At 59.7% G+C, this 57,671-nt stretch carries 51 protein-coding genes (1 of these 51 running past the window's edge); 32 read left to right on the top strand and 19 right to left on the bottom strand.

The genetic code is table 11. The annotated features are described in order from the left end of the window. From B3N48_RS18655 to ggt, 4 genes are all read left to right on the top strand, one after another. Nucleotides 1-79 carry the final stretch of a glycosyltransferase family 61 protein gene (locus B3N48_RS18655; RefSeq protein ID WP_296186278.1) on the top strand. The gene continues 842 nt to the left of window position 1, outside the view, so the window shows 79 of its 921 coding nt (coding positions 843-921); its start codon lies beyond the left edge, outside the window; it ends in the stop codon at nt 77-79. Between the two features lie 159 nt (nt 80-238). Continuing rightward, entirely contained in the window at nt 239-724 is a 486-nt protein-coding gene (gene coaD / locus B3N48_RS18650; RefSeq protein WP_296186276.1) for a pantetheine-phosphate adenylyltransferase, read from the top strand. A 91-nt stretch (nt 725-815) separates the two neighbouring features. After that, a complete protein-coding gene (locus B3N48_RS18645; protein WP_074752410.1) occupies nt 816-1,067 on the top strand; it encodes a YfhL family 4Fe-4S dicluster ferredoxin in 252 nt (83 codons plus the stop codon). A gap of 83 nt (nt 1,068-1,150) precedes the next feature. Continuing rightward, nucleotides 1,151-2,893, top strand: a complete 1,743-nt coding sequence (ggt, locus tag B3N48_RS18640) for a gamma-glutamyltransferase (protein WP_296186273.1) — start codon at nt 1,151-1,153, stop codon at nt 2,891-2,893. Here the strand turns inward: ggt and B3N48_RS18635 are convergent. The 3 genes from B3N48_RS18635 to B3N48_RS18625 all read right to left on the bottom strand — a co-directional run bounded on the left by B3N48_RS18635 (nt 2,875) and on the right by B3N48_RS18625 (nt 5,075). Beyond that, the gene (locus tag B3N48_RS18635; protein WP_296186271.1) at nt 2,875-3,213 is read right to left on the bottom strand and encodes a multidrug transporter; all 339 of its coding nucleotides are present in this window, start codon (nt 3,211-3,213) and stop codon (nt 2,875-2,877) included. The genes ggt and B3N48_RS18635 overlap by 19 nt on opposite strands. A 198-nt stretch (nt 3,214-3,411) precedes the next feature. Continuing rightward, nucleotides 3,412-4,224 (bottom strand): bifunctional DNA-formamidopyrimidine glycosylase/DNA-(apurinic or apyrimidinic site) lyase, encoded by an 813-nt coding sequence (mutM, locus tag B3N48_RS18630; protein ID WP_296186269.1) that lies wholly within the window; start codon nt 4,222-4,224, stop codon nt 3,412-3,414. Between the two features lie 38 nt (nt 4,225-4,262). Further along, entirely contained in the window at nt 4,263-5,075 is an 813-nt protein-coding gene (locus B3N48_RS18625; protein ID WP_296186517.1) for an HDOD domain-containing protein, read from the bottom strand. Nucleotides 5,076-5,285: 210 nt separating this feature from the next. On the opposite strand from B3N48_RS18625, the gene B3N48_RS18620 reads away from it, so the two are divergent. Further along, nucleotides 5,286-6,482, top strand: a complete 1,197-nt coding sequence (locus B3N48_RS18620) for a class I SAM-dependent rRNA methyltransferase (protein WP_296186268.1) — start codon at nt 5,286-5,288, stop codon at nt 6,480-6,482. Between the two features lie 107 nt (nt 6,483-6,589). Here B3N48_RS18620 and B3N48_RS18615 read toward each other — a convergent pair whose 3' ends face one another. Continuing rightward, nucleotides 6,590-7,048, bottom strand: a complete 459-nt coding sequence (locus B3N48_RS18615) for an REP-associated tyrosine transposase (RefSeq protein ID WP_296186264.1) — start codon at nt 7,046-7,048, stop codon at nt 6,590-6,592. Nucleotides 7,049-7,424: 376 nt separating this feature from the next. Between B3N48_RS18615 and ilvD the strand changes: the two genes are divergently transcribed. Both ilvD and B3N48_RS18605 read left to right on the top strand, forming a co-directional pair. Further along, complete coding sequence (ilvD, locus tag B3N48_RS18610) at nt 7,425-9,272, top strand: dihydroxy-acid dehydratase (RefSeq protein WP_296186263.1); 1,848 nt, start codon at nt 7,425-7,427, stop codon at nt 9,270-9,272. Nucleotides 9,273-9,465: 193 nt separating this feature from the next. After that, the gene (locus B3N48_RS18605) at nt 9,466-9,831 is read left to right on the top strand and encodes a hypothetical protein (RefSeq protein ID WP_296186261.1); all 366 of its coding nucleotides are present in this window, start codon (nt 9,466-9,468) and stop codon (nt 9,829-9,831) included. Between the two features lie 39 nt (nt 9,832-9,870). On the opposite strand, the gene B3N48_RS18600 is transcribed toward B3N48_RS18605, so the two are convergent. Both B3N48_RS18600 and B3N48_RS18595 read right to left on the bottom strand, forming a co-directional pair. Then, nucleotides 9,871-10,926 carry a haloacid dehalogenase-like hydrolase gene (locus B3N48_RS18600; RefSeq protein ID WP_296186260.1) on the bottom strand — a complete coding sequence of 352 codons (1,056 nt, stop codon included), beginning with the start codon at nt 10,924-10,926 and terminating at the stop codon, nt 9,871-9,873. Nucleotides 10,927-11,281: 355 nt separating this feature from the next. Further along, nucleotides 11,282-11,794 carry a dihydrofolate reductase gene (locus B3N48_RS18595; RefSeq protein WP_296186259.1) on the bottom strand — a complete coding sequence of 171 codons (513 nt, stop codon included), beginning with the start codon at nt 11,792-11,794 and terminating at the stop codon, nt 11,282-11,284. A gap of 183 nt (nt 11,795-11,977) precedes the next feature. Between B3N48_RS18595 and B3N48_RS18590 the strand changes: the two genes are divergently transcribed. Together B3N48_RS18590 and B3N48_RS18585 are read left to right on the top strand one after the other, a co-directional pair. Further along, nucleotides 11,978-13,357, top strand: a complete 1,380-nt coding sequence (locus B3N48_RS18590) for a DUF2868 domain-containing protein (protein ID WP_296186257.1) — start codon at nt 11,978-11,980, stop codon at nt 13,355-13,357. Beyond that, nucleotides 13,350-14,735 carry a GTPase/DUF3482 domain-containing protein gene (locus B3N48_RS18585; RefSeq protein WP_296186254.1) on the top strand — a complete coding sequence of 462 codons (1,386 nt, stop codon included), beginning with the start codon at nt 13,350-13,352 and terminating at the stop codon, nt 14,733-14,735. Before B3N48_RS18590 ends, B3N48_RS18585 begins: the two co-directional genes overlap by 8 nt. Nucleotides 14,736-14,886: 151 nt before the next feature. Here B3N48_RS18585 and B3N48_RS18580 read toward each other — a convergent pair whose 3' ends face one another. Further along, entirely contained in the window at nt 14,887-15,456 is a 570-nt protein-coding gene (locus B3N48_RS18580) for a phosphonate degradation HD-domain oxygenase (protein ID WP_296186252.1), read from the bottom strand. Nucleotides 15,457-15,630: 174 nt separating this feature from the next. Here B3N48_RS18580 and B3N48_RS18575 point away from each other — a divergent pair, with 174 nt between their 5' ends. After that, the gene (locus B3N48_RS18575) at nt 15,631-16,086 is read left to right on the top strand and encodes a YkgJ family cysteine cluster protein (protein ID WP_296186251.1); all 456 of its coding nucleotides are present in this window, start codon (nt 15,631-15,633) and stop codon (nt 16,084-16,086) included. Nucleotides 16,087-16,311: 225 nt separating this feature from the next. On the opposite strand, the gene typA is transcribed toward B3N48_RS18575, so the two are convergent. Beyond that, nucleotides 16,312-18,132 (bottom strand): translational GTPase TypA, encoded by a 1,821-nt coding sequence (typA, locus tag B3N48_RS18570; RefSeq protein WP_296186250.1) that lies wholly within the window; start codon nt 18,130-18,132, stop codon nt 16,312-16,314. Between the two features lie 140 nt (nt 18,133-18,272). Next, on the bottom strand, nt 18,273-19,727 hold the full coding sequence (gene thiI / locus B3N48_RS18565; RefSeq protein WP_296186249.1) for a tRNA uracil 4-sulfurtransferase ThiI: 1,455 nt from the start codon (nt 19,725-19,727) through the stop codon (nt 18,273-18,275). 331 nt (nt 19,728-20,058) lie between these two features. Between thiI and glnA the strand changes: the two genes are divergently transcribed. The 6 genes from glnA to ntrC all read left to right on the top strand — a co-directional run bounded on the left by glnA (nt 20,059) and on the right by ntrC (nt 26,317). Beyond that, nucleotides 20,059-21,465 carry a glutamate--ammonia ligase gene (gene glnA, locus B3N48_RS18560; RefSeq protein WP_296186247.1) on the top strand — a complete coding sequence of 469 codons (1,407 nt, stop codon included), beginning with the start codon at nt 20,059-20,061 and terminating at the stop codon, nt 21,463-21,465. Between the two features lie 176 nt (nt 21,466-21,641). Next, complete coding sequence (gene aroQ, locus B3N48_RS18555) at nt 21,642-22,208, top strand: gamma subclass chorismate mutase AroQ (RefSeq protein ID WP_296186245.1); 567 nt, start codon at nt 21,642-21,644, stop codon at nt 22,206-22,208. A 132-nt stretch (nt 22,209-22,340) separates the two neighbouring features. Further along, a complete protein-coding gene (locus B3N48_RS18550) occupies nt 22,341-22,868 on the top strand; it encodes a DUF4124 domain-containing protein (RefSeq protein ID WP_296186243.1) in 528 nt (175 codons plus the stop codon). Beyond that, nucleotides 22,852-23,493 (top strand): DUF4124 domain-containing protein, encoded by a 642-nt coding sequence (locus B3N48_RS18545; protein WP_296186241.1) that lies wholly within the window; start codon nt 22,852-22,854, stop codon nt 23,491-23,493. Before B3N48_RS18550 ends, B3N48_RS18545 begins: the two co-directional genes overlap by 17 nt. 305 nt (nt 23,494-23,798) lie before the next feature. Continuing rightward, nucleotides 23,799-24,884 carry a nitrogen regulation protein NR(II) gene (gene glnL / locus B3N48_RS18540; RefSeq protein ID WP_296186240.1) on the top strand — a complete coding sequence of 362 codons (1,086 nt, stop codon included), beginning with the start codon at nt 23,799-23,801 and terminating at the stop codon, nt 24,882-24,884. Beyond that, nucleotides 24,881-26,317 (top strand): nitrogen regulation protein NR(I), encoded by a 1,437-nt coding sequence (ntrC, locus tag B3N48_RS18535; RefSeq protein ID WP_296186239.1) that lies wholly within the window; start codon nt 24,881-24,883, stop codon nt 26,315-26,317. The genes glnL and ntrC overlap by 4 nt, the downstream gene beginning before the upstream one ends. A 159-nt stretch (nt 26,318-26,476) precedes the next feature. Here ntrC and mgrA read toward each other — a convergent pair whose 3' ends face one another. Continuing rightward, on the bottom strand, nt 26,477-27,514 hold the full coding sequence (gene mgrA / locus B3N48_RS18530; protein ID WP_296186238.1) for an L-glyceraldehyde 3-phosphate reductase: 1,038 nt from the start codon (nt 27,512-27,514) through the stop codon (nt 26,477-26,479). A gap of 154 nt (nt 27,515-27,668) precedes the next feature. Here mgrA and B3N48_RS18525 point away from each other — a divergent pair, with 154 nt between their 5' ends. Next, complete coding sequence (locus tag B3N48_RS18525) at nt 27,669-28,517, top strand: LysR family transcriptional regulator (RefSeq protein ID WP_296186237.1); 849 nt, start codon at nt 27,669-27,671, stop codon at nt 28,515-28,517. A gap of 144 nt (nt 28,518-28,661) precedes the next feature. Here the strand turns inward: B3N48_RS18525 and betT are convergent, their stop codons facing one another. Together betT and epsC are read right to left on the bottom strand one after the other, a co-directional pair. Beyond that, entirely contained in the window at nt 28,662-30,656 is a 1,995-nt protein-coding gene (gene betT / locus B3N48_RS18520; RefSeq protein WP_296186235.1) for a choline transporter BetT, read from the bottom strand. 365 nt (nt 30,657-31,021) lie between these two features. Then, nucleotides 31,022-31,984, bottom strand: a complete 963-nt coding sequence (gene epsC, locus B3N48_RS18515; RefSeq protein WP_414704258.1) for a serine O-acetyltransferase EpsC — start codon at nt 31,982-31,984, stop codon at nt 31,022-31,024. Nucleotides 31,985-32,182: 198 nt separating this feature from the next. Here epsC and B3N48_RS18510 point away from each other — a divergent pair, with 198 nt between their 5' ends. The 13 genes from B3N48_RS18510 (at nt 32,183) to B3N48_RS18450 (ending at nt 44,977) form a co-directional block, all read left to right on the top strand. Next, entirely contained in the window at nt 32,183-33,184 is a 1,002-nt protein-coding gene (locus B3N48_RS18510) for a D-cysteine desulfhydrase (protein ID WP_296186233.1), read from the top strand. Between the two features lie 340 nt (nt 33,185-33,524). After that, entirely contained in the window at nt 33,525-34,322 is a 798-nt protein-coding gene (tcyJ, locus tag B3N48_RS18505; protein ID WP_296186231.1) for a cystine ABC transporter substrate-binding protein, read from the top strand. Continuing rightward, nucleotides 34,319-34,987, top strand: coding sequence for a cystine ABC transporter permease (gene tcyL / locus B3N48_RS18500; RefSeq protein ID WP_296186228.1), 669 nt, complete (start codon nt 34,319-34,321; stop codon nt 34,985-34,987). Before tcyJ ends, tcyL begins: the two co-directional genes overlap by 4 nt. Before the next feature lie 3 nt (nt 34,988-34,990). After that, a complete protein-coding gene (gene tcyN, locus B3N48_RS18495; protein ID WP_296186226.1) occupies nt 34,991-35,734 on the top strand; it encodes an L-cystine ABC transporter ATP-binding protein TcyN in 744 nt (247 codons plus the stop codon). A 566-nt stretch (nt 35,735-36,300) separates the two neighbouring features. Next, nucleotides 36,301-37,035, top strand: coding sequence for a hypothetical protein (locus B3N48_RS18490; protein WP_296186225.1), 735 nt, complete (start codon nt 36,301-36,303; stop codon nt 37,033-37,035). Between the two features lie 211 nt (nt 37,036-37,246). Then, on the top strand, nt 37,247-37,369 hold the full coding sequence (locus tag B3N48_RS18485) for a hypothetical protein (protein WP_296186224.1): 123 nt from the start codon (nt 37,247-37,249) through the stop codon (nt 37,367-37,369). Nucleotides 37,370-37,540: 171 nt separating this feature from the next. Then, nucleotides 37,541-38,782 (top strand): SfnB family sulfur acquisition oxidoreductase, encoded by a 1,242-nt coding sequence (locus tag B3N48_RS18480; RefSeq protein ID WP_296186222.1) that lies wholly within the window; start codon nt 37,541-37,543, stop codon nt 38,780-38,782. Between the two features lie 23 nt (nt 38,783-38,805). Next, entirely contained in the window at nt 38,806-40,020 is a 1,215-nt protein-coding gene (locus B3N48_RS18475; RefSeq protein WP_296186221.1) for an SfnB family sulfur acquisition oxidoreductase, read from the top strand. Then, nucleotides 40,020-41,384: an LLM class flavin-dependent oxidoreductase gene (locus B3N48_RS18470; protein ID WP_296186219.1), complete on the top strand. Its 1,365-nt coding sequence runs from the start codon at nt 40,020-40,022 to the stop codon at nt 41,382-41,384. The genes B3N48_RS18475 and B3N48_RS18470 overlap by 1 nt, the downstream gene beginning before the upstream one ends. Nucleotides 41,385-41,553: 169 nt before the next feature. Then, nucleotides 41,554-42,348 carry a MetQ/NlpA family ABC transporter substrate-binding protein gene (locus B3N48_RS18465; RefSeq protein WP_296186216.1) on the top strand — a complete coding sequence of 265 codons (795 nt, stop codon included), beginning with the start codon at nt 41,554-41,556 and terminating at the stop codon, nt 42,346-42,348. Between the two features lie 2 nt (nt 42,349-42,350). After that, complete coding sequence (locus B3N48_RS18460; RefSeq protein ID WP_296186215.1) at nt 42,351-43,478, top strand: methionine ABC transporter ATP-binding protein; 1,128 nt, start codon at nt 42,351-42,353, stop codon at nt 43,476-43,478. Beyond that, nucleotides 43,468-44,112, top strand: coding sequence for a methionine ABC transporter permease (locus B3N48_RS18455; RefSeq protein WP_296186213.1), 645 nt, complete (start codon nt 43,468-43,470; stop codon nt 44,110-44,112). Before B3N48_RS18460 ends, B3N48_RS18455 begins: the two co-directional genes overlap by 11 nt. A gap of 238 nt (nt 44,113-44,350) precedes the next feature. Next, nucleotides 44,351-44,977 (top strand): class I SAM-dependent methyltransferase, encoded by a 627-nt coding sequence (locus B3N48_RS18450; RefSeq protein ID WP_296186212.1) that lies wholly within the window; start codon nt 44,351-44,353, stop codon nt 44,975-44,977. A 149-nt stretch (nt 44,978-45,126) separates the two neighbouring features. On the opposite strand, the gene B3N48_RS18445 is transcribed toward B3N48_RS18450, so the two are convergent. The 3 genes from B3N48_RS18445 to B3N48_RS18435 are packed head-to-tail and all read right to left on the bottom strand — an operon-like array spanning nt 45,127 to nt 50,464. Continuing rightward, entirely contained in the window at nt 45,127-48,273 is a 3,147-nt protein-coding gene (locus B3N48_RS18445) for an efflux RND transporter permease subunit (RefSeq protein ID WP_296186211.1), read from the bottom strand. Beyond that, nucleotides 48,270-49,340 carry an efflux RND transporter periplasmic adaptor subunit gene (locus B3N48_RS18440; protein WP_296186209.1) on the bottom strand — a complete coding sequence of 357 codons (1,071 nt, stop codon included), beginning with the start codon at nt 49,338-49,340 and terminating at the stop codon, nt 48,270-48,272. The genes B3N48_RS18445 and B3N48_RS18440 overlap by 4 nt, the downstream gene beginning before the upstream one ends. Beyond that, on the bottom strand, nt 49,337-50,464 hold the full coding sequence (locus B3N48_RS18435) for an efflux RND transporter periplasmic adaptor subunit (protein ID WP_296186206.1): 1,128 nt from the start codon (nt 50,462-50,464) through the stop codon (nt 49,337-49,339). The genes B3N48_RS18440 and B3N48_RS18435 overlap by 4 nt, the downstream gene beginning before the upstream one ends. Before the next feature lie 157 nt (nt 50,465-50,621). Between B3N48_RS18435 and B3N48_RS18430 the strand changes: the two genes are divergently transcribed. Then, nucleotides 50,622-51,788, top strand: coding sequence for an AAA family ATPase (locus tag B3N48_RS18430; protein WP_296186205.1), 1,167 nt, complete (start codon nt 50,622-50,624; stop codon nt 51,786-51,788). Between the two features lie 1,241 nt (nt 51,789-53,029). Here the strand turns inward: B3N48_RS18430 and B3N48_RS18425 are convergent. The 4 genes from B3N48_RS18425 to B3N48_RS18410 all read right to left on the bottom strand — a co-directional run bounded on the left by B3N48_RS18425 (nt 53,030) and on the right by B3N48_RS18410 (nt 56,947). After that, a complete protein-coding gene (locus B3N48_RS18425; RefSeq protein WP_296186201.1) occupies nt 53,030-54,049 on the bottom strand; it encodes an ABC transporter substrate-binding protein in 1,020 nt (339 codons plus the stop codon). A gap of 87 nt (nt 54,050-54,136) precedes the next feature. Then, entirely contained in the window at nt 54,137-55,003 is an 867-nt protein-coding gene (locus tag B3N48_RS18420) for an ABC transporter permease (RefSeq protein ID WP_296186200.1), read from the bottom strand. A 138-nt stretch (nt 55,004-55,141) separates the two neighbouring features. After that, nucleotides 55,142-56,023, bottom strand: a complete 882-nt coding sequence (locus tag B3N48_RS18415) for an ABC transporter ATP-binding protein (protein ID WP_296186199.1) — start codon at nt 56,021-56,023, stop codon at nt 55,142-55,144. A 27-nt stretch (nt 56,024-56,050) separates the two neighbouring features. After that, nucleotides 56,051-56,947 carry a TauD/TfdA dioxygenase family protein gene (locus B3N48_RS18410; RefSeq protein ID WP_296186198.1) on the bottom strand — a complete coding sequence of 299 codons (897 nt, stop codon included), beginning with the start codon at nt 56,945-56,947 and terminating at the stop codon, nt 56,051-56,053. 265 nt (nt 56,948-57,212) lie between these two features. On the opposite strand from B3N48_RS18410, the gene B3N48_RS18405 reads away from it, so the two are divergent. After that, nucleotides 57,213-57,365, top strand: coding sequence for a hypothetical protein (locus B3N48_RS18405; protein ID WP_296186196.1), 153 nt, complete (start codon nt 57,213-57,215; stop codon nt 57,363-57,365). Nucleotides 57,366-57,671 lie beyond the last annotated feature (306 nt).

The following is a 57,671-nucleotide window of genomic DNA, read 5'->3' as shown; positions in this document are numbered from 1 at the left end:
TTACAAGGGCTACCACCTCGACGTCGGCCAGGTGAAGGCGTGGCTCGAACGCCATCTGCCGGAAGGGCCGGGAAGATAAGCGCCTACAACACCAAGGCGTTAACAGCCGTTGTGACCGCCGATAGCTCAGTGGGCGACGCCAAAGGTCTGCGTAAAGCAGGCCGCCGCCCACGACTTGGCCGCCCTGCCGCGCTGCGATACCATCCGAGTCCCTTCGGACTCCGACCAGGACGATGCGATGAACCGAGTGTTGTACCCAGGCACCTTCGACCCGATCACCAAAGGTCATGGCGATCTGGTCGAGCGCGCTTCGCGCATGTTCGACCAAGTGGTCATTGCCGTAGCCGCCAGCCCCAAGAAAAACCCGTTGTTTTCCCTGGAGCAGCGCGTCGAACTTGCGCGTGAGGCGACCAAACATCTGTCGAACGTCGAAGTCGTGGGCTTTTCGACCCTGCTGGCGCATTTCGCCCAGGAGCAGAACGCCAATATCCTGCTGCGGGGTCTGCGTGCGGTCTCCGACTTCGAATATGAATTCCAGCTCGCCAACATGAACAAGCAACTGGCGCCGGACGTCGAAAGTCTTTTTCTTACGCCGTCCGAACGCTATTCGTTCATTTCATCTACGCTGGTCAGGGAAATCGCGGCGCTGGGTGGGGATATCACCAAATTCGTACACCCGGCCGTCGCCCAGGCGCTCAAGGAGCGGTTTCAGCCGGGATCATGACGCACGCACAGGTGCATACCGGGCGCTAATGCGGCACAATTCGCCGCATTAGTTTTGATATGCCCCGGCGTTGGCCGCGGCTGGAGCTCTCATGTCCCTGATCATCACCGACGATTGCATCAACTGCGACGTCTGCGAACCCGAGTGCCCGAACGAGGCGATTTCACAGGGTGAGGAGATCTACGTGATCAACCCGAACCTGTGCACTGAATGTGTTGGCCACTATGACGAGCCGCAGTGCCAGCAAGTCTGCCCGGTGGATTGCATCCCGCTGGATGAGAATCACGTCGAGAGCAAGGACGAGCTCATGGCCAAATACCAGTTGATTACCAGCAAGGCATAAACGAAGGCATATCCTGTCGGCATACGCGCTTTCGCCGAAGACACTGGCTGTAATGCCTGTAGAACTGAGCGAGCGAGATACGCATGACATCAAAGCTTTCGTGGAAACCCTCCTCGTTTGGCGCCGCACTTTTCCTGTGCGCGCTCTCGGCACAAGGCAGCACCGACCGTCCCGGTCAGGCCGCCATCGCCAGCCCCAACCCCACCGCTACCGCCGCCGGCCAGGAAGTCCTGGTCGATGGCGGTAATGCATTCGACGCCGCCGTTGCCATCAGCGCCACCCTGGCCGTGGTCGAGCCTTACGGTTCGGGACTGGGCGGCGGCGGTTTCTTTCTGCTGCGTCAGGCCGGTGATCCGGTGCAGTACCAGTTTCTCGACGCGCGGGAAAAAGCGCCGCTGAAGTCCAAGCGCAACCTGTTCACCCGCAACGGCGTCGTACAGCCCGACTTGTCCCTGAACGGCCCTCTGGCGGCAGCCATTCCGGGTGTGCCTGCTGCGCTGGTGGAGCTGGCGGAACGCTACGGCCGCCTGCCGCTCAGCGTCTCCATGGCGCCAGCCATTCGCATCGCCTATCGCGGTTTCAAGGTGGACGAGATTTATCGTGAGCGCGCCAGCTGGCGACTCTTCGCGCTGCGGGCCAATAAAGAGAGCGCCCGGCTGTTCCTGCGCAACAACGATGTGCCGGATCTCGGTGAAGTGATCAAGCAACCCGAATTGGCGCAGACGCTCGACCGGCTGGCCGACAAAGGCCGCGCAGGCTTTTACAGCGGTTTGACGGCGCAGGCGATGGTCAATGGCAACCGGGCGGCAGGCGGCATCTGGAATTACCACGATTTCGAAGAGTACGACGTCGTCACCCGGACGCCGCTGCGCTCTCAACTCGCGGACCAGCGCGAATTGATCAGCGCCCCGCCACCGTCATCAGGCGGCGTCGCGCTGGCTCAAAGCCTCTCTATGCTGCAGCAATTGCCGTGGCGCGAATCCGAGAAAGTGCAGCGCGCTCACTACGTCGTTGAAGTGCTGCGTCGCGCTTATCGCGACCGCGCGCTGTTCGGCGATCCTGATTTCGTACCCAATCCGATTGCCCAAGTGCTGGCGCCCGACTACCTGCTCCAGCAGTCCATCAGCATCGATCCGCACAGGGCGACGCCGGACAACGTGTTGCCGCAGACCCCGCGCTGGCGGGAAGGTGACAACACCAGCCATTTCTCGGTGCTCGACGACGAGGGCAACGCCGTGGCTGCGACGCTCTCGCTGAATCTTCCGTTTGGCTCAGCCTTCACGGTGCCCGGCACGGGCGTGATCCTCAATGATGAAATGGACGATTTCGCGGTCGATCCCAAGGGCAGCAATACCTACGGGTTGGTGGGCAGCCAGGCGAACATCATCGAACCTGGCAAACGGCCGCTGTCGAGCATGAGCCCGAGCTTCATCGAGAGTCCGCGCACCTTCACCGCCTTCGGCACGCCTGGCGGCAGCCGGATTCCCAGCATTGTGCTGCTGTCGATGCTGCAGTATCTGGATGAAAAACCCGTCGAGCAGTGGGTGTCGGCGCCGCGCTACCACCACCAATACATGCCGGATGTACTGGAGTATGAGCCGGGTGCGTTTACGGCCGAGGAATTGAATGACCTGCGCGAGCGGGGCTACAAGGTCAAGGAGACCAAGCGCGACTTCGGCAATCAACAAGTGCTGCAGTGGCACAAAAACAGTGCCCGCGTAGAGGCAGCGAGCGACCCGCGCGGCGTGGGGACTTCAGCGGTCTTCAGCCCTGATGCACCGCTGAATCTGGTGCGGACCTGCCTCGATCAGTCGTGTTTGCCGTAGCCGCTGGTAGTGCAGCCCAGGCAGCGGACGAACGCCGCCTTGCCAGGATCGACCACCAGCGCTTTGCCAGTCGCGCCCAGATTCCCGCCTGCTGCGGCGAAGGGCGATGCAACGATGAACAGCGCGGCACCGGCCACGGTGGCCACGATCAGCAACGGACGCGCCACCAGCAAGTCGCCGATCATGGCGTACGCGGGGGGATTCTGAATTTCGTAAACGGGATCACCGCTGCCTGAAGCCTCGACCTGCGCCATCACCGGGGTCATCTGCAAGCCAAAGAACAGGGCCAGTGTGGCAGCGAGAATACGGAACGGGCTCATGGCGTGATCCTTCAGGCACGGCGGGAAAAGTGATGCTGCTCACTATAAACAGGGATTGGGGTTACGCAAGGGGGATCAAACCGCCAGGCTTAAGACTGTAGGAGCGCTTGCCCGCGATTGGGAGGGATCTGTCAGGAAACTCGCCGATGATCCTCTGCGATCGCGGGCAAACGGACCATACCCCTATTTCGTTTCCCTTTACTTCTGACACTTCGGGCAAAACACGCTCGCCCGTTGTCCCAGCTTCACTTCACGCAGGATCGTCCCGCAGACCTTGCACGGCTCTTCGCCTCGGCCATAGGCGAACAGCTCCTGCTGGAAATAACCCGGCTGACCGTCGCCGCCGATGAAGTCACGCAATGTGGTGCCGCCGCGCTCGATGGCAGCAGCCAAAATGCGCTTGATCTCGATCGCCAGCTTTATATAGCGTGCCTTGGAAATGCTCTTGGCCTCACGGCGCGGATCGATGCCTGCCGCAAACAGCGCCTCGGTCGCATAAATATTGCCCACACCGACCACCACCGCGTTGTCCATGATGAACGGCTTGACCGCCATCGACCGCCCCCGCGACAGCTCGAACAGACGCAACCCGTCAAACAGATCGGTCAGCGGCTCAGGCCCCAGGCGAATCAGCAATTCATGATTGTGCGGGTCGAGGCTCCACAGCATTGCGCCGAACCGCCTCGGGTCGGTGTAACGCAGCGCTAGCCCGGATTCCAGCTCGATGTCCACGTGTTCATGCTTGAGCGCCGGCAGGCCCGATTCCACCAGACGCAAATTTCCGGACATCCCCAAATGGCTGATGAGCGTGCCGACTTCGGCCTGAATCAGCAGGTATTTGGCGCGCCGTTCAACTACCACGATCTTTTGGCCGGACAGCCGCACATCCAGATCTTCCGGGATCGGCCAACGCAGACGACGGTCCCGCACGATCACGCGACTGACGCGCTGGCCCTCCAGGTGGGGCGCGATGCCCCGTCGGGTGGTTTCGACTTCAGGTAATTCAGGCATGGGCAGCTCGATGGCAGGCAAGGCACAGGCGCGCGAAATCAGCGCGCGCTCAACTCGCGGATACTTTCTTTGAGGTTTTCGAAGTCGTAGTCGGACAGGCCGACGTAATCCAGGATCAAGTGGCCGATGCTGTGCCACTCATGGTCGACGGCCTGATTGCCCAGCACGCGGTGGGACGAGCAGATGTGTTCGGCCATTTTCAGAATCGCCAGCAGGTTTTTCAGCGGTGCGTTTCGGCCCGACTCATCCTGGAAAATCGCCAGCGCATTGTGATGATTGGCTATGGCATTGCTGACATGTTCAGGCAAGCGCCAGGACTTGGCTGTGAAATAACCAACGACCGCGTGATTCGTCTTGAGTCTCTCGTTTTCCGTGTCGACGACGCGCTGCTCGGGGCCGGCATTCGCATAGGCCTCTTCCAGCACATTCATATAGTCGGGAAAACGCTTCAGCATCAACGGTACGCCACAGTCGTGGAACAGACCTAGTGCGTAGGATTCGTCCACGGTTTGCGAGCCGATACGCTTGGCCAGCGTCAGACTGGTCATCGCCACGTCTTGGGCGGTGTCCCAGAAGCGGTTGAGCACCACGATCGTCTCGTCACTCATTTCGCCCTTGATCGACTGCGCGTTGATCAGGTTGATGACCGAGCGACTGCCCAGCAGATTCACCGCGCGCTGAATCGACGCGATTTTGTTGGTCAGGCCGTAGTGGGCCGAGTTGACGATTTTCAGCAAAGCGCCGGAGAGGCCCGGGTCCTGCGCGATCAACCGGGCGATCACACCCAGATCAGGGTCGGGCATGTACTGCTCCATCTGCAAATCCACCATGATTTGCGGCTGGGGCGGCACGCTGATGCCTTGCAACGCCTGCTGGATCTGCTCGGAAGTAAGCTCTTGGGACATAGGTACACACTCAAAGTCAGGAGGCGATTCTAACCCCTACCGCCCATGCTTCGACAACCGTTGAAAGACGCCCGGGTTCCGACAGACCGCCTGCACTAAATTCACCGCAGCGAGCCTGCGGCGTTATAATCCCGCTCTTTTTTCCGGAGCGACGTCATGTCCCTGCCTAGCTTGCGCCTCAAGCCCAACGCCGACCGTCGCCTTCGCGCGGGTCACCTGTGGGTCTACAGCAACGAAATCGACGTTGCCGCCACCCCGCTCAACGGCTTTGCGCCAGGCGCTCAAGCGATCCTCGAAGCGGCAGGCGGCAAGCCGCTGGGCATTGTCGCCCTGAGCCCGAACAACCTGATCTGCGCGCGCCTGCTGTCCCGCGACGCCAAATTGCCGCTGGACAAGTCGCTGCTGGTGCATCGCTTGAACGTTTGCCTGTCCTTGCGCGAGCGCCTGTTCGACAAGCCGTTCTATCGCCTGGTTTACGGCGACTCCGACTTGCTGCCGGGGCTGGTGGTCGATCGTTTCGGCGACATTTTGGTCGTGCAACTTGCCTCTGCCACCATGGAGCACCATAAAGACGACGTGCTGGCGGCCCTGATTCAGGTGCTCAAACCGAGCGGCATTCTGCTCAAGAACGATTCGGCCGCGCGTGACGCCGAAGGCTTGAACCGCTACGTGGAGACTGCCTTTGGTCTGGTGCCGGAGTGGGTCGCCCTGGAAGAAAACGGCGTGAAATTCGAAGCGCCGGTCATGCAAGGCCAGAAGACCGGCTGGTTCTACGACCACCGCATGAACCGCGCGCGTCTGGCGCCGTACGTCAAAGGCAAGCGCGTGCTGGACCTGTTCAGCTACATCGGCGGCTGGGGTGTGCAAGCCGGTGCGTTCGGTGCCGGTGAAGTGTTCTGCGTCGATGCCTCGGGTTTCGCGCTGGATGGCGTGGAGCGTAATGCGGGCCTGAACGGTTTTGCCGAGAAAGTCACCTGCATCGAAGGCGACGTGTTCGAAGCCCTTAAAGAGCTGAAAGCTGCTGAGGAACGCTTCGACGTGATCGTCGCCGACCCGCCCGCGTTCATCAAACGCAAGAAAGACCTGAAAAACGGTGAAGGCGCCTACCGTCGTCTGAACGAACAGGCCATGCGCCTGCTCAGCAAAGACGGCATCCTGGTCAGCGCGTCGTGCTCAATGCACCTGCCGGAAGACGACCTGCAGAACATCCTGCTGACCAGCGCCCGCCACCTCGACCGCAACATTCAGCTGCTGGAACGCGGCGGCCAGGGCCCGGACCACCCGGTACACCCGGCGATTCCGGAAACGCGCTACATCAAGAGCATCACCTGCCGGTTGTTGCCGAATAGTTGATTGAGCAGCGTTTGACATGACGCTATCGCGAGCAAAGTGCAGCGCTACTCCGATCCCTACAGGGTTAGTGCAGGACATGTAGGAGTGAGCTTGCTCGCGATTCGCTCTCACAGCCACACCGCATCCCAAAGCGGATAATCGCCTAGCTTTTCCACCAGTCCGGCACGCAGCGGATTAGCAACAACATACCTCGCCATCTTCACGAGATCGTCTTCGCGTCGAAGGGCACGGTCATGAAAACCTCTTTGCCAAAGTTGCTGATGTTGGCCCCGAGCGCGGTTGACCGTGCGAGCACTGCAAGACTTGATTCGTTGAACGAGCGGCGTTAGCTGGCTGTCCTTCAATTCGAATAGCCAGTGAATATGGTCGGGCATCACGACCCAAGCCAAAGAGTTTACGGCTCCGGATTCGTGAGCCACGCGCAGTTCGTTTACAACCAACCGTCCTAAACGCCAATCGTTGAATACAGGGTTACGGTGTTGAGTGACCGAGGTGATGAGGTAGATTCTTCCTGATTCAGAGTAGCGACCACTGCGTAAAGATTTATAACGTGGGAGGTTAGACATTCTTTCAACTCAGCCGAAATCATCTGAGTCAGGTTAGGAGGAGCCCATTACCCCCTCCCAGATTTGAAAGTCAGAATGTGTCTGTTGGAATGCCATCGCGAGCAAGCTCACTCCTACAGGGTTACCGCAGGACAAGTAAGAGTGAGCTTGCTCGCGATGCTTCGATCCCAACCATTCCCTCCCGCCCCCACAGGTGTAGAATCACCGCTATTCATCGCCAATCATCCCCCGGCGGGTTTATGAGCTCCGGTCGAGCGTGCAGTGATCCTGTGACGTCACCGACCTTATCCGTAACGGTAGCGACCTGTCGCCGTTGCAATGGACCACGAGAAGCTCACTCCCTTACTGAATCTGATTAGCCGCCCGGAGTGCTCCAATGCCTGATTACCGCTCGAAAACGTCTACCCACGGCCGCAACATGGCCGGCGCGCGTGCCTTGTGGCGTGCCACGGGGATGAAAGACGAAGACTTCAAGAAACCGATCATCGCCATCGCCAACTCCTTCACCCAATTTGTTCCGGGTCACGTGCACTTGAAAGACCTGGGCCAACTGGTTGCCCGCGAGATCGAAAAAGCGGGTGGTGTGGCCAAGGAATTCAACACCATCGCGGTCGACGACGGCATCGCCATGGGGCACGACGGCATGCTGTATTCGCTGCCGAGCCGCGAGGTCATCGCCGACTCTGTCGAGTACATGGTCAACGCTCACTGCGCCGACGCCATTGTCTGCATCTCCAACTGCGACAAGATCACTCCCGGCATGCTGATGGCCGCCCTGCGCCTGAACATCCCGGTGATCTTCGTTTCTGGCGGCCCGATGGAAGCCGGCAAGACCAAACTGGCCAGCCACGGGCTTGATCTGGTCGACGCCATGGTCATCGCCGCTGACTCCAGCGCTTCCGACGAAAAAGTCGCCGAATACGAGCGCAGTGCCTGCCCAACCTGCGGTTCGTGCTCTGGCATGTTCACCGCCAACTCGATGAACTGCCTGACCGAAGCCCTGGGCCTTGCGCTGCCCGGCAACGGTTCGACCTTGGCCACCCACAGCGACCGCGAGCAATTATTCCTGCAAGCGGGCCGCACCATCGTCGAGCTGTGCAAAACCTACTACCGCGACAACGATGATTCGGTGCTGCCGCGCAACATCGCCAACTTCAAGGCATTCGAAAACGCGATGACCCTGGACATCGCCATGGGTGGCTCGACCAATACCATCCTGCACTTGCTGGCGGCCGCTCAGGAAGCCGAAGTCGCGTTCGACCTGCGTGACATTGATCGCCTGTCGCGCAAAGTCCCGCAGCTGTGCAAAGTCGCGCCGAACATTCAGAAGTACCACATGGAAGACGTGCACCGCGCAGGCGGGATCTTCAGCATCCTCGGTTCGCTGGCCCGTGGCGGCCTGCTGCATACCGACCTGCCGACCGTGCATTCCAAGTCGATGGAAGAAGCCATCGCCAAGTGGGACATCACCCAGACCGACGACGAAGCGGTTCATCACTTCTTCAAAGCAGGCCCGGCCGGCATTCCGACGCAAACGGCGTTCAGTCAGTCGACCCGCTGGGACACCCTGGACGACGACCGCGAGAACGGCTGCATCCGTAGCGTCGAGCACGCGTACTCGCAAGAAGGCGGCCTGGCCGTGCTCTACGGCAACATCGCGCTGGACGGTTGTGTGGTGAAAACCGCAGGGGTGGATGAGTCGATCCATGTGTTCGAAGGCAACGCGAAGATCTTCGAAAGCCAAGACAGCGCGGTGCGCGGCATCCTCGCAGACGAAGTGAAGGCCGGCGATATCGTGATCATCCGCTACGAAGGCCCCAAAGGAGGCCCGGGCATGCAGGAAATGCTCTACCCGACCTCGTACCTGAAATCCAAAGGCCTGGGCAAAGCCTGTGCACTGCTGACCGATGGCCGTTTCTCGGGGGGCACTTCCGGTCTGTCCATCGGCCACGCTTCGCCGGAAGCCGCAGCGGGCGGCGCGATCGGTCTGGTGCGTGATGGCGACAAAGTGCTAATCGACATTCCGAACCGCTCGATCAATCTGTTGATCGACGACGCGGAAATGGCCGAGCGCCGTGCCGAACAGGACAAGAAAGGCTGGAAGCCGGTCGAAACCCGTCCGCGTAAAGTGACCACCGCCCTGAAGGCCTACGCCCTGCTGGCGACCAGCGCCGACAAAGGCGCCGTGCGTGACAAGGCGCTGCTGGACAAGCTGGTGCCGTGATCGACACTTGAGGCCCAGATAAAACGCCCCGCTCATCGGGGCGTTTTTTTTTGCCGTGACGAACAGGGCGTCGTATGCACACTGTCATTTCTGACAGGTGTTTACTTTGCGCCAAAGGTCTACAGTCGATGGGGAATCAGGCGCTGAAGATCCGATCTTTGATACGTGGTCATCAACTGTTAAGGAAAACACGATGAAAACCAGACTGATGCTCTTTGTAACAATCTCAAGTATTTGCTTCGCAGCCTATGCGTTAACGCCGTCCGACGCCCAACAGCCCTCTGCTCCGAGCGAGGGCACTGTAAGCGGCGGTCAAGCGTCCACGACACAGGAATCAGATACGGCGGTAGAAGTGCGTAACAACAACGCCTCCACGATCTTCGTCATACAGAAGGGTGTGAAACAGGAGGTCGCCTCCAAGGCGACTTATCTCATCAATGACGCCACCACTTTCCCCCTGAGTATCACTCCTACGAGCGGCAATCCAGCGATCAAATACGTGACACTCGCCAGAAAGGGAGGCGCATGCAAATTCGCCACGTGTCTTGTAGTGCAGTGATGGAAAGCCCAGCAGTCATGCTGGGCTTCGTTTTCTTGATTATTGAATCTCATCCGGCTTGACGATCACCCAGTTCTTGTCCGCCGTCACCGGCAGCCCTTCTTTCGCCTGAGCTTCGGCATTGGTCTTCATCATGCCGTTGAGCTGGGTCATGTATTTGTCTTTGCGGTTGACCCACAGGTGCACGCCGCCTTTGGCGACATCGACGCTGTGAAACAGCATGTAGCCATCGCTGCTCGGCGTATCGCCGCCCACCAACACCGGTTTTTTCCATTGATCAATGTAAGTCAGGATCGCCGCCTGCTTGCCCGCCATCCAGGTCGCCGGGGTCCACAGGTAGGGGGTCAGCTCAAGATTGAGGTTGGCTTTCTCGTCGTATTTGCCGGCCGCGATCTGCTTGCGCGCGGTGGTCAACTCGCCGGTTTCACGGTTTTTCAGCAGCGTGGTCACACCAATGACGTTCTGCGGTTTAACGTTGTAGCCGTACTTCGGATCGGACGCGACCATGCGTACCAGCTCTTCGGAGGCGGCGGTCATTACGTAAACCTCAATGCCGTTCTCCATCAGTTTGTTGTACAGCTCAGCCTGGCCCGTGAAGACTTTCGGTGGCTGCACGTCGAGGGTCTTGATCACATCGCCCTCGTAATAGGTGCTCGGTACCGCCTTGCCCGAGGCCATCAGCTCATCGACGTAGCCTTTGAGCTCTTTGAGGGTGAAGCCGGAGAACACCTGCGCGACCCACGGGTAGCAGACCATGTCGTCGATTTCGCAGAGGCGGTAGTAATAGCTGAACAGGCTTTCCTTATGGTCGGCGGTGTCCTTGAACGGGATCAGCTTGAGGGAAGGGTCGAGCTTTTCGCGAGTCAGCACGCCCTTGTTTTCCAGATAGGGCAGCAGTGATTCTTCGAGGTCGTAGCGGTAGCTGGTGTTGTCCATGTCGAAAACCGCGAAGTTACCTTTGTTGGCATTCGCCGCGATCATGGCGTTCAGCTGCTTGGCCGCAGGCTCGGGCCAGTGTTTCAACTCCGTGGAAAAAGCCTGACCCGCCAGGCCGAGACAGAGCGCAGCGGCTAACAGTTTTGGTACGAGCTTCATAACGGTGTCCTCCCCTTTATAAATTCGAGGCTGGACCGTAACAAAAAGTGGTGACTGTTTTAATGCGTCAGCGACCGTGCGCGTTCTGATGGCGTCATGTTCATTGCCGATCGCGACAGATGACGTAAAAGCGACATATTCGTGACAACTTGCAGCGGTCGTTGGCAGACGATTGTAGGAGCGCGGCTTGTCCCGCGATCTGTTGCTCAGCAACAGTAAACCCTGCTGATGCGATCATCCTGACACGCTGCAAACGCTGTGTTTTGCTGCCGGTGCCCGGCAGATCGCGGGACAAGCCACGCTCCTACAGTTGATCGCGCTTCAATGTAGGAGTGAGCTTGCTCGCGATTGCTGTTTAACGGCGCTCCCACACCTCAAAGCTGTACGCAGGCTTGTCATCCACTGGCGGGTTGTCCACATTGGAAACCAGCGCCCACTCGGCTTCATCAAACTCCGGAAACCACGCATCGCCTTCGGGCCTGAGCGCCACGCGGGTCAGGTACAGACGATCCGCCTGCTCTAGCCCTTGCGCATACAGCTGCGCGCCGCCGATCAGCATCACCTCGCTGACACCCTGCTCGGCGGCCCAAGCCTCGGCGCGTTCAACTGCGGCGTCCAGCGAAGTGAACACTTCGGCGCCCTCCAGTTGAAGGTCTGTTTGGCGCGTAACGACCAGATTCAACCGCCCTGGCAGCGGGCGACCCAGCGAATCCCAGGTCTTGCGACCCATGATGATCGGCTTGCCCAGTGTGGTGGCCTTGAAATATTTGAAATCCCCCGGCAAATGCCAGGGCATGGAATTGTCGACGCCGATGACCCGGTTTTCACCGAGCGCGGCAATCAGGCTGAGGGGGAGATGTTTTTTCATGGCGGCGAGGATAGCAGTCCCTCTGCACACACGCATGCGGGTAAGAACGTCTGCACAAACGACGACCCATTCCAGGCGTGAGCTTGCTCACGATAACGATTGTCCAATCGTCACGACTGCTTGACTGCATCATTCCAGCAACAGCGGTTATGCTCACTTCTGATTTTACCAATGAGACGCCGTGTGACTGCACTGACCCCACTCGATGAACTCTGGCTGACCGAAGCCGTTCGCCTGCGCGAGCAACACGCGGGCCCGCTCGACGATGACGAAGCCAGCCGCCGCGCCCGCGCCACAGCGGGCGACTTACTCACGCGCATCAGACACCGTGCCCTGTGGCTGGCCGAGCGCGATGGCATGCTCGCAGCGCTGCGTCACTGGAAACAGGGCGCGCGGCTGTCGCTGATCCTGCTGGCGATATTCGCGGTCATCAGCGGCGCCGGACTGGCCTTTGCCGCGCTGGGCGACGGGCAGACCCCTGTCAATGTGTTCTGGGCGGTGGGCAGCCTGCTCGGGCTTAATCTGATTTTATTGATCAGTTGGGCGCTGGGCCTGCTATTCGCGGGAGACAGCGCAGCCAGCCTGGGACGCGTGTGGTGGTGGCTCAGTGAAAAGCTCGCGCGCGATGCCCAAGCCGCGCAGCTCGCACCGGCGTTGATTCTGCTGTTGCAACGCAAGCGCCTCAACCGCTGGCTGCTCGGCGCCTGCGTCAATGGGCTGTGGCTGCTGGCGCTGCTCAGTGCTCTGGTGCTGCTCCTGCTGCTGATGGCGACCCGCCGCTACGGATTCGTTTGGGAAACCACGATTCTGGGCAGCGACACCTTCGTCAGTCTGACCCGAGGCCTCGGGATGTTGCCATCGCTGCTGGGATTCTCTGTGCCGACCGAAGCCATGATTCGCGCCAGCGGCGATAGCGCATCGGTGATCGAAAACGCCCGACAGGCTTGGGCCGCATGGCTGGTGGGCGTGCTGGTGGTGTATGGCATTATTCCGCGGCTGTTGCTGGCGCTTTTCTGCTACGGACGCTGGCGCGCTGGACGCAAGCATTTGACGCTGGACCTGAGCGAGCCCGGCTTCGTTGAACTGCGCGAACGCCTCATGCCGAGCAGCGAGCGACTGGGTATCAACGACGCAGCGCCCGCCGAGCTGCACACTGTGCAAACCGGCCCTTCGGCGCGTGATACCGAGGGTGCGCTGCTGGTCGCGATCGAGCTGGACGATCAACGTCCGTGGCCGCCGCCCTTGCCGGCAAGCGTTGCCAACGCTGGCATTCTCGACAGCCGCGAATCGCGCCGCACCCTGCTCGATCAACTGACCCGCTACCCCCCTGCTCGCCTTGCGATTGCCTGCGACCCCCGTCGCTCGCCAGATCGCGGCAGCCTGGCACTGATTGCAGAACTGGCCCGATGCGCAACAGCGACGAGACTGTGGCTGCTGCCCGCGCCCCACGGCGAAACGCTGGACCCCGATCGGCTGAGCGACTGGCACGTCGCGTTGCGACAACTGGACCTGATAGGGACCGACAGCACGCCCGTGAACTGGCTGGAGACCGGACATGACTGAACCATCAGCGGTGCGCCCTTTGAAACTGGCCGTCGTCGGGCACACCAACGTCGGCAAGACCTCGCTGCTGCGGACCCTGACCCGCGACGTCGGTTTCGGCGAGGTGTCCCATCGCCCCAGCACCACGCGCCACGTCGAAGGTGCACGGTTGTCGGTGGACGGCCAAGCGCTGTTAGAGCTGTACGACACCCCCGGCCTGGAAGACGCTATCGCCCTCCTCGAATTTCTGGAACGTCTGGATCGCCCCGGCGAACGCCTCGACGGTCCGGCGCGGCTGACCCGCTTCCTCGACGGCAGCGAAGCCCGACAGCGCTTCGAGCAGGAAGCCAAGGTGCTGCGCCAGTTGCTGACGTCAGATGCCGGGCTTTATGTGATCGACGCACGGGAGCCCGTGCTCGCCAAATATCGCGACGAATTGGCCGTCCTTGCCAGCTGTGGAAAACCGCTGCTGCCAGTGCTGAATTTTGTCAGCAGTGCGCAGCATCGCGAGCCAGAGTGGCGCGACGCTCTGGCTCGCCTGGGCTTGCATGCACTGGTGCGCTTCGACAGCGTGGCGCCGCCGGAAGACGGTGAGCGGCGGCTGTATGAAAGCCTGGCGCTGCTGCTGGAAAACGCACGCCCGCAGCTGGAACGGTTGATCCTTGATCAACAGGCGCAGCGCGATGTGCGTCGGCACAGTGCGGCGCGGCTGATCGCCGAGCTATTGATCGATTGCGCGGCCTGTCGACGCAGCGTCGCGACAGACGCTGAGCAGGTGCGGGCTGCCATCGATGATTTACGCAGAGCCGTGCGCCAGCGCGAGCAACGCTGTGTCGAGGCGCTGCTCAAGCTCTATGCCTTTCGCCGCGATGATGCTTCGGCTAGTGACTTGCCATTGCTTGACGGTCGCTGGGGCGACGATCTGTTCAATCCGGAAACGCTGAAACTGCTGGGGGTGCGCGTCGGCAGCGGCATTGCAGCCGGCGCAGCAGCCGGTGCAGGCGTTGATTTGCTGGTCGGCGGTATCACTTTAGGCGCTGCGGCTTTGGTGGGTGCAATCGCTGGCGGCGCGTTGCAGACAGCGCGCAGTTACGGCGGGCGCCTGCTCGGCAAGCTCAAGGGGCAGCGCGAGCTGACTGCGGACGACGCGGTGCTGCGACTGCTGGCCCTGCGCCAACGGCAATTGCTGTTGGCGCTTGAGGCTCGGGGCCATGCGGCGATGGACAGCATCAAGCTGGATACACCGCAGGACAAATCCTGGCGCGAAGGCAAACTGCCGGACGCGCTGCGCAAAGCGCGAGCCCATCCGCAATGGTCGTCGCTGAACCCACACGCGAAGCTGAATCATGCCGAGCGGCAGGAGCAGATTGAGGGGTTGGCGCAGGCGATCTTGCCGTAAACCAACCTTGTGGAGGTGAGTTTGCTCACGAAGAGGTCGGCCGAGCCGCATGTGCAGCGGGTTTGAATCAGCCTTCGTGAGCAAGCTCAACCCCACAGTGGATCGAATCCGCCAGCAATATCACAGCATCGGCCGGGATGTTTACTGCGGATCAGGTCGGAGCAGACAAGAGTGACAGCGCCTTTTCCTTCAGGATGCTCAGATCAATCACCGGCACATTCATCTCTTTCGCCATTTCGTCCCACTGACGCATGCGCAGGCTCACACCACACAACGGGTCTTGCTCGAACGTACTCGCTTGCGCTTCGCTCATCACGCCACCCTGATACTCCAACGTGCGGCGGCTCGCCTCGCTGAGCTGGGCGTAATAGCCGGGTTGGCGCAGAGTCAGGTAGCGCTTGGCCTGGACATGGTATTCAACCAATTTGGCGACGCGTTCGCTGAACCCGCATTGACGCAAATAATCGGCGCCGACCCGCTCGTGACTGGCCACGCCATAACCGCCCATGCTCGCGACATCCAACGCGTGATTGCAGAGATGGCCGATGTCGTGGAAGAACGCTGCGAGTACCACTTCGTCGTCATACCCCTCGCGCAACGCCAATTGCGCGGATTGGGACATATGTTCGATCTGCGACACCGGTTCGCCGATGTAATCGTCGCTGCCGCGTTGCAGGTACAGTTCAAAAACCTCGTTGACCACGTGCTGCGCCTGTTGCATGAATTCCCCTCGGTTCAGCTTCGTTCACTGGATCACTCACGCTACGCCCGCTCTGTTGCCAACTCATGGCAGCGGCGTAACGTTTGCCGACAGTCGCCTCGATCAAATTGCGATAGGGGAAATGCACGTGGCCCGGTATGATCGCGCGCCCGATACACCCGGAAGTCCACGCTCATGAAGCCCACTTTGATCGCCGCCGCCGAAATCGACCGTCTCGAGACCTGGCAGAAATATTCCAGCCACATGTGTGGAGGCTGTGTGTCCAGTTGCTGCACGCTGCCTGTGGAAGCGAAGATCAAGGACCTGATCCGCATCGGCATCGTGGACGAATTCGAGCAGGGCGATAACCCGAAAAACATTGCCAAGCGTTTGCAGAAGGAAGGCGTTGTCGAGCGCTTCAACCAGAAATCGGGGATCTTCACGCTGCAGCGCATGAGCAACAACGACTGCCTGTATCTGGACCGCAAAAGCCGCTTGTGCACGATCTACGACAAACGCCCCGACACGTGCCGAAACCACCCTAAAATCGGCCCCCGCCCGGGTTATTGCGCGTACAAGCCGAAAGAAGTGGTACGTGAAAGCAGCGGCACGCTGAACTCGAACTCTGGCCGGGTGCCGTTGAAGTTCTGACAGAGCAACTCGGACCATTGTGGGAGCCGGCCTGCTGACGAAGCCGTTGGGCCAGGTACTCAGGACTCGGCTGACACCCCGCATTCGACAGCAAGCCGGCTCCCACGGCCTTCGGCCAGAAACAGCTTGTCGCCGCACGCTAATCCCGCTACTTGCCCAAATCCCGCACAAACAAAAACGCCCCCGACCTTTCGACCGGGGGCGTTTTCGTTCAGCCGGGGCTAGTTACGCCTTGGCTTTCTTGGCAGCGCGGGTACGCTCGCTTTCGTCCAGGATCTTCTTGCGAAGACGGATGGATTTCGGCGTGACTTCGCACAGCTCGTCTTCCTGGATGTATTCCAGGGCCTGTTCCAGGGTGAAGCGAACAGGTGGGACCAGAGCGATGGTTTCGTCTTTACCCGATGCACGCATGTTGTCGAGCTTCTTGCCCTTGGTAGGGTTGACGCCCAGGTCGTTGTCGCGGCTGTTCTGGCCGACGATTTGACCGTTGTAGATCTCTTGACCGTGCTCGACGAACAGCTTGCCGCGCGCCTGCAGGGTTTCCAGCGAGTAGGTCAGTGCCTTGCCGGTTTCAACCGAAACCAGAACGCCGTTCTGACGGCCGGACATGTGGCCCGACTTCACTGGCGCGTAACGGTCGAAGATCGAGGTCAGGATGCCAGCACCGTTGGTCAGGGTCAGGAACTGGTTACGGAAACCGATCAGACCGCGAGCAGGGATGTTGTATTCCAGACGAACACGGCCTTTGCCATCCGGCACCATGTTGCTCAGGTCGCCTTTACGCAGACCCATTTCTTCCATGACCTTGCCCTGGGATTCTTCAGGGATGTCGATGGTCACGTTTTCGAACGGTTCCTGCTTCACGCCGTCGATTTCACGGATGATCACTTCAGGACGGCCCAGTGCCAGCTCGAAGCCTTCGCGACGCATGGTTTCGATCAGTACCGAGAGGTGCAGTTCACCACGGCCGGACACCTTGAATTTGTCTGCCGAGTCGCCTTCTTCAACGCGCAGTGCAACGTTGTACAGCAGCTCTTTGTCCAGACGGTCCTTGATGTTACGGGACGTCACGAACTTGCCTTCCTTACCGCAGAATGGCGAGTCGTTGACCTGGAAGGTCATGGAAACGGTCGGCTCGTCTACAGTCAGCGGCTTCATCGCTTCAACGACAGTCGGGTCGCACAGGGTGTCGGAGATGAACAGCTCTTCGAAGCCGCTGATGCAGACGATGTCGCCAGCCGCTGCTTCTTCGACGTCGATGCGGTGCAGACCGTGGTGACCCATCAGTTTCAGGATACGACCATTGCGACGCTTGCCGTCGGCGCTGATCGCCACGACCGGAGTGTTCGGCTTGACGCGGCCACGGGCGATACGGCCAACACCGATAACGCCCAGGAAGCTGTTGTAGTCCAGTGCCGAGATTTGCATCTGGAACGGACCATCGCGGTCAACTTTCGGCGGCGGTACGTGATCGACGACCGCCTGGTACAGCGGAGTCATGTCTTCAGCCATGTCGGTGTGATCCAGACCGGCGATGCCGTTGATGGCCGACGCGTAAACAACCTGGAAGTCCAGCTGTTCTTCGGTGGCACCCAGGTTGTCGAACAGGTCGAAAATCTGGTCCAGCACCCAATCCGGACGGGCGCCCGGACGGTCGATCTTGTTGATGACCACGATTGGACGCAGGCCGGCTTCGAACGCCTTTTTGGTCACGAAACGGGTTTGCGGCATCGGGCCGTCTTGGGCGTCGACCAGCAGCAGAACGGAGTCGACCATCGACATTACGCGCTCTACTTCACCGCCGAAGTCGGCGTGGCCGGGGGTGTCCACGATGTTGATGTGGTAGCCGTTCCAGTTGATCGCGGTGTTCTTCGCGAGAATGGTAATACCGCGCTCTTTTTCCTGGTCGTTGGAGTCCATCACGCGTTCGTCGTTGAGCTCGTTGCGCTCAAGGGTGCCGGACTGGCGCAGAAGCTTGTCGACGAGGGTCGTTTTACCGTGGTCAACGTGAGCAATGATGGCGATGTTGCGTAGATTTTCGATCACTTGTGTATCTCGATCAGAGGATTCGGTCAGCTGAATAATCTTAGACAGCTATGAACAATGGAGCCGGCGAAAGCCGTTACGGCTGACGACTGGTGTCGGGGGGCCGGTGACGCAAGCCACAGGCAAACAGCCCCGGGCACTTAGCTCGGTCGATAAACGCGCACATTGGCATGCCCCTCAGTGAGCAGATGATGAGCATGCAGGCGACTCATGACGCCTTTGTCGCAATAAAGCAGGTACTGGCGCGTGTCATCCAGTTCCTTGAAACGGCTGTTCAATGCAAAGAACGGCAGCGTTTGTACTTCGATGCCCGACAGGTCCAGCGGGCGGTCTTCGGCTTCATCCGGATGCCGGATGTCGATGACCACTTGCCCGGCCAGCGCCTGACTGACTTCTTCGACCTGAACATCCTGGCCCAATTCTTCGATCACACGGTCGATGGGCACCAGACGGGCGTTTTCGAGCGCACGCTCGAGCACGGCCATGTCGAACTCTTTTTCTTCATGCTCGACCCGATGGCGCTTGGCCGCGGTCTTTGGATTGACCGAGATCACTCCGCAGTATTCGGGCATGTGCCGGGCAAAATCGCCGGTGCCGATCTGGTCGGCCTGGTCGATGATGTCCTGCTTGTGACTGGCGATCAGCGGTCGCAAAACCAGCTTCTCCGTCACGCAATCGATGACCGACAAGTTGGGCAGCGTCTGGCTGGACACCTGGGAAATCGCTTCGCCGGTGACCAACGCGTCGATTTCCAGCCTGTCGGCAATGTGGGTCGCAGCGCGCAACATCATACGCTTCAATACTACGCCCATATGACTGTTATCGACTTTTCCGAGAATTTCGCCCAGAACTTCCTCGAACGGCACGCTGACGAACAGCACTCGCTGAGAGCTGCCGTACTTCTTCCAAAGGAAGTGCGCGACTTCCATCACCCCCAGTTCATGCGCCCTGCCGCCCAGGTTGAAAAAGCAGAAGTGGCTCATCAAACCGCGACGAATGACGTGGTAGGCGGCCACGGTGGAGTCGAAACCACCGGACATCAGCACCAGCGTCTGCTCCAGCGAGCCCAATGGATAACCACCGATGCCGTCGTGCTGGCTGTGAATCACGAACAGACGTTGATCGCGAATCTCGATGCGGACCTCGACCTCAGGCGCCTTGAGGGAGATCCCCGCAGCGTTGCATTCACGACGCAGCTTGCTGCCGACGTACTTCTCGACGTCCATTGAGCTGAAATCGTGGTGACCGGCGCGCTTGCAACGCACCGAGAAAATCTTGCCGGGCAAGGCATCGCCGAAGTGCAGCTTGCACTTCTCGTAGATGTCGTCCATGTCGCCCAGCGGGTACTGATCGACTTGCAGAAAATGCGCGATGCCCGGCGTGCAGCTCAGGCGCTCGGTCATTTCATGCAGGATTTTCGCATCCTTGACCCGAGTTTCGACCTCAAGGTTGTCCCACACGCCATCGACCACCAGCGCCGGGTCCAGATCACGGAGCACGGTGCGGATGTTTTTGGCCAGCTGTTTGATGAAGCGCTTCCGCACAGGCCGGCTTTTGATGGTGATTTCAGGGAAAACTTTAACGATTAGTTTCATGAAAACAGCGCGCGAGGTGCCGCTCGAAAAAGGGGGGCGCGGATTATAGCGGAAATTGCTCAAGGTTTAACCAGTTATCGTATAGCCGGTCATCAGTGCACTAAAACGGCACTGTATACAATTTCTACGCACCATTTCGGTGCTTGCGTTTTCAAAAAAGCGACGTTTATCGCGCTTAAACCCGTCATATTCCTGTCGAAACCCAACTCGGGGCACTGGCATGCAAATTGCTCCCTTGTGAGGCAGGTTGCCTTGGCCGACTATCGCGCCCGGCATCACCCATATTTAGGGGCTTACAACTACCCGGCCCTAATCCACCCCGGAGGACAACATGTCGAAGTCGGTTCAACTCATCAAAGATCATGACGTTAAATGGATTGATCTGCGCTTCACTGATACCAAAGGCAAGCAGCAGCACGTCACCATGCCAGCGCGTGATGCTCTGGATGACGATTTCTTCGAAGTCGGCAAGATGTTCGACGGTTCCTCCATCGAAGGCTGGAAAGGCATCGAAGCCTCCGACATGATCCTTCTGCCAGACGACGAAACCGCCGTTCTGGATCCGTTCACCGAAGAGCCTACCCTGATCCTGGTTTGCGACATCATCGAACCTTCGACCATGCAAGGCTATGATCGCGACCCGCGTGCCATCGCTCACCGCGCTGAGGAATACCTGAAGTCCACCGGTATCGGTGACACTGTATTCGTCGGTCCGGAGCCAGAATTCTTCATCTTCGATTCGGTCAAGTTCAAATCCGACATCTCCGGCTCCATGTTCAAAATCTTCTCGGAACAAGGTTCCTGGATGACCGACCAGGACGTAGAAGGCGGCAACAAAGGCCACCGTCCCGGCATCAAAGGCGGCTACTTCCCAGTGCCTCCGGTCGACCACGACCACGAAATCCGTACTGCGATGTGCAACGCTCTGGAAGAAATGGGCCAGACCGTTGAAGTGCACCACCACGAAGTGGCCACTGCCGGTCAGAACGAAATCGGCGTGAAATTCAACACGCTGGTTAAAAAGGCTGACGAAGTTCAGACCCTGAAATACGTTGTACACAACGTTGCCGACGCTTATGGCCGCACCGCGACTTTCATGCCGAAGCCTCTGTACGGCGACAACGGTTCGGGCATGCACGTCCACATGTCTATCGCCAAAGATGGCAAGAACACCTTCGCAGGCGAAGGCTATGCCGGCCTGTCCGAGACCGCGCTGTTCTTCATCGGCGGCATCATCAAGCACGGTAAGGCCCTGAACGGCTTCACCAACCCGGCGACCAACTCTTACAAGCGTCTGGTGCCAGGCTTCGAAGCGCCAGTCATGCTGGCCTACTCGGCTCGTAACCGTTCCGCTTCGATCCGTATTCCTTACGTCTCCAGCCCACGCGGCCGCCGTATCGAAGCGCGCTTCCCGGATCCGGCAGCCAACCCGTACCTGGCCTTCGCAGCTCTGCTGATGGCCGGTCTGGACGGTATCCAGAACAAGATCCACCCTGGCGACGCCGCTGACAAAAACCTGTATGACCTGCCACCTGAAGAGGCTGCAGAGATCCCACAAGTGTGCGGCAGCCTGAAAGAAGCCCTGGAAGAACTGGACAAAGGTCGTGCATTCCTGACCAAAGGCGGCGTGTTCAGCGACGACTTCATCGACGCTTACATCCACTTGAAGTCGGAAGAAGAAATCAAAGTCCGCACCTTCGTACACCCACTGGAATACGACCTGTACTACAGCGTCTGATTCCGTCGGACTGCGACAGCGGCTTTTAGAAAGAGGCCTCCTTCGGGAGGCCTTTTTTATGCCTGCAGATAGATGGCCGGGTGGTATTTATTTATTGCATTCACCTCGGTTTTCTTCCGGATACTGTTCAGTCTGTTGGCCGCCCGGATGCCGCCATACCTGATGAAGAGGCTTACATGTTGAAACCACTCTGGCTCTCCCTTCTGCTCCCTCTCCTGCTCACAGCCTGCATGAGTGACCCGCCGAACTCGCGCCCGCCAGCGGAAGTGCACGCGCTTCTGGACACAATCACCCAACGTCTCGACATCGCCAACGACGTGGCGCTGAGCAAGTTCTATAGCGGCAAGCCGGTGCAGGACGAGGAGCGTGAGCGCCAGGTGATTGCCAATGCCGAATCGCAAGCGGCAGCCTACGGAATCGCCAAAGACGAGGTTCGGGTATTCATGACGGCGCAGATCGAGGCGAACAAGGTGGTGCAGTACCGGCGGATCGCCCTGTGGCGCAATGCGCAGCAAGCGCCCGAACAACCGGCGGCCGGGCAGATGGCGGGGATTCGGGCGCGCCTGGATACCCTGCAGCCGCAGATGATGAAAAATCTCGCAGCGTTTGTGCCGCACCAGAATGACAACGCTTGTGCGCGGTGGGTACGCGCAGAAATTCAGCGTCAGGCAGCGGACCCGGTGATGATCGACGGCCTGCTACGCGCCACTCAGGGATTGTGCAAAGGTGAGCCGAAAACCTGACAGGTAAACGTTTCGACACACTCCGCGGATGACACCGCCTCTCACGTTTTGCTCTATGCTGGCGCCTGTGCCGACAGCGTCATTCTGCGCTATACCCGCTGTCGTTCTCCTGATCGTGGTAACGGAGTTTTCATGCGTCAAAGCCTTGCCCTTGTGTTGCTGCTGTTTGCGGTGCCCGCAGTCGCCCAGATCTACAAATACACCGATGCGAACGGCAACACGGCTTTCAGCAATCAACCGCCCGACGGGACCAAGGCCCAGGCAGTGGATTTGCCGCCGCTGAATAGAGTCGGCACAACAGCGCCTCCACCCATGCCGCCGAGCCCGTCGCAAAATTCCGGGCAGGCACAGTCGGCCAGCGCGTCCTATCAAACGCTTCAGCTGACCGACCTTCCCAACGACGAAGCCCTGCGCGCCAACAACGGCTCATTTCTTGTGGGCGTGATGATTCAGCCGCGTCTGCAACCTGGCCATCAACTGCAATTGCTGGTGGATGGCAGACCGTATGGTTCGCCGACCAACGTGCCCCGGGTGCAGGTCACCGAGCTGGACCGGGGCGAACACAGCCTGTCTGTTCAGGTGCTGCAGGGCACGCAGGTTATCCAGCAAAGCCAGACGATCAACCTGACCGTGCAGCGGGTCCATGTTGGCAGACCGTAAGCGCCTGGGGCTTCGCAGCGCGCTGATCTGCCTGTTGATGCTTGTCGGCTGTCACGCTGTCGCCGAGGTGTACACCTACGTCGATGCCGAGGGGAATCGGGTCTTCACTGACCAGCCCCACAAGAATGCAAAGAAAGTCGATATCGCCCCCAGCAACCAGATTCGGTCGGCGCCTAAAAAACCGAGCCAGGCCTCCAGCGCAAAACCCAAGCCTGGTCCGCTCTTTCACTACCAGCTGCTGCGCATCCTGGCGCCGGAGCCCGATAGTACGATTCGCGACGTCCAAGGCAATCTCATCGTGACGGTCAGCAACGACCCAGAGTTGCAGCCTGGTCACACCTACCGTTTGCTGCTCGATGGCAAGGTTTATGGCGAAGCGGGGCGCAGTCCGGTGTTTCCGTTGACCAATATCGATCGTGGTACGCACCAACTGTCGATAGAAATAGTCGACCCCTTCGGTCGCGTCGCAGAACGCACGCCGAATCAGCCTTTTCACATGATGCGAATTTCCCTCGCACAAAAGCGTCTCGCCAACCCTTGCAAGACTGAGGAATACGGCGTGCGCCCTGAATGTCCGCTCAAGGACAAGCCGCCTGAAGACAGCAGCATCCTGCCTTTTTTCTAAATCCCCTTACAAAACAGCTAAGCTCCACAATGGTGCACAACCTGAACGACCGCTCAGGTTAGAACCCCATTTTGGTTCACGATTGCCAGGGTGCCGCCCGATTCACGCGCCTATCGTCCAAAAAATGCCCGAAACGCTTCATTCGACGCTTCTTTTCGGAGCTTGGTTTGGTTTTTGCATTTTCCTCACAACCTGTAGGAAAACGCGCTGGACTAGCCGTCTTCCACCGCTGGCGAAGACCAATCAGAGCCTGCACGTCTGGGCCTGCCCCTTGTGCGATGTGCCAAAAGAGGTCAACGAGATTCATGACAATCAGCGATACGTTGCATCGACTGTTACTCGACAACCTGACCACTGCCACGATTCTGCTCAACGCGGATCTGCGTCTGGAGTACATGAACCCGGCAGCCGAGATGCTGCTGGCGATCAGTGGCCAGCGCAGCCACGGGCAATTCATCAGTGAGCTGTTCACCGAGTCTGCCGAGGCCCTCAGCTCGTTGCGCCAAGCAGTCGAACAGGCGCACCCGTTCACCAAACGAGAGGCCATGCTGACCGCGCTGACCGGCCAGACCCTGACGGTCGATTACGCCGTCACGCCGATTTTGTCTCAAGGCGAAACCCTGCTGCTGCTTGAGGTTCACCCCCGTGATCGCCTGTTGCGCATCACCAAGGAAGAAGCCCAACTGTCCAAGCAGGAGACCACCAAAATGCTGGTGCGTGGCCTGGCCCACGAGATCAAAAACCCGCTTGGCGGGATTCGCGGTGCCGCCCAATTGCTGGCAAGGGAGCTGCCGGAAGAAAGCCTCAAGGACTACACCAACGTCATCATCGAAGAAGCCGACCGCCTGCGAAACCTGGTGGACCGCATGCTCGGCTCGAACAAGCTGCCGTCGCTGGCCATGACTAACGTGCACGAAGTGCTGGAGCGGGTGTGCAGCTTGGTTGAGGCGGAAAGCCAGGGCTGCATCACATTGGTGCGCGACTACGACCCGAGCATTCCGGATGTATTGATCGACCGGGATCAAATGGTTCAGGCAGTCCTCAATATCGTGCGCAACGCTATGCAGGCCATCAGTGGGCAAAACGAGTTGCGCCTGGGCCGGATCAGCCTGCGCACCCGGGCAATGCGTCAGTTCACCATTGGCCACGTGCGCCATCGACTGGTGAGCAAGATCGAAATCATCGACAACGGTCCCGGCATTCCGCCGGAACTTCAGGAAACGATTTTCTACCCCATGGTCAGCGGCCGCCCGGACGGCACCGGGCTGGGCCTTGCCATCACCCAGAACATCATCAGTCAGCACCAGGGGCTGATCGAGTGTGACAGCCATCCTGGCCACACCACTTTCTCGATCTTCCTGCCGCTGGAACAAGGAGCCGCTTCGACATGAGCCGTAGTGAAACTGTCTGGATCGTCGACGACGACCGTTCCATCCGCTGGGTATTGGAAAAGGCCCTGCAGCAAGAAGGCATGACAACGCAAAGCTTCGACAGCGCCGATGGCGTCATGAGTCGCCTGGCGCGGCAGCAGCCGGACGTGATCATTTCCGACATTCGTATGCCTGGCGCTAGCGGCCTGGACCTGTTGGCGCGGATCCGCGAGCAACATCCACGCCTGCCAGTCATCATCATGACCGCGCATTCGGACCTGGACAGTGCCGTGGCCTCCTATCAAGGCGGCGCGTTTGAATACCTGCCCAAGCCGTTCGACGTCGATGAAGCGGTTTCGCTGGTCAAGCGCGCCAATCAGCACGCCCAAGAGCAACAGGGCATGGACGTTGCGCCGACCCTGACCCGCACGCCCGAAATCATCGGCGAAGCTCCGGCAATGCAGGAAGTGTTTCGCGCCATCGGGCGTCTGAGCCATTCCAACATCACCGTGCTGATCAACGGTGAATCGGGCACCGGTAAAGAACTGGTAGCCCATGCGTTGCACCGCCACAGTCCGCGTTCGGCGTCGCCGTTCATCGCGCTGAACATGGCGGCGATCCCGAAAGACCTGATGGAGTCCGAGCTGTTCGGTCACGAAAAAGGCGCGTTCACGGGCGCGGCCAACCTGCGTCGCGGGCGTTTCGAACAGGCCGACGGCGGCACGCTGTTCCTCGACGAAATCGGCGACATGCCGGCCGATACTCAGACTCGCCTGTTGCGTGTGCTGGCTGACGGCGAGTTCTATCGCGTCGGTGGCCACGTGCCGGTCAAGGTCGACGTGCGCATCATCGCCGCGACCCACCAGAACCTGGAAACACTGGTTCAGGCCGGAAAATTCCGGGAAGACTTGTTCCACCGGCTGAACGTGATTCGCATCCACATTCCGCGGCTGTCCGACCGTCGCGAAGATATCCCGACGCTGGCCAAACACTTCCTGAGCCGCGCGGCGCAGGAACTGGCGGTCGAGCCGAAGCTGTTGAAGGCCGAAACCGAGGAATACCTCAAGCATTTGCCATGGCCGGGCAACGTGCGGCAGTTGGAAAACACCTGTCGCTGGATCACGGTCATGGCTTCAGGCCGTGAAGTGCACATCAGCGACCTGCCGCCGGAGCTGTTGAGCCTGCCGCAAGACGCTGCCCCGGTGACGAACTGGGAACAGGCATTGCGTCAGTGGGCTGACCAGGCGTTGGCGCGCGGGCAATCGAGCCTGCTGGACAGCGCCGTGCCGACGTTCGAACGGATCATGATCGAAACCGCCTTGAAGCACACCGCAGGCCGCCGTCGCGACGCTGCCGTGCTGCTGGGCTGGGGCCGCAATACCTTGACCCGCAAGATCAAGGAATTGGGGATGAAGATCGATGGCGGGGATGATGATGAGGGGGATGAGGGCTGATCCGAGCGCCTCATAACCCTGTGGGAGCCGGCTTGCTGGCGAAAACGGTGCGTCAGTCTCCATATTCGATACAGACAGACCGCATTCGCCAGCAAGCCGGCTCCCACAGGTTCGGGGCTTCCCACAAGATCAGCGTTTCAAATCAAGACCGTGCGGGCATCACTCAGCCGATGACGGCTTTTCCCACAGGTTGATGCCGCCTTCAACAGCGAACCGGTCGATCTCGGCCAGTTCTTCCTGGCTGAACACCAGGTTATCCAACGCCCCGACGTTCTCGATGATTTGCTCCGGACGGCTCGCGCCGATCAGGGCAGACGTCACGCGCGGGTCGCGCAGGGTCCAGGCCAGGGCCATTTGCGCCAGGCTCTGACCACGCCGTTTCGCGATCTCGTTCAGCGCGCGGACGTGCTCGATGTTCTTTTCCGACAGGTGCGACGCCTGCAACGAACCGCCACCCGGACGATTGACCCGCGCGTCTTTCGGGATGCCATTCAGGTATTTGTCCGACAACAACCCTTGAGCCAACGCTGTAAAGGCGATCACGCCCGAGCCAAGTTCGTCAGTGGTGTCCAGCAAATCCTTTTCCACCCAACGGTTGAGCAGGTTATAGGCCGGTTGGTGAATCAACAGCGGGACTTTCCACTCTTTCAGCAGGCCGGCGATTTCACGGGTTTTGGCGCCCGAGTATGACGAAATCCCGATATACAGCGCTTTGCCTTGCTGCACAGCGGTAGCCAGAGCGCCTGCGGTCTCCTCCAGCGGGGTGTCCGGATCGAAGCGGTGCGAGTAAAAGATGTCTACATAGTCGAGGCCCATGCGTTGCAGGCTCTGATCAAGGCTTGCCAGCACGTATTTGCGCGAACCGCCGCCTTGGCCATAAGGGCCCGGCCACATGTCCCAACCGGCTTTGCTGGAGATGATCAACTCATCGCGGTAATGCTTGAAATCTTCACGCAACAAACGCCCGAAATTGATTTCGGCGCTGCCGTAGGGCGGGCCGTAGTTGTTGGCGAGGTCAAAGTGGTTGATGCCCAGATCGAACGCGGTGCGCAGCATGGCACGTTGGGTGTCCAGCGGCGTGCTGTCACCGAAGTTGTGCCACAGGCCCATGGACAACGCTGGCAGCACCAGGCCACTGCGGCCCACGCGGCGATAGGGAACGCGCTCATAGCGATTTTCGGCAGCGATGTAGGTCATGCAATCCTCTCTTCTTTCTGAATGGCTTTCTGAATGGCGGGAGCGATAAGCAGCATCAATGGATAAGCCGCTGAAGAAGCGTTAAAGCGAGTATATTCAGCCCTGACGACGCTCGAAAAATGCTTTATTCCTCTCGCTGGTATCGGTTCCTGATATGGATATTCGTCAACTCAATGCGTTCATCGCCGTGTTCGAAGAGCGCAACATCACCTCGGCGGCGCAACGCCTGTTCACCAGCCAGCCCACCTTGTCGGTCACCATTCGCCAGCTTGAAGAGGCACTGGGCACGACACTGTTTCAGCGCCTGCCTCGGGGGGTCGAGGTCACGGATGACGCGCGCACCCTTTATCCGCAGGCTCGGCGATTGCTGGCCGAAGCCCACGCGCTGAGCAATCAATTTCGTCAGCGCAATGACCGGCTGACGCTGGAAATCGGTGTAGAAAACGAGATCGCTGCCTGTCACTTGGAGGCAGTTCTGGCGATGGCCTATCGGGTCGTGCCCAACCTGCTGCTCACCTTGCACGAGGGGTGCAGCGGTGATGCGCGGTTATCGGTGGAAGAGGATTGCTGCGAAGACGAACTGTTTCTGCCGCTGTGGGAAGAGCCTTTCGTACTGGCCATTGCTGCGAGTCATCCGCTGGCAGATCGACCTCACCTGGATGAGGCCGACCTCGCCCACGTGCAATGGATCACTTGCCCTTCACACCCTTCTCACCAGCGACTGATGGAGCTCTACAACCGCAGCTCCAGCTCGGTGGTGGCGACGGCGGGCTCGATGACACTGGCATTGCGGCTGGTGGCGGCAGGCGCCGGATTGGCGATGCTGCCGGAATCGATGGTGAGTCACCACGCTGGCGTCACTTCCAGACCAGCACGTATGCCCGACCTCATTCGCCGGGTGGGCTTGTGTTACGCCGCGCAGGCGCTGGACGTGCCTGCATTGCGGCTGTTGCACGGGTATTTGCAGGGTGCGGCGTCTCTGAAATCCGATGCCGATCAGTGAAAGCACATGCACAACCTGTGGGAATGAATTTGCTCACGAAGACTGGCGTTCAGGCAGCGAGCAGGCTGTGAATATTCCGGCCCATTCGTGAGCAAGCTCACTTCCACAGAAATCGGTTCACGGCCTGATACCCCGCGTGCCCTTTTAACGCACCAAATGCAAAAACTGCATATGGCGTTCGTACTGATCAAGGATGTCGTTGATCACTTGCTCTTTGGTGTAGCCCACCAGGTCGTAATCCTGACTGCCCTCGCTCAGGTGCACCTCTGCGCGGTAGTAGCGGCGGTTATTCAACTGCTTCGAGCGCATGCCCGCACGGGCAAAGGACGGCGTGAAGTAGCCGCGCATCGTGACTTGGTAGATAAACGGTCGCTCCTCGCCATGGCCAATTTCCAGACCGACGGTGTGATTCGCAGGATCGGGCTGTGTGACCACATTCAAGCCCTTCTCGGCGAATACCTCCGTCACGTCTTGAATCGCGGGGCGCACGGTCTGGTCGAGGAAGCGGTACACCTCGTCGCGGGACGGAAAATGCACAGCTTGACTCAAACGCTGCCGCCAACCGCCACGCCTGGCCCCTGACACAGGCGCCAGCGAATACAGCTGTGCAATTTGTCGCTGCGATTCCAGGTGAAACGCCTTGTGCAGCCCCCACATCATGGTCAGCAAGATCAGCGAGAACGGCAGTGAGGTCAGCACCACCGCCGATTTAAGCGCGTCGATACTGCCGGAGAACAACAGCCCGCTGGTGATCAGCGCCGTCATCACGCCCCAGAACACGCGCAGCCATTTCGGGCCATCTTCGTCAGGGCTGCCGCCTTTGGCCGATAGCGTGGACAACACCACCGTGCCCGAATCAGCCGAGGTGACGAAGAACACGAAACTGATGAAGACCGTGATGGCGATGACGGTTTTGCTCCACGGGTAGTTGTGCAGCATCAGGTAAAGGGTCATGGACGGATCGTCGATGGCCGACTGGCCCAGCGCGGTCATGCCGTGGTTAAGCACCTGATCGATCGCGCTGTTGCCAAAGATCGACATCCACGCGAGGGTGAAGCCCAGCGGGATCAACAAGACGCCGAAGACGAATTCGCGAATCGTACGGCCCCGCGAAATACGCGCAATGAACAGCCCGACAAAGGGCGACCAGGCAATCCACCACGCCCAATAGAACACGGTCCAACCGCCCAGCCAATTGCTCGGGCTGTCGTAGGCGTACACGTCAAAGCTCTTGGTGGGGAGCGCGCCGAGGTAATCGCCGATGTTTTGCACCAGCGTATTGAGCAGGTGCTGGGTTGGCCCGGCGAACAGGACGAAGAGCAGCAGTGCACAGGCCAGCAGCATGTTGATGTCGGACATGACGCGCACGCCTTTGTCGACGCCCGCCACGGCCACCAGAATCGCCGCGCCCATCATCAGCGTGATCAATCCGACCTGAATCCAGTGGGTGTGCGCCACGCCGAACAGGTAGTCCAGCCCGGAATTCAAATGCAACACGCCAAAGCCCATGTCGGCACCGAGGCCAAAGATCGTGGCGATGATCCCGAAACCGTCCACTGCATAGCCGATAGGCCCGTTGATGCGTTTGCCGATCAGCGGGTAAAGCGCCGAGCGCAGCGCCAGTGGCAGGTTGTGGCGATAAGCGAAGTACGCGAGTGCCATGCCGACGAAAGCGAAAACGCCCCAGCCGTGCAGGCCCCAATGCAGGAACAACAGCTGCATGGCCTGGCGCGCGGACGCCGTGGTCCCGCCTTCGCCTTGAGGCGGTTGCAGCATATGCGTCAGGGGTTCGGACACGCAGAAGAAGAACAGCGTGATGCTGATCCCGGCGGCGAACAGCATCCCGGCCCATGACAAGTAGCTGAACTCGGGTTCGTCATGGTCGGCGCCGAGTTTGATCTTGCCGTAGCCGGAAAGCGCAGTGACCACGACGAAAAGTAAATACAGGGTCATGGCCAGCATGTAATACCAGCCGACGGTATCGGCAGCCCAGTTCTGCGCGGCGAGAAGCCACTGGCCTGATGCGTCGGGGAAGCCAATGACGATCAGCCCGAAGATCAATATGAAACTGGCGGCGAAGTAGAAAACGGGAGCGTTCATGCGCACCGGCGCGCTGTTTTGCGCGCTCGGGACACTCATGCGTAGACCCCGAGGATAGGGAGGGAAACGTTCATGCAAAGCGGATACGGCAAGGGTAGGCCTCCTGTAACGAGCGGGCAGCGAACCACCGGTTTAACTTGATTGAACGTTCAATTAAAGCACGATAAGGGGGCGGAGGACCAATTGCAGGTACTTAGAGGGAACGATTGTCACTGTAGCAGCGCGTGAGGTTCAGTTTGGCCCGGACGTGTAGGAGCGTGGCTTGTCCCGCGATCGGGGGGAGGAACCCGCCGTAAAACCTGGCGATGCGGTATGTCCGGTGTACCGCGTTATCCAGATTACTGCCGGTTCCCGGCAGATCGCGGGACAAGCCACGCTCCTACAGTGATAAATGGGTCTCCGAATTACTTCTGCGCCCCGTCATCGTGCTGCAAGTTCGCCTGATTCACGTTGCTGTCCGGCGGCACGCTGCGGGTCAGCCAGACGTTGCCGCCGATGGTCGAGCCTTTGCCGATGGTGATGCGCCCCAGAATGGTCGCGCCGGCGTAAATCACCACATCGTCTTCGACGATTGGGTGCCGCGCGTGGCCTTTCTGCAAGTGGCCATCGTCGTCCGCCGGGAAGCGTTTGGCGCCCAGCGTCACCGCCTGGTAGATGCGCACGCGCTCGCCGATGATTGCCGTCTCGCCGATAACCACGCCGGTGCCGTGGTCAATGAAGAAGCTCAACCCGATCTGCGCGCCAGGGTGGATATCGATGCCCGTGGCCGAGTGCGCCAGCTCCGAACTGATTCGCGCCAGCAGCGGCAGACCGTTGTTGTAGAGATGATGCGCCAGACGATGATGGATCACCGCCAGAATGCCCGGATAGCAGAGCAGCACTTCGTCCACGCTGCGCGCCGCCGGGTCACCTTGATAGGCCGCCAGCACGTCAGTGTCGAGTACGCGCCGAATATTGGGCAAGGCACTGGCGAAGTCCTGAATCAAGCGTTCGGCGTGCACATCGGCACAGCTGGCGTCCTCACCGCGTTGACGGGCGACATAGCGCAATTCCAGCCGCGCTTGATCCAGCAGTGAGTTCAGCGCCACATCGAGCGTATGACCGACGTAAAAATCTTCGCTTTCTTCGCGCAGGTCCACAGGCCCAAGGCGCATGGGGAACAGCGCACCGCTCAACGCCTCAAGAATGTCGCGCATGGCCTCGCGGGAAGGCAGCTCGCGGCCGCCTTTTTCACCGCTGACACGACCATTGCGGCTACGCCAGTCATCGCGCGCGGCGCGCAACTCGCCCACGATCCGCTGCAACTGCCAGTGGCCGGTCACCCCCGCCTCGCAGTCTTTCGGGGACAGTTCGGGAATAGTGCTCACGCAGATTTCTCCTCAGTTCGACGGCTCGTCAGGCTGGACATGGCCGAAAGTGAAACCACTCTACGGCGAGCGTTGCCGCAAAAAAATAACAATTTTCGTGAGGCTATAACCCGCAACCTGGTCGGAATCATCCGGTTGCCCTGTGAGAATCGTCTGCCTATAGTCCAGCGACTCACTCGCGGATACCCCCACACGACCATGATCAAAGAACAGCTCGCCCGCTTTAACCGCCTGGATCTGCTCGGCGCCCCGACGCCGCTGGAGAAGCTTGAACGCTTGTCGGTTTGGGCCGGTCGCGACATTTATGTGAAGCGCGACGACATCACGCCGCTGGCCATGGGCGGCAACAAGCTGCGCAAACTCGAATACCTCGCTGCGGACGCCTTAGCCCAAGGCGCTGACACCCTGATTACCGCGGGCGCCATCCAGTCGAACCACGTGCGCCAGACCGCCGCCCTGGCCGCCAAGCTGGGCCTTGGTTGCGTCGCCTTGCTGGAAAACCCGATTGCCACCGAAGACAGCAATTACTTGGGTAACGGCAACCGCCTGTTGCTGGACTTGTTCGACGCCAAGGTCGAGTTGGTCGAGAACCTGGACAACGCCGACGAACAGCTTCAGGCCTTGGCCGCTCGTCTGAGCAACAGCGGTAAAAAGCCCTATGTCGTGCCTATCGGCGGCTCGAGCCCGGTGGGCGCGCTGGGCTACGTGCGCGCAGGATTTGAATTGGCGGAACAGATTCAACAGACGGGCCTCAGGTTCGCAGCTGTCGTGCTGGCCTCGGGCAGCGCGGGCACTCACAGCGGCCTCGGGCTCGCGCTGGCTGAGGCCATGCCGGATTTGCCGGTGATCGGTGTGACCGTGTCTCGTCCCGAAGAAACTCAGGCGCCGAAGGTGCAAGGATTGGCAGAGCGCACCGTGGAGCTGCTGGGCGAGTCTCTGCCCTCTGCGTTCAAGGTCAACCTGTGGGACGAATACTACGGCCCGCGCTATGGCGAACCGAACGCTGGTACGCTGTCGGCGATCAAACTGGTCGCCAGTCATGAAGGGCTGCTGCTGGACCCGGTGTACACCGGCAAGGCCATGGCCGGGTTGCTGGACGGCATCGGTCGTCAGCGTCTGGACGATGGCCCGGTCATCTTTTTGCACACGGGCGGTGCGCCAGCGCTGTTTGCGTATCCGGATGTTTTCTCCGCGCAGTGAACGTGACGCTTCGCGCTGGCGTCTGCCGAAGGCGTAGGAGCCGGTTTGCTGGCGAAAGCGTCAGGTCAGTCACCCTCCATGTGCTGCCCCTGCGCATTCGCCAGCAAGCCGGCTCCTATAGGTAAAGCAGTGCAGGCAACCCTGAACAGATAGAACAGAATTAACTAAGCAATCGATTTTTAATTATTTTTAAAACTAAAACGCCGCTTCTATCATCGCCGCCAGCCGCTTCCTTAAAATCTGGCAGACCACTGAAAAAGCTGGATAAAGCGGCGACGTCACAGTAGTTTCGTCAGCTCTGAAGCGCACCTGACATATCAATTAAAAACAGGGGACTCACATGAACATGTCTGCAATCCGCCGCACCTTCCTGCTGTCGGCTTTCAGTCTGGTGCTCGGCACTGGCCTGGTGACCCACGCCGTCGCAGGTGAGCAACTGGACGCCATCAAAAAGAATGGCACCCTCAATGTCGGTCTGGAAGGCACTTACCCGCCCTTCAGCTTCGTCGGCGAAGACGGCAAATTGACCGGTTTCGAAGTCGAGTTTTCCGAGGCGCTGGCCAAGGAATTGGGCGTCAAGGTCAAACTGAGCGCCACACCATGGGCAGGCATTCTCGCAGCGCTGGAGTCCAAGCGTCTGGACGTGGTCATCAACCAGGTCACCATTTCCGACGAACGCAAGAAGAAATATGACTTCTCCGAGCCGTACACCATCTCCGGTATTCAGGCGCTGACGAAGACTCAGAACGCGGGCACGATCAAAACTGCCAAAGACCTGGAAGGCAAAAAAGTCGGCGTGGGCCTGGGCAGTAACTACGAGCAGTGGCTCAAAGAAAATGTCCCTGCCGCGATCGTCAAAACCTACGACGATGATCCCACCAAATACCAAGACCTGCGCGTAGGCCGTATCGATGCCATTCTGGTCGATCGCTTGGCCGCGCTGGATCTGATCGCTAAAACCAAAGAGCAACTGGCCCTGGCGGGCGAACCGTTTTCCCGTCTGGAATCCGGTATCGCACTGCGCAAAGGCGAACCTGAGCTGCTGGCCGCCATCAACAAAGCCATCGACAAACTGCGCGCCGACGGCACCCTCGCCAAAATCTCGCAAAAGTACTTCAAGGCTGACGTGACCAAATGATCCCAGAGAGCCTACAGCTCGCGCTGGACTCCGCGCCCTTTCTGCTCAAGGGCGCGTATTACACGGTGGGTCTGAGTCTCGGATCGATGTTTTTCGGATTGGTGCTGGGCTTCGGCCTGGCACTGATGCGTTTGTCGAAGATCTGGCTCATCAGCGCCATCGCCAGGGTCTACGTGTCGTTCTTTCGCGGCACGCCCCTGCTGGTTCAGCTCTTCATGATTTATTACGGCCTGCCGGATTTGGGCATCGAACTCGATGCGATCACGGCAGCACTCATTGGCTTGTCCTTGAACATGGCGGCTTATGCCTGTGAAATCCTGCGTGCCGCCATCGGGGCCGTGGACCGGGGCCAGTGGGAAGCCGCCGCCAGTATCGGCATGACACGCGCTCAGGCCATGCGCCGGGCGATCCTGCCGCAAGCCGCACGCACAGCCTTGCCTCCTCTGGGTAACAGCTTCATTTCGCTGGTAAAGGACACGGCCATGGCCGCCACCATTCAGGTGCCGGAAGTGTTCCGTCAAGCGCAGCTGATTTCGTCGAGAACCCTGGAAGTCTTCACCATGTATTTCACCGTCGCGGTGATCTACTGGGTCCTGTGCACCGTGCTCGCGCATTTCCAGAACCGTCTAGAAGCCCGGGCCAACCGCCACGATGTGGAGTCCTGACCCATGATTACCGTTGAAAAACTGACCAAGGCGTTCAAGGGCAATCAGGTCCTCAAAGGCATCGATCTGAAAGTCGAGCCAGGCGAGGTGGTCGCCATCATCGGCCCTAGCGGTTCTGGCAAGACGACGTTTCTGCGTTGCCTGAATTTTCTCGAAGAGCCCACCAGCGGCACGATCGTCGTGGGCGACATCAAGATCGATGGCAGCCGTCCGCTGACTCAGCAGGCGGGCCTGATTCGCCAACTGCGCCAACACGTCGGTTTCGTGTTCCAGAACTTCAACCTGTTCCCTCACCGCACGGCGCTGGAAAACGTTATCGAAGGCCCGATCGTGGTCAAGAAGGTGCCACGCACCCAAGCCATCGAGCTCGGGCGCTCGCTACTGGCCAAGGTCGGCCTGGCTGGCAAGGAAGACGCATACCCACGCCGCTTGTCCGGCGGACAGCAACAGCGTGTGGCTATCGCCAGAGCGCTGGCGATGGAGCCGGAAGTCATTCTGTTCGACGAACCCACCTCGGCGCTGGACCCGGAGCTGGTGGGCGAAGTGCTGAGCGCCATCCGCGCCCTGGCTGAAGAAAACCGGACGATGATCATCGTCACCCATGAAATGAAATTCGCCCGAGACGTCGCCAACCGAGTGGTGTTCATCGATAAAGGGGTGATCGTCGAACAAGGCGATGCCAAAGCGCTGTTTGCTAACCCTAAAGAGGAGCGAACGCGGCAATTTCTGGAGCGCAGCAGGAACTAGTCCTACAGAAAATGTGTTATCGAACGGCGCTCTTTAGCGCCGTTTTTTTGGGTCCAACATTTGGCAAAATTTGGATTAAACGAATCGTTCCAGTCCCCCTTCAACTTTCCCCACCGTTTCTATCGACTTATCCAATCGATCCCTCAACAATTCGCTTCAATTCTTATATCGTCTGTTGACATTCCTTTCTCCTACAAATAATGCCCAACGCACTCGTCGGGCGATTACGCCCGAAACCTTCTGCGATCACTGGCGGCATCAACCAAGACGCCATGCCCATTTTTTGTGCGCATCCATTAATCAACTTGTAGGAAGTGTCTGTTTATTACGCACACAAAGACTTAAATCTTTAGAACCATTGACAGACATGCAGCAACACAATTAGCTCGATCTCAACACCAACTATCGCCCTGCAAAATTTGCAAGGCTGTATTTGCCACCGTTTGTATGGTTTGCCAACACTGCGCATCAAGCGTGTACTAACGACATCGTTTTCAGAGAGGGTCTGCGACGGTCAAAACCGCTGCATGCCGTATTTCAAACCCAACATTCAGTGAGAACCAAAGATGATTCACACCCCTGTCAGCTTTATGCCAATCAAGCTCTTCACCCCTTATCTTCCACAGTCCAGCAAACAGGGCATCGGTGCTCTGGCAGCCAGCGACTTACAAGTGAACATCGACCCATACCCTGATATGGAGACTGGAGACTTGATTGAACTCTTCTGGGGAGACTGTTATGTCGCGTCAACACTTTTATCGGAGTCCGACATTGGATACACCATCGTCCTACATATACCCGAGAGCTTTCTACAAAGTGGCAAGGTTAAAACCTACTATCGCGTCACAAAAATAGGCAGCGAATCGGTCCGTTCGCCGAGTTGTAAGGTGTGGGTCAAACTGGAGACCCCCGGCGGTCATTTGCTCAGTGCGGACGGTGAAGAAAATCAGGGGCTGACACCGGTGAAGTTTTCCGACACTGTCATGCGTGACGGGCTAAGCGCCGAGCATCTGAAAGAGGGCGTGTGCCTGACGATCGAGGCCTACCCGCACATGGAGGTCTACGACGAAATCACCTTGCGTTGGGGGGATGTCCGGATGGACCTTCCCGCCTTGACCGAAGACCAGGTGGGCGACGCGATTGAGGTTCATGTGCCGGCCACACTGATTGAAGAGGCGGGGGACGACTTGCATCAAGAAGTCACTTACTGCGTCATCGACCGCGTTGGCAACAATTCCCTGTGGGCACCGGCACGATCCATTCGCGTTCATACCGATGCCCCTGCAGATCCAGAGAAGTGAGGGGTCGCTTGCTGATGATCGCACCGTCGCGGCGAGGGCGCCCGCTGCGACGGTCACCGAAGGTGATCAGGATTGAAATGTGAGCCGGTCAGCAAAACGCGTGTGCTTGAGAAACATCCTACAGCATCCAAAAACTCATCCTACAAATCCTCCCCTGATCACCCGATTTGCCGCTGCTAGCCTCGTGGGAACTCTTCACGAGACGTTCGCCATGCACTGCAAACATATCGTCAAGTATTTCACCCTGCTGTTGGTATTCAGCGCGGGCCTCGCCTGGACCGACCCTCTGACCAGCGGTACGACTTCCCTCTTCACCTTCTATGCTTATTCCTAAATGCGAGTTTATTTAATGTTTATACACGCTTAGGGTATATGCACCGGACCACCGGACTATTGCTGATTTCCCTGCCGCTCTTGCGGTCTTGAATCGAGGTTCCAATGGTTTCGTACACAATTACCCCAGTGCAAAACGCCAGGGCATTGCGCAATCAGAAAGGTCGACACCATGACTGATCTGAATGCACTTTCTGTCCAGCACCCCCTGGACATCGCACCCTCTCTCCTGCCTGCCAAAGTACTTGGCAACGACGCTGAAGCAATTGCCGCTGCCCGTGAACTAGCCGCGCTGGTGCGTCCCACGGCAGCCGCCCGCGATCGTGAGCGCCAGCTACCGTGGGCCGAAATTGAACAGTTCACCCGTAGCGGCCTGGGCAGTATCTCCGTGCCGCGTGCCTATGGCGGGCCGCAGGTTTCATACGCCACGGTGGCTCAGGTATTCGCCATTTTGTCCGCCGCCGATCCGGCTGTAGGACAGATCCCGCAGAACCATTTCGGCATTCTCAATTCACTGGTCGGCAGCGCCACCGACGCGCAGCAGAAGGTCCTGTTCGAGAGCATTCTCAAAGGTGCCCGCATCGGCAACGGCGGCCCGGAACGCGGCACTAAAAACACCTTGGACGTGAGAACACGCCTGACTGCCGATGGTGGTCAATTTTTGCTCAATGGTCGCAAGTTCTATTCGACCGGCGCGCTGTTCGCGCACTGGGTTGCGATCAAAGCGATCAATGACGACGGCAAGCAAGTACTGGTCTTCGTGCCCCGCGGCACGCCTGGCTTGCATATCATCGATGACTGGTCCGGCTTCGGGCAGCGCACCACCGCCAGTGGCAGCGTGCTGCTGGACAACGTGCGTGTCAGCGGTGATCTGGTCATCGAAAACTGGAAGCTGGCCCTCGCGCCGAGCATTCAGGGCGCAGTCTCGCAACTGATTCAAGCCGCCATCGACGCCGGCATTGCCCGGGAAGCCATCGACGAGAGCATCCGCTTCGTGCGCGAACGTTCTCGCCCATGGATCGAAGCGAACGTCGAACGCGCCAGCGATGACCCTTATGTGATCGCCGACATCGGCAAGTTGAAGCTGGAGCTTCACGCCGCCGAAGCGCTGCTGAGCAAAGCCGGACGGGTGCTCGATGAAATCGCCGCCGCGCCCATCGACGCGCAATCCGCAGCGCGCGCGTCCATTGTGGTCGCTGAAGCCAAGGTGCTGACGACCGACATTGCGCTGCAGGCCAGCGAGAAACTGTTCGAGCTCTCGGGCAGCCGCGCGACCCTGGCCGAGTTCAACCTCGACCGGCATTGGCGTAACGCCCGTGTCCACACCCTCCACGACCCTGTGCGCTGGAAAGTCCACGCCGTCGGCGCCTGGAACCTCAACGGCACCCTGCCTGCCCGCCACTCCTGGATCTGAACCAGACCACTGGAAGCACACCTATGAGCCTTCAATCCTTGCCGCGTGATACGCAGGTGGTTACCGCGATCATCAAAGATGACGCCCAGGCACTGGCTGTCGCCCGCGCACTGGCCGAGAGTTTCAAACAAGAGAGCGCCGTGCGTGATCGCGAACGCCGCTTGCCCCACGCCGAACTTGAACAGTTCTCCCGCTCGGGGCTTTGGGGCATCAGCGTGCCTAAAGCCTTTGGCGGCGCGGGCGTATCCAATGTCACGCTGGCCGAAGTCGTTCGCATCATCTCGGCTGCCGACGGCTCGCTAGGGCAAATTCCGCAGAACCACTTTTATGCGCTGGAAGTGTTGCGCGTGAACGGCAGCCCCGAGCAGCAAAAACGGTTGTATGCCGAAGTGCTTGCCGGTCAGCGTTTCGGCAACGCGCTGGCAGAACTTGGCACCCGCAATGCCCATGACCGCACCACGCGGTTAAGTCGCGACGGTGACGGTTGGCGCATCAATGGCCGCAAGTTCTACGCCACCGGGGCGATCTACGCGCAGCGTATTCCGACCTCGGTGATCGCCGACGACGGCGTTCAGCAACTGGCCTTCGTCCCGGCAAATGCGGCGGGCCTGAGCGTGATCGATGACTGGAGCGGTTTCGGCCAGCGCACCACCGGCAGCGGCTCGGTGGTGTTCGACAACGTATACGTCAGCGATGAAGACGTGGTGCCGTTCCAGACTGCCTTCGAGCGCCCGACCACAGTCGGTCCGTTGGCGCAGATTCTTCATGCCGCCATCGACACCGGCATCGCCCGCGCCGCCTACGAAGACGCGCTGCATTTCGTCCGCACGCGCACCCGCCCGTGGATCGATTCGGGCATTGAAAAAGCCGTGGACGACCCGCTGACGCTGCACAGTTTCGGCAAGCTCGGCATCCGTCTGCACGCCGCCGAAGCCTTGCTCGAACGCTCGGGCGAATGTCTGGATCGTGCCCAGGCTGACAGCAGCGCGCAGAACGTCGCCGCAGCGTCGATTGCCGTGGCTGAAGCCCGCGCCATCAGCACCGAGATTTCGCTCGCCGCCGGCAGCACGTTATTCGAACTGGCCGGTTCTCAATCCACACTCGCTGAACATGGCCTGGATCGTCACTGGCGCAACGCGCGGGTGCACACGCTGCACGATCCGGTGCGCTGGAAGTACCACGCGATCGGCAATTTTTACCTGAACGACGTCAATCCACCGCGCCGGGGGACGATCTGATGAGCAAGAAAAAGATTCTGCTCAACGCGTTCAACATGAACTGCATCGGGCACATCAATCATGGTTTCTGGACGCACCCCCGAGACACGTCCACCCAATACAAGACGATCGAATACTGGACCAATCTGGCGCAGCTGCTGGAGCGCGGGCTGTTCGACGGGCTGTTCATCGCCGACATCGTGGGCGTTTACGATGTGTATCAGAAGTCGATCGCCGTGCCGTTGAAGGAGTCGATCCAACTCCCTGTCAACGACCCGTTGTTGCTGGTGTCGGCCATGGCCGCTGTCACCAAAAATCTCGGATTCGGTCTGACCGCCAACCTGACGTACGAAGCGCCGTATCTGTTCGCCCGGCGTATGTCGACGCTGGATCACCTGACCCGAGGCCGTGTGGGCTGGAACATCGTCACGGGCTATCTGGACAGCGCCGCCAAGGCCATGGGCCTGAACGAGCAGATCGAACACGACCGGCGCTACGATCAGGCCGACGAGTACCTGGAGGTGCTGTACAAGCTCTGGGAAGGCAGTTGGGAAGACGACGCGGTCATCGAAGACCGTGAAGCGCGGATCTACGCGCAGCCAGAAAAAGTCCACTACGTGCGGCATCACGGCGAGTTTTATCAGGTCGAGGGTTATCACCTCTGCGAGCCCTCGCCACAACGTACGCCGGTGCTGTTTCAGGCAGGCAGCTCGGATCGCGGCCTGCAGTTTGCGGGCAGCAATGCCGAGTGCGTGTTCATCAGCGGGCAGAACAAACCGGCGACTCGCGAGCAAGTGGACAAGGTGCGCGCCAGCGCCGTGGCCGCCGGTCGCAACCCGGACGACATCAAGATATTCATGGGGCTGAACGTGATTGTCGGTGAGACCGAAGACGCTGCCCGCGCCAAGCATGCCGAGTATCTGCAGTACGCCAGCGCTGAAGCGGGGCTTGCGCATTTTTCGGCATCGACCGGGATTGATTTCGCCGATTACGAACTGGACGAGCCGATCCAGCACGTGAAGAGCAACGCCATTCAATCGGCGACCAAGATCCTCAAGAACAACGACTGGACCCGGCAGAAACTGCTGGATCAGCACGCGCTGGGCGGTCGCTACATCAACGTCATCGGTTCGCCCGAGCAGGTGGCGGACGCGCTGGAATCCTGGATCGCCGAAACCGGCCTCGATGGCTTCAACCTGACCCGTATCGTCACCCCGGAAAGCTATGAGGACTTTATCGACCTGGTGATTCCCGAGCTGCAACGGCGCGGTTCGTACAAGACCGCCTACGAGCACGGGACACTGCGCGAGAAGCTGTTCGTCGAGGGTGATGCGCGCTTGCCCGAAAGGCATGCGGGGGCCAGCTACCGAATTTCAAACCCATGATTTACGCCAGTTGAGCGGCCGCTATCGCGAGCAAGCTCACTCCTACTGGGGATTGTGCCGTTCACAAACCTGTGGCTTCCCGCGGCCCCGTAGGAGTGAGCGTGCTCGCGAAGGCGTACACGCAGAAACCCAACATTAATAACCAGACGACCGAACCGGACACCACACCATGAGCAAAACACTCCTCACCCTGGCCCTTTCCCTCGGCCTGTTCACCGGCATCACCCAGGCCGCCGACCAGCCGCTGAAAGTCGGCACCACCGCCGCATTCGCCATCCCGCTGGAAACTGCGGTGGCTGAGGCCGAGAAGCAAGGGCTGAAAGTCGAACTGGTTGAATTTACCGACTGGATCGCACCGAACGTCAGCCTCAATGCGGGCGACATCGACGTGAATTATTTCCAGCACATCCCGTTCCTGGAAAACGCCAAGGCGGCGTCGGGTTTCGATCTGGTGCCTTATGCGCCGGGAATCATCAACAACGTCGGCCTGTACTCGAAGAAATACAAAAGCTTCGATGAGCTGCCGACCGGCGCCACTGTGGCCATCGCCAACGACCCGATTAACAGCGGACGCGGCCTGCAACTGCTGGCCAAGGCCGGTCTACTGACCCTCAAGCCGGGCGTGGGCTACAAGGCCACCGAAGACGACATCACCAGCAACCCGAAGAAGATCAAACTGATTCAAGTTGAAGCCGTGCAATTGGTGCGCGCCTATGACGACGCGGACCTGGTACAGGGCTACCCCGCCTACATCCGCTCGGCGAAGAGCTTCGATGCCACCTCGGCAATCCTGTTCGACGGCCTCGATCACCCCGAATACGTGATTCAATTCGTGATCAAGCCGGATCACAAGGACGATCCTCGCCTCGCCAAATTCATCGATATTTATCAGCACTCCCCTGTGGTACGCGCCTCGCTGGATAAGGTGAACGGGACGCTGTATCAGCCTGGCTGGAAGAACTGACCATGACCGCCACTGTGCAACGCTCCCTGCCACTGGAAGCGCCCACGCCGCATTCCGCCGCACAGGCGCACCTGCACCCGGAAAAAGCCAACGCCCACGTGCGCTTCAGCCAGTTGGGCAAGGTGTACCAAGGGCAGCAAGGGCCAGTGGCCGCCCTGCAGGGCATCGATCTGGATATTCAGCGCGGCGAGGTGTTCGGCATCATCGGACGCAGCGGCGCGGGCAAGTCGTCGCTGATCCGCACCATCAATCGGCTGGAACAACCCAGCACTGGCCGGGTGCTGATCGATCAAATCGACATCGCGGCGTTCAACGAAGACAAGCTCGTGGAACTGCGCCGCCGGATCGGCATGATCTTTCAGCACTTCAATCTCATGTCAGCCAAGACCGTCTGGAAAAACGTCGAGCTGCCGCTCAAGGTGGCTGGCATTCCCAACGAACAGCGTCAGCGCAAGGTGGCGGCACTGCTGGAATTGGTGGGCCTGCAAGACAAACACAACGCTTATCCCGCGCAACTGTCCGGCGGCCAGAAACAGCGCGTCGGTATCGCCCGCGCGCTGGTGCACGATCCGGAAATCCTGCTGTGCGATGAAGCCACGTCGGCGCTCGATCCCGAGACCACGCAATCGATCCTCGGTCTGCTGCGCGAGATCAATCAGCGTCTGGGCCTGACGATCATCCTCATCACCCACGAAATGGCGGTGATTCGCGAGATCTGCGACCGCGTGGTGGTGCTGGAAAAAGGCCGAATCGTCGAGCAAGGCCCAGTGTGGCAAGTGTTTGGTGATCCGCAACACGAGGTAAGCAAGACCCTGCTGGCACCACTGCAACACGCGCTGCCCGACGACCTGCAAGCCCGCTTGCAGCCAGAGCCGACAGAAAAGAACGCCAGCATCGTGCTGGACGTGCAGTTCACCGGAGCCGACGGCAGCGCGCCAGATCTCTCAGCGTTGTTCAGTGCTTTTGGCGGCCGCGTGAGCCTGCTGCACGGGGGCATCGAACGTATCCAGGGCCGGGCGCTGGGACATTTGATTCTGGCTGTCGGCCACTCCCCGCTGTCGGTTGACGAATTGCTCATCCGCGCTCGCAAGCTGGCGCAACACGCAAAGGTATTGGGTTATGTGGTTTGAACGGTTGTGGCAAGGCACGCTCGACACGTTTCTGATGGTCGGCGTGTCGTCGCTGATTGCATTGCTTTTGGGCGTTCCGCTGGCGGTGATTCTGGTCACGAGCGGCAAAGGCGGCATTTTCGAAGCGCCGAACGTGAATCGGGTATTGGGCGCCTTCGTGAACATCTTTCGTTCGGTGCCATTCTTGATTCTGATGGTCGCGCTGATCCCCTTCACACGGCTGATTGTCGGCACGACCTATGGCGTCTGGGCGGCGGTCGTGCCACTGACCATCGCCTCGACGCCGTTCTTCGCCCGTATCGCTGAAGTCAGCCTGCGAGAAGTCGACCACGGCCTGATCGAAGCCGCCCAAGCCATGGGCTGTCGCCGCTGGCACATCGTCTGGCACGTCCTGCTGCCTGAATCCCTGCCGGGGATCGTCGGCGGCTTCACCATCACCCTCGTCACAATGATCAACTCCTCCGCCATGGCCGGCGCGATTGGCGCAGGCGGCCTGGGCGACATCGCCTATCGCTATGGCTATCAACGTTTTGATACCCAAGTGATGCTGACCGTGATCGTGCTGCTGGTCGCATTGGTGGCGGTGATACAGCTGAGCGGGGATCGGTTGGCGTTGCGGTTGAATAAGCGGTGATGTGATCAGGGTTGCGAGTTCTCACCTGAAGCAGAACGGCTTGTCGAGCTAGCGGTATCGATGAAGCCACTGTCCTGGCACGCCCCTGTAGGAGTGAGCTTGCTCGCGATCGCGGAGGTACAGAGACATTGTTTGCAATTGATACACCCTAATCGCGAGCAAGCTCACTCCTACAGATTTGCGTCGATTACGGCGAGCACGAGTATATTGGCCGCTTCTCCGCTCAGAATTTGCCCTCATGAAACTCGATCCAAACGACCTCGCTCAGATCACCGCCACGACGCTGGGCAATTACAACGATGTGGCCGAGGGCTTTCGTGAGGGCACGCGGGATCACGATGTCACTCAGAACATCGATGCGCTGTTGCGCAATATTCAGGGCTCGGCACCGTTCCAGATTCTCGACTTCGGCTGCGGGCCGGGGCGGGATCTGCGTGCGTTTACGGCCTTGGGTCACGTAGCGACGGGGCTGGATGGCTCGGAGCGTTTTGCCGAGATGGCCCGTGCCGACAGTGGCTGTGAGGTCTTCCACCAGAATTTTCTGGCACTGGACCTGCCCGCCGAGCGCTTCGACGGCATTTTCGCCAACGCCTCTCTCTTCCATGTTCCCCGTCAGGAATTGCCGCGTGTCTTGGGCGAGTTGCGCGATGCGTTGAAACCGGGCGGCGTGCTGTTCAGCTCCAATCCTCGCGGCAACAACCAGGAAGGCTGGAAGGGCGAGCGGTATGGCTCGTTTCATGATCTGGAATCCTGGACCGCGCTGCTGATCGAAGCCGGGTTTGTCGAGGTCGAGCATTACTACCGGCCGGAGGGGCTGCCAAGGGAACAGCAGCCATGGTTGGCGAGTGTCTGGCGCAGGGTTTGAGGCGAAGCCCGGTTTTACTTCTGCTGCAGGCGCAGGAGGGTCACCCCGGCAGTCCCTACGCCCTTGGCAGAAGCGTTCACGCGTCCGACGCTTGATACGCCTACACGCGTCGTTCAAACATTTCCTAAAACCGTGCAGGCCGTTGGACGTCAGCGTGTAGGAGCGGGCTCACCTCCTTCGTTTTCTTCGTCCGAAGCCTGCTCCTCAGCCTTGCGCTTTTTTTCCTGCTCGGACTTCTCGCGTTGCTCTTGCGTCGGCTCTTTGATCTTGTACCAGGCCACGTACAGCGCAGGCAGGAACAGCAGTGTCAGCAGGGTGGCGATGATGATCCCGCCGATCATCGCGTACGCCATCGGCCCCCAGAACACTTCACGGGCGATGGGGATCATGCCCAGACTCGCTGCGGCTGCCGTGAGCAGAATCGGCCGACGCCGATGCTCGGTGGCTTCCGCCACGGCGTCCCATGGCAGGTAGCCGGCCACTTCGTACTCATGAATCTGCGTCACCAGAATCACCGAGTTGCGGATGATGATGCCGATCAGCGCGAGAATCCCGAGGATCGCCACGAAGCCCATGGGCGTGCCGGTAGGCACCAGCGCCAGCACCACGCCGATCAGCCCCAACGGGGCGACACTCGCCACGAGGAACATCTTCTGCACACTGTGCAGCTGGATCATCAGGAAGGTGGCCATAAGGAAGATCATCAGTGGCACGACCTTGGCAATCGGCCCCTGCGCCTTGCCACTCTCCTCCACCGTACCGCCCGTGGCGATCTTGTAACCCGGCGGCAGGGCCGAGGCGAACTTGTCGATTTCAGGCTTCAGCTCTTTTACCAGATCGGTCGGCTGCATTTCATCGCGCACGGCGGCTTTCAGAGTGATAGTCGGTTTGCGGTCACGACGCCAGACCAGCGGCTGCTCCAGCTCATAACGCACGTTGGCGAAAGCCAGCAGCGGAATCGATGTGCCCTGCGGCGTGACGATCTGCAGGTTCTGCAGGGTCTCCGGCGAGTCGCGTTCCACATCTACGGCGCGCCCGACCACGTTGATGAGGTAGATGTCGTCGCGCACCTGGGTCACGGCGGAACCTGTGACGATGCTGTTCATCAACTGAGCGACGTCCTCGGACGACAGCCCCAGCTGCCGTGCCTTGTCCTGATTGATGTCGATACGCAGGACTTTGCCGGGCTCGTTCCAGTCGTAGATCATCTCGCCGATGTGCTGGTTTTTGTCGAGCAGGGTGGCAAGGTCGATGGCGTGCTGACGCACTTTGTCGATGTTGTCGCCGCTGACACGGTATTGAATCGGACGCCCCACCGGCGGGCCCATTTCCAGGGGCTGCACGTAAGTGCCGATGCCGACGAACTCGTCCCGCAGCCGCTTTTTCAATCGATCCATCAACCCGGCCCGCTCTTCGAGGCCTTTGCTGACGATCACCAGCTGCGCGTAATAGGGGTTTTCCAGTTGCTGGTCCAGCGGCAGGTAGAAACGCACCGCGCCCTGCCCGATGTAGGTGCTCCAGCGCACGATGTCCGGGTCGTCCTTGAGGCTGGCTTCGAGCCTGTCCACAGCCTTGCGCGTCTCGTTGATCGACGCGTTTTGCGGCAGATTGAGGTCGACGAGGATTTCCGGTCGGTCCGACGACGGGAAGAACTGGTTCTGCACGAAGCGCATGCAAAACACCGACGTCGCGAACAGCAGGACCGTGACGATGATCGTCAGCCAGCGATGCCGCATGGCCCAGAACATCGAGCTATTGAATGCCCGGGCGATGCGACCAGGCTTGTGGTGTTCGTCCTTCTTTTTCACGTTCTCGCTGAGGATGTGCACGCCGATGACCGGCGCGAACAGCACCGCGACGACCCACGACACCAACATCGCCACGGCAATCACCGCGAACAGCGTGAAGGTGTACTCTCCCGCCGAACTGGCGTTGAGGCCGATGGGCACGAAACCGGCGACGGTCACCAAGGTGCCGGTGAGCATCGGAAAGGCGGTAGAGGTGTAGGCGTAGGTCGCGGCCTGCTCCTTGGAGTCGCCCATTTCCAGCCGCGAGACCATCATCTCGACCGTGATCATCGCGTCGTCCACCAGCAGGCCGAGGGCGATGATCAGCGCACCCAGCGAGATCCGCTGCATGGTGATGCCGCTGTACTCCATGAACACGAAGACCATCGCCAACACCAGCGGGATCGAACACGCCACCACCAACCCGGCGCGCATGCCGAGGCTGATGAAGCTGACGATCAGCACGATCACCACCGCTTCGAACAGCGCGCTGGTGAAGCCGCCAACAGCCTTCTCGACCACCTGCGCCTGATCCGAAACGTTGTTGACGCCCACGCCGATGGGCAGGTCGGCGGTCGCAGCTTCCATGCGCGCGTGCAGGTCTTTACCAAATTCCTGAACGTTGCCGCCCTTCTTCATCGCGATGGCGAGGCCGATGGCGGGCTTGCCGTTGTAACGAAACAGCGGTTTGGGCGGATCGACGTAGCCACGGCTGATTTCAGCGATATCGGTCAGGCGATAGAAGCGATCGTTGAGGCGCAGGTTGACCTTTTCCAGGTCTTTTTCTGAAGCGAACTGGCCCGACGTGCGCACCGAAATGCGCTCGGGGCCGGCCTCGATGACGCCCGCCGGAGTGACCGTGTTCTGCGATTGCAGGCTTTGCACGACCTGACGCTGGTCCAACCCCAGCGCTGCGAGTTTGCGCGTAGAGAAGTTCAGGTACAGCACTTCGTCCTGCTGGCCGATCATCTCGACCTTGCCTAATCCCGGCACATCGCGAATCTGCACGCGAACCTGTTCCACGTAATCGCGCAGCTGCCGCATGGTCAGGCCATCGGCGGTAAAGGCATAGATCGAGCCGTAGACGTCGCCGAATTCATCGTTGAAGGCCGGACCTTGCAGGCCTTGGGGGAACGTCCCGCGGATGTCGTCGATTTTCTTGCGAACCTGGTACCAGATTTCCGGAATCGCCGCCGCGCTAGTGGTGTCACGCAGGTACACGAACACCGTGGACTCGCCAGGTCGGGTGTAGCTCTTCACGTAATCGAGAGAATCGAGCTCTTCGAGCTTTTTCTCGATGCGGTCGGTGACCTGTTCCAGCGTTTCGTCCACGGTCGCGCCCGGCCACCGGGTCTGGATGACCATGGTTTTGATGGTGAACGAGGGGTCTTCCTCGCGGCCCAGGTTCATGTATGAGAACACGCCCATCAGCAGGCCGACGAACATCAGGTACCAGACAAAAGACTGATGCTTGAGCGCCCAATCGGAGAGGTTGAACTTCCCTTTCATCGTGGGCTGTCCTTATCGACTTTGACTTTTTGCCCCGGTTTGAGGCTGTTAACGCCAGCGGTCACCACCAGCTCCCCACCTTTCACGCCGCCTGCCAGCACCATCCTGTCATCGTCGCGACTGATCACATGAACAGCGCGTGGCGAGACCGTCTGGTTCTGGGTGTCGATGATCCAGATCTGCGTTTTGCCATCGACTTCCTGCAAGGCGTTCAGCGGTAACTCGATGCGCGGTTCGATGGCCGAACTAAGCGTCACGCTGATGGCGGTGCCGAGGCGGAAGGAAGGCGGCGTGTCGGCCAGAGTCAGGCGTGCGCGACGGGTGCGGGTGGTGCTTTCGGCTTGGGGCTCCAGCTCGCGGATGGTCGCGGAGGTGTTGATTTCGGGCTCCAACTGACTGGCGACCTTGAACAGCACGTCCTTGGGCAACTGATCGGCCAATTGCCCCGGCAGATCGATCACCGCTTCCTTGATGTCCGGGCGTGCCAGCGTCACGACCTGTTCGCCCGCGCTGACCACTTGCCCGGCCTCGACCTTCCACTCAGTCACCACGGCGTCGTGATCGGTGCGCAATTCGCTGTAGCTCAACTGATCTTTAGCCTGTTGCAGCGCGGCTTTGGCCTGATCGAAGGAAGACTGCGAGGTCTTGAGGTCAGTCACTGCGACGTCCAGCGCCGCCTGCGCGCCAACGCCCCGGTCGAACAGCTCCTGCTGGCGCCGCGCGTTGGCTTGAGCGTTGATCAATTGCGCCTCGACACGGGCCAGATCGCCCTGAGTCGATCGCACCTGATTCTGTTGGTCGGTCGGGTCGAGTACGGCGAGCAGATCGCCCTTCTTCACTTCGGCGCCTACATCGACATTGCGCTGGGCAATACGACCCGAGACGCGAAACCCGAGGGTGCTTTCATACCGCGCGGCGATGTTGCCGGCGAATCGGCCGAGGTTTTCTTCAGCCTGGGGTTTCACTTCCACGAACAGCACGGGCCGCACGGGCTCCGGTGCTGGCTCTTCCTTGCTGCACGCGCCGAGCAGCAGGCCCATCAATACGACTCCGGACAGGCGCTTCATGGCTGGGCTCCTGTCGGATTTTTGTAGACGTCGGCCAGTTCGACCTTCATGTCCGGGTGCAGCAGTTGATTGCCTGCGACGACGACTTTTTCGTCATTCTTCAAACCGTCGACGATGATCACCTTACCGGTCAGGTAGCGCCCCACTGTCACGCCGCGCAGGCTGACTTTGTTTTGGTCATCCACCACCCACACTGCAGGCTGGCCGAGTTGATCGCCCAACCCTTTGGTCAACGCCGACCACGGCAGCTCAACGCTCTGTTTGGCCGGCACTGACAGCGCAGCGCTGACGACGGAGCCCAGTTGCATGCCTTGCGGCAGGGTTTGCAGTGCGATCTTCACCTGCAAGGTGCCGGTTTGCGCTGAAACCGCAGGCGTGACTTCACGCACCTTGCCCGTGGCCTTGACCTGCGGGTTGTCCAGCAACGTGACCTCGACCGGCTGATCCGTCGGCGGATTGACGAACAGCGATTCGTACACGTTGAACACGGCATCGCGCTCGCCATCGCGGGCCAGACTGAAAATCGGCATGGTCGCTTGCACCACTTGGCCCACTTCGGCCTGACGCGCAGTAATGATGCCCGGCGCGTCGGCCACCAGCGCGGTGTAGCCCAGTTGCTCGCGCGCATTGGCCAACTGCGCCTGAGCGGCCTTCAGCGCGCTCTGGCTGCCGCGCAGTTGCGCTTGCGCAGAATCGTATTCGCTTTTGCTGGTGTACCCCTTGGGCAGCAGTTTTTCCTGGCGCACGAAAGCCGCCGCGGTTTGCTTCACGCGGGCCTGTTCAGCGGCGACAGCGGCATTGGCCGAATCAACGTTGGTCTGCAAATCCTTGGGGTCGAGCTTGGCGAGCACCTGCTTGGCGGTGACACGGTCGCCCACGTCCACCATGCGCTGAATGATCTTGCCGCCAACGCGGAACGACAGTTGCGTTTGTATCCGGGCTTGAATGTCGCCGGTCAAAGCGACAGCGGCGGCGAAGTCAGTGGTTTTGACCTGTTGCACCTGCACACGCGGCAGTACCGGGTCTTTAGGCTTTTCCTTGCCACAGCCAGACAGCAACGGCAGGCACAGGCTCAGTACAAGCGCAGTCAGAGAATGTTGAAAAACCGAGGGTTGAGCAGGCATGCAAGCTCCTTGTGCCACTGCCGTTGCGTGCACCGCGCCGCCGAGGGCCGTCGTGGTGTGATCATGCGACTGTGAGCGTAGATCAGGGTTCCTTTGCCCGCTAAACTCCGGAAACCGTGACCTGCCAATCGCGCCTGTTCTTCGCAAGGACCGCTTGATGCTGACCACCCTCGCCGTCGCCAATTACCGCTCTATCAATACGCTGGTGATGCCGCTGGCACGCCTGAACCTCATCACAGGCCCCAATGGCAGCGGCAAGTCCAACCTCTATCGCGCCTTACGTTTGCTGGCCGAAACGGCACAGGGCGGTGTGATCAATGCGTTGGCGCGGGAAGGGGGGCTGAAGTCGACGTTCTGGGCCGGGCCGGAAACCCTCAGCCGTCGCATGCGCAATGGCGAAGTCGAGGTCCAAGGCGGGCCGCGAAAAGAGGTCGTGCGATTGCGCCTGGGCTTCGCTGCCGAGGACTTCAGCTACGCGATTTCGCTGGGCCTGCCCCCACCTTCGAACGCGCCCACGGCGTTCGCGCTTGACCCGGAAATCAAGCGTGAATGCATCTGGGCCGGGCCGCTTTATCGTCCCGCCAGTCTGCTGGTGGATCGCGCCGGGCCGATGGTTCGCACGCGAGAAGGCCGCAGCTGGGATGTGCTGACGCAACACACGCCGACCTTCGACAGCCTGTTCGATCAGGTGGGTAATCTGCGCTCATCCCCCGAAGTGCTGCGACTGCGCGAGAGCATTCGCGGCTGGCGATTTTATGATCACTTCCGCAGCGACGCCGACGCCCCCGCGCGCAAGCCGCAATTGGGCACGCGCACGCCGGTGCTTCATCACGACGGGCGGGATCTGGCAGCGGCCTTGCAGACCATTCGTGAGATTGGCGAAGCAGAAGCGCTGGATGCTGCGATCAGCGATGCCTTTCCGGGGGCGCGGGTCGCCATCGATGCGCAAGGCGGCGGGTTGTTTGCGCTGGAGTTCTATCAGCAAGGGTTGTTGAGACCGCTATCCGGCTCCGAGTTGTCGGACGGCACGTTGCGTTACCTGTTGCTGATTGCCGCCCTGCTGACACCCCGCCCACCGACCATGATGGTGCTCAACGAACCGGAAACCAGCCTGCACCCCGATCTGCTGCCTGCGCTGGCAAGGCTGATCATTCGGGCATCGCAACGGTGTCAGGTGTGGGTCGTGTCCCACGCCAGCCGCCTGATCGCAGCGCTGGAGCAAGACCCCGAGTGCAACAGCGTCGTGCTGGAAAAAGAATTGGGACAGACAGGGATTGTCGGTCAAGGAATGCTGGATCAACCGGCGTGGCATTGGCCAGATTGAAGCGCGGCTAGTCAGCTAATGGATGGAACACCGCTGACCTCTGTAGGAGCGTGGCTTGTCCCGCGATCTGCCGCGAAGCGGTAGCAAAATCGTTAAACGCGGCATACCTGACACACCGAAGGCATCAAATTCACGACGGGTTCCCCGCCGATCGCGGGACAAGCCACGCTCCTACAGGGACTGCGGGGTATCGCAGGTTGTGGACACGCCACAAAACCGTAGGAGCGGTTGTCCTCGAATATGATTTGTCTGCCCTCGCGTCATCGGCTGACCCCCATCGCGGGCAAGCGCACTAGAAAAGAAATCGGGACAGGCAGGGATTGTCGATCAAGGAATGCTGGATCAACCGGCCTTGCATTGGCCGGATTGAAGCGCGGCTGTTCAGCTAATGGATGGAATACCGCTGACCTCTGTAGGAGCGTGGCTTGTCCCGCGATCTGCCGCGAAGCGGTAGCAAAATCGTTAAACGCGGCATACCTGACACACCGAAGGCATCAAATTCACGACGGGTTCCCCGCCGATCGCGGGACAAGCCACGCTCCTACAGGGACTGCGGGGTATCGCAGGTTGTGGACACGCCACACAACCGCAGGAGCGGTTGTCCTCGAATATGATTTGTCTGCCATCGCGTCATCGGCTGACACACCCCCATCGCGGGCAAGCGCACTAGAAAAGAAATCGGGACAGGCAGGGATTGTCGATCAAGGAATGCTGGATCAACCGGCCTTGCATTGGCCGGATTGAAGCGCGGCTGTTCAGCCAATGGATGGAACACCGCTGACCTCTGTAGGAGCGTGGCTTGTCCCGCGATCTGCCGCGAAGCGGTAGCAAAATCGTTAAACGCGGCATACCTGACACACCGAAGGCATCAAATTCACGACGGGTTCCCCGCCGATCGCGGGACAAGCCACGCTCCTACAGGGACTGCGGGGTATCGCAGGTTGTGGACACGCCACAAAACCGTAGGAGCGGTTGTCCTCGAATGTGATTTGTCTGCCCTCGCGTCACCGGCTGACACACCCCCATCGCGGGCAAGCGCGCTGGAAAACAAATCGGGACAGGCAGGGATTGTCGGTCAAGGAATGCTGGATCAACCGGCCTGGCATTGGCAGGATTGAACATGCCGCATCCTCACTGTGGGAGCCGGCTTGCTGGCGAAGGCGATGTGTCAGCCGACCTGTTCGTCCCTGTCCACCACCTTCGCCAGCAAGCCGGCTCCCACAACATCTCACACGGTGTAATCAGCTACCCGCCCCACCATGGGCCTCTTCAAAGAAGAAATCCTTCCAACTGTCGGCCTTGTTCTTCAGCACGCCGATTTCATGCAATTTCTCGGCGTAGATGTAGGTGCGCTGAGGCACGACGGTAAAGTCGATTTCCGGGTCGTTGACGATCTTCTCCACCAACGGCAACGGCAGCTTGGACTTCTCGACCTCGATGTAGGTCTTCGCCGCCGTATTCTTGTCGGCTTTGATGATCTTCTCGGCTTCGGCCAGCGCGTCGTAGAAGGCTTTGTAGGTTTTCGGGTTTTCGTCGTGGAATTTCTGCGTGGTGTAGAGCACATTGAACGTGGCCTGACCGCCCAGCACGTCATACGAACTCAGCACTTTGTGCACATTGGGGTTTTCCAGTTCCTGATACTGGAACGGCGGGCTGGAGAAGTGCGCGCTGATTTCCGAGCCACCCGCGATCAACGCCGAGGTGGCGTCCGGGTGCGGCAGGCTGACGGAGATGTTGTCGAATTTCTTGTAATTGTCGTTACCGAACAGCTTGGCGGTTTCGATCTGCAAGGTACGCGATTGGAAGCCCACGCCTGCAGCCGGCACGGCGATGCGATCCTTGTCAGTGAAGTCCTTGAGGGTCTTCACGTCAGCCTTGTTGCTGAGCAGGTAGTTCGGCATCGAGCCCAGGGAGGCGATGGCTTTGACGTTCTGCTTGCCCTTGGTGCGGTCCCAGATGGTCAGCATCGGCGGCACGCCTGCCGACACTACGTCCAGCGCACCGGCCAGCAGCGCTTCGTTCATCGCGGTCGCACCGGAAATGCTGTTCCAGTCGACCTTGATGTCGATGCCCTCTTCCTTGCCGTGCTTCTCGATCAGCTTCTGCTGCTGCACGACATCGAGAATCAAATAGCCGATACCGAACTGCTGGGCGATGCTGATTTTGCCTTCGGCGTGTGCACCGCTGCTCAACAGCGCGCTCGTCAGCCCCAATGTCGCCGCCAATGCGGTCAGTGCCGGGCGTTTGAAAGAAGTCCCCATAAAATCCTCACAAAAAAGCGATACGTGTTGGATGGCTTCATGTCCGGCAATCCGGTCCACTCAGCGGCGTGTTTTCTTATGGTCTGCTCAGCGCTGCATGCCCCACCGCTTGACGGTCAGGCGCTCCACATTGCTGAACAGCAGGTTTTCCACCAGCAGACCGATGATGATCACGGCCGCAAGACCCGCGAACACCTTGTCGGTGTACAGCTCGTTGCGGTTCTGGAAGATGTACCAACCCAGACCGCCTTTCCCCGACGACGCGCCGAACACCAACTCGGCGGCAATCAGGGTGCGCCAGGCGAACGCCCAGCCAATTTTCAAACCCGCCAGAATCGACGGCAGTGCAGCAGGAATCAGGATGTGCCAGACGAAGCGAATGCCCTTCAGGCCGTAGTTGCGACCGGCCATTCGTTGGGTTTCGGAGACCCCAAGAAAACCCGCGTAGGTGTTCAGTGCCAAGGCCCACAGCACCGAATGCACCAGCACGAAGATCAGGCTGTTTTCACCCAGCCCGAACCACAGCAGCGACAGCGGCAGCAGTGCAATGGCGGGCAGCGGGTTGAGCATCGAGGTCAGCGTGCCGAGCAGGTCGCGGCCCAGTTGCGTGGACACCGCCAGCGTGGTCATGAAGAACGCAAGCACGATGCCGATCAAATAGCCCTTGACCAGCACGGTGAGGGAAATCCACACCTTGGCCAGCAGCTCGCCGGTGACGACGCCGTCGATGAAGGCTTTGGCCGTGTCGATGAAGCTCGGCAGCAACAGGTCATTGCCCTGGATGCGAGCGGCAATCTCCCAGATCACCGCCAGGGCGATCAGGATCACGGTTTTGCGCACCCAGCTCTGTTGCCAGATGCGTTGCACAAGAGGAATGTCGCGGGCCAGGTCTTCCTGAGTGAAAGGCTCCAGCGCGATTTCGTATTCCTCACGAATGGTGGGTGAAAGGCTCATGGTGTTGTCTCTCTGAGTCAGCGCACTTCCCCTGTGGGAGCCGGCTTGCTGGCGAAGGCGTAGTGCCATCCACCACTGCAGCGTCAGATGCGACGCCTTCGCCAGCAAGCCGGCTCCCACAAGGAAAACGAATAGGGACTAGTAAGCGATCCGAATATCCTGAAACCGCAAATCCTGCTCGGCCACGGGCGCTTCGCCCTCGTCGAACAGCAACCGGTGAATGCGCTGTGCGGAGGCCTGGAAATCCACGCCGCCCAAGCTTTTCAGGTCGTATTGATGGCTGTTGATTTCGGCACGCACGCGACCCGGATGGGGCGACAGCAGCAGAATCCGGTTGCCGACCACCAGCGCCTCCTCGATGGAGTGGGTGACGAACAGCAGCGTAAACCGCACCTCTTCCCACAGCTCCAGCAGCTCTTCCTGCATCTTGCGGCGGGTCAGGGCGTCGAGCGCCGCGAACGGCTCGTCCATCAGCAGGATTTTCGGCTGCATCGCCAGCGCGCGGGCGATCGCCACCCGTGCCTTCATGCCGCCCGACAGGGTGTGCGGGTAGGCATTGGCAAACGTGCTCAGACCCACCTTTTCCAGGTAATGCCGGGCCCGCTCTTCCGCTTCGCGACGCTTGAGGGTGCGCGAGGCCAGCAGCGGAAACATGACGTTCTCGATCACCGTTTTCCACGGCGGCAGCTGATCGAACTCCTGAAACACCACGATCCGGTCGGGCCCCGGCTCCTTGACCTGCTGACCGGCCAGACGGATCTGCCCTTCGCTGGGCGTGATGAAACCGGCCACGGCCTTGAGCAACGTCGACTTGCCACAACCCGAGGGGCCGAGCAGCACGAAGCGGTCAGCGGGGTCAATTTCGAAACTGACTTGATGAGTGGCCCGCACCACGCGTTCCGGGGTGCGGTATTCCAGGCTTACGCCCTGGACTTGCAACAGCGCTTCAGCGGTAGGCTGATTGGCCTCTTGCGCGTGTGAGCGATTGCTAGCCGTGTGGCTTTGCAGAACAGCGTTCATGGAGCGGGCTCCTTCAATCAGTGTGAATCAGAACGGAGCATCGCCCTGAATGGTGGTGCGGTGCAGACGACGGCGCAGGTGATCAGGGGTGCCGCCTGCAAGGTGAATCAGGGAGCGGTTGTCCCAGAACACCATGTCGTTCTCCTGCCATTTGTGACGCAGGACGTTTTCCGGACGCACGCTGTGCGCGTAGATCTCTTCGAGGATCGCGCGGCTTTCGTCTTCCGGGATGTCCACGATGTGCGTGGTAAACCCTTCACTGACGAACAACGCCTTGCGGCCGTTTTCCGGGTGCGTGCGCACGATCGGATGGCTGACCACTGCGACTTGGGCCAATTGCTCGGCGCTCAGGGTCGGGCGCCAGTTGTCGGCGTTTTTGCCATGGCTGTAGCGCGAGGTGTAGCTGTGAACGGCTTTGCGCCCTTCAACGGCTTTGCGCAGATGCTCGGGCAGGGTGTCCCACGCCTGATGCATGTCGGCAAAGAGGGTATCGCCGCCTTCGCTCGGCAGCTCCTGCGCGTACAACATCGAGCCGAGGCTCGGCAATTCTTTATAAGAAAGATCCGAGTGCCAGTATTTACCGGCATCGCCCAGTCCAACCGGCTGACCGTTTTCGACGATGTTGGAGACGATCAGGATTTCCGGATGGTTGGCGAGCAGGAACTGCTTGAGTACGTGAATCTGCAACACGCCAAACCGGCGGCTGAAATCGATCTGCTGTTGCGGGGTGATCTGCTGATCACGGAATACGACGACGTGATGATCCAGGTGCGCGCGATGGACGCGGGCGAAGTCTGCGTCATTCAGCGGACGAGACAGGTCCAGTCCGACGATTTCCGCGCCCACCTTTTCGGCGAATGGACGCACATCGAACTGTTGACTCGGCGCTTGCGCGGACGTGGAAGCTTGGGAGGCTGCTGGCATGAGAACTCCGACTCCAAATAGGTATGGCTGTGATGTCGAGACTCTATAGATATAAGAAGGGAAATTTAAATATCGTTAGGGCATATGGATAGCGCCGAAAGGACTAGCGCAGGCGCAGTGCCTGCATTGGTACCGGTCTGGATACCAAATTCTTATCTCGGGCGACGAACCCGAAAGGCAAAAAGCGTGTCTACTTCCTGCCTTCAAGCCGTGCTCGCGGCTGCTCCAGGCCCCCCCTCAAGAAAAGAAAAAAAGAGGAACGACCATGCCCGAACGCGCAGGCTTCAACGATCACTCGTCCGACAAAGGGCAGGATGACCACGTGAAATTGCTCATCGCCCTGCGCCGTGCCTTGAGCGCAGATGTAAAAACGCCGACGCATGTACAAGCCGTCGGCGTGAAAAACGTGGGGCGGTGAATGTCTGACGCATCCATTCTGTAGGAGCGTGGCTTGTCCCGCGATCTGTCGCACAGCGACAGCAGATCCGATCAACGCTATTCAACTGATGCACCGGCTTTACAGAATTTACGACGTGTTTCACGCCGACCGCGGGACAAGCCAAGCTCCTACAAGAACGGCGGCACACGCCCCTTCACACACACAACGCTGGCAATACCCCGCCTCGTGACCGTGGAGCTAAGCAAAATCGGATGGCTCGTTACTCTCTCAAGGACGTGAACAACGAGGGACGGGTAGTGAAAGTGCATCCAATCCCTAAGCTGG

The sequence above is a fragment of the Pseudomonas sp. UBA1879 genome, from assembly GCF_002338065.1.
GTDB lineage: Bacteria > Pseudomonadota > Gammaproteobacteria > Pseudomonadales > Pseudomonadaceae > Aquipseudomonas.
The sequence above is the reverse complement of the archived record's forward strand: the minus strand, read 5'-3'. Positions and strand labels throughout refer to the sequence as shown.

Bases quoted from the DNA above. Each gene is read 5' to 3' on its own strand.
- B3N48_RS18605 (WP_296186261.1), top strand. From the start codon at position 9,466: ATGAAAACCAGACTGATGCTCTTTGTAACAATCTCAAGTATTTGCTTC.
- B3N48_RS18525 (WP_296186237.1), top strand. From the start codon at position 27,669: ATGGATATTCGTCAACTCAATGCGTTCATCGCCGTGTTCGAAGAGCGC.
- B3N48_RS18485 (WP_296186224.1), top strand. From the start codon at position 37,247: ATGCACTGCAAACATATCGTCAAGTATTTCACCCTGCTGTTGGTATTC.
- coaD (WP_296186276.1), top strand. From the start codon at position 239: ATGAACCGAGTGTTGTACCCAGGCACCTTCGACCCGATCACCAAAGGT.
- B3N48_RS18425 (WP_296186201.1), bottom strand. From the start codon at position 54,049: ATGGGGACTTCTTTCAAACGCCCGGCACTGACCGCATTGGCGGCGACA.
- tcyN (WP_296186226.1), top strand. From the start codon at position 34,991: ATGATTACCGTTGAAAAACTGACCAAGGCGTTCAAGGGCAATCAGGTC.
- tcyL (WP_296186228.1), top strand. From the start codon at position 34,319: ATGATCCCAGAGAGCCTACAGCTCGCGCTGGACTCCGCGCCCTTTCTG.
- B3N48_RS18460 (WP_296186215.1), top strand. From the start codon at position 42,351: ATGACCGCCACTGTGCAACGCTCCCTGCCACTGGAAGCGCCCACGCCG.
- B3N48_RS18470 (WP_296186219.1), top strand. From the start codon at position 40,020: ATGAGCAAGAAAAAGATTCTGCTCAACGCGTTCAACATGAACTGCATC.
- glnA (WP_296186247.1), top strand. From the start codon at position 20,059: ATGTCGAAGTCGGTTCAACTCATCAAAGATCATGACGTTAAATGGATT.
- B3N48_RS18445 (WP_296186211.1), bottom strand. From the start codon at position 48,273: ATGAAAGGGAAGTTCAACCTCTCCGATTGGGCGCTCAAGCATCAGTCT.
- B3N48_RS18465 (WP_296186216.1), top strand. From the start codon at position 41,554: ATGAGCAAAACACTCCTCACCCTGGCCCTTTCCCTCGGCCTGTTCACC.
- B3N48_RS18600 (WP_296186260.1), bottom strand. From the start codon at position 10,926: ATGAAGCTCGTACCAAAACTGTTAGCCGCTGCGCTCTGTCTCGGCCTG.
- B3N48_RS18420 (WP_296186200.1), bottom strand. From the start codon at position 55,003: ATGAGCCTTTCACCCACCATTCGTGAGGAATACGAAATCGCGCTGGAG.
- B3N48_RS18405 (WP_296186196.1), top strand. From the start codon at position 57,213: ATGCCCGAACGCGCAGGCTTCAACGATCACTCGTCCGACAAAGGGCAG.
- B3N48_RS18575 (WP_296186251.1), top strand. From the start codon at position 15,631: ATGAAGCCCACTTTGATCGCCGCCGCCGAAATCGACCGTCTCGAGACC.
- B3N48_RS18615 (WP_296186264.1), bottom strand. From the start codon at position 7,048: ATGTCTAACCTCCCACGTTATAAATCTTTACGCAGTGGTCGCTACTCT.
- aroQ (WP_296186245.1), top strand. From the start codon at position 21,642: ATGTTGAAACCACTCTGGCTCTCCCTTCTGCTCCCTCTCCTGCTCACA.
- B3N48_RS18475 (WP_296186221.1), top strand. From the start codon at position 38,806: ATGAGCCTTCAATCCTTGCCGCGTGATACGCAGGTGGTTACCGCGATC.
- B3N48_RS18415 (WP_296186199.1), bottom strand. From the start codon at position 56,023: ATGAACGCTGTTCTGCAAAGCCACACGGCTAGCAATCGCTCACACGCG.
- B3N48_RS18430 (WP_296186205.1), top strand. From the start codon at position 50,622: ATGCTGACCACCCTCGCCGTCGCCAATTACCGCTCTATCAATACGCTG.
- tcyJ (WP_296186231.1), top strand. From the start codon at position 33,525: ATGAACATGTCTGCAATCCGCCGCACCTTCCTGCTGTCGGCTTTCAGT.
- glnL (WP_296186240.1), top strand. From the start codon at position 23,799: ATGACAATCAGCGATACGTTGCATCGACTGTTACTCGACAACCTGACC.
- B3N48_RS18480 (WP_296186222.1), top strand. From the start codon at position 37,541: ATGACTGATCTGAATGCACTTTCTGTCCAGCACCCCCTGGACATCGCA.
- thiI (WP_296186249.1), bottom strand. From the start codon at position 19,727: ATGAAACTAATCGTTAAAGTTTTCCCTGAAATCACCATCAAAAGCCGG.
- B3N48_RS18585 (WP_296186254.1), top strand. From the start codon at position 13,350: ATGACTGAACCATCAGCGGTGCGCCCTTTGAAACTGGCCGTCGTCGGG.
- B3N48_RS18440 (WP_296186209.1), bottom strand. From the start codon at position 49,340: ATGAAGCGCCTGTCCGGAGTCGTATTGATGGGCCTGCTGCTCGGCGCG.
- B3N48_RS18510 (WP_296186233.1), top strand. From the start codon at position 32,183: ATGATCAAAGAACAGCTCGCCCGCTTTAACCGCCTGGATCTGCTCGGC.
- ntrC (WP_296186239.1), top strand. From the start codon at position 24,881: ATGAGCCGTAGTGAAACTGTCTGGATCGTCGACGACGACCGTTCCATC.
- betT (WP_296186235.1), bottom strand. From the start codon at position 30,656: ATGAGTGTCCCGAGCGCGCAAAACAGCGCGCCGGTGCGCATGAACGCT.
- B3N48_RS18645 (WP_074752410.1), top strand. From the start codon at position 816: ATGTCCCTGATCATCACCGACGATTGCATCAACTGCGACGTCTGCGAA.
- B3N48_RS18410 (WP_296186198.1), bottom strand. From the start codon at position 56,947: ATGCCAGCAGCCTCCCAAGCTTCCACGTCCGCGCAAGCGCCGAGTCAA.
- B3N48_RS18545 (WP_296186241.1), top strand. From the start codon at position 22,852: ATGTTGGCAGACCGTAAGCGCCTGGGGCTTCGCAGCGCGCTGATCTGC.
- B3N48_RS18450 (WP_296186212.1), top strand. From the start codon at position 44,351: ATGAAACTCGATCCAAACGACCTCGCTCAGATCACCGCCACGACGCTG.
- ggt (WP_296186273.1), top strand. From the start codon at position 1,151: ATGACATCAAAGCTTTCGTGGAAACCCTCCTCGTTTGGCGCCGCACTT.
- B3N48_RS18435 (WP_296186206.1), bottom strand. From the start codon at position 50,464: ATGCCTGCTCAACCCTCGGTTTTTCAACATTCTCTGACTGCGCTTGTA.
- B3N48_RS18580 (WP_296186252.1), bottom strand. From the start codon at position 15,456: ATGCAACAGGCGCAGCACGTGGTCAACGAGGTTTTTGAACTGTACCTG.
- B3N48_RS18490 (WP_296186225.1), top strand. From the start codon at position 36,301: ATGATTCACACCCCTGTCAGCTTTATGCCAATCAAGCTCTTCACCCCT.
- B3N48_RS18595 (WP_296186259.1), bottom strand. From the start codon at position 11,794: ATGAAAAAACATCTCCCCCTCAGCCTGATTGCCGCGCTCGGTGAAAAC.
- B3N48_RS18635 (WP_296186271.1), bottom strand. From the start codon at position 3,213: ATGAGCCCGTTCCGTATTCTCGCTGCCACACTGGCCCTGTTCTTTGGC.
- B3N48_RS18550 (WP_296186243.1), top strand. From the start codon at position 22,341: ATGCGTCAAAGCCTTGCCCTTGTGTTGCTGCTGTTTGCGGTGCCCGCA.
- mutM (WP_296186269.1), bottom strand. From the start codon at position 4,224: ATGCCTGAATTACCTGAAGTCGAAACCACCCGACGGGGCATCGCGCCC.
- mgrA (WP_296186238.1), bottom strand. From the start codon at position 27,514: ATGACCTACATCGCTGCCGAAAATCGCTATGAGCGCGTTCCCTATCGC.
- B3N48_RS18455 (WP_296186213.1), top strand. From the start codon at position 43,468: ATGTGGTTTGAACGGTTGTGGCAAGGCACGCTCGACACGTTTCTGATG.
- ilvD (WP_296186263.1), top strand. From the start codon at position 7,425: ATGCCTGATTACCGCTCGAAAACGTCTACCCACGGCCGCAACATGGCC.
- B3N48_RS18620 (WP_296186268.1), top strand. From the start codon at position 5,286: ATGTCCCTGCCTAGCTTGCGCCTCAAGCCCAACGCCGACCGTCGCCTT.